This is a genomic window from Polaromonas sp., assembly GCF_036676035.1.
Lineage (GTDB): Bacteria > Pseudomonadota > Gammaproteobacteria > Burkholderiales > Burkholderiaceae_C > Polaromonas.
Genome location: NZ_JAKFDR010000060.1, coordinates 56,271 through 110,474, shown reverse-complemented (window position 1 = coordinate 110,474; position 54,204 = coordinate 56,271). Strand labels below are relative to the sequence as shown.

Sequence of the window (54,204 nt, the reverse complement as noted above, 5' to 3'; positions counted from 1 at the left end):
ATGGCAGCCCTGGTGAATCGCAGGCAACGGTTGATGGAACGATTACGGCGCATAGGAAACATGAAAACAGCGCGAGTGCACGATTGCGCGGGAAAATATATCAGCGTTCATCTTCACTTCCTTACCCCTGTTTTTGGCGCAGCTAAGCGATTAAAAATCCTAAGTGCACCCCAGGTCAAGCCCGCAGGTCGGGAATTCCCCAAAGCCTGGAGCTCGCGCTGGTGTTGGCTGTTGGTTTTATCGTGGCGTATTGGCTTGCGGCGCAGGCTTGCCAGTTGCCGATGCCGTTGTCGCCATCGCGGCTTTGGCATTTGATGCAGGGCTGAGGCTTATCAATTCCTCAATCACTGATTGATATTTCCGTAAACCATGGCGGGCGCCACACCGTTCAGGCTGAGCCTGTCGAAGCCTGAACCCGATCGTCCTGAGGTATCGAAGGATCAGGCTGAGCTTGGCCTGTCCTGAGCTTGTCGAAGGGTCGAAGCCTTGGTGCCGAGCGCGCAAACCCTTCGACAAGCTCAGGGCGAACGGAGCTAACTGAACAGCATTGAATCCAACCCCAATTCCTCCGGCTTCACGAAGGCAGGCGGCTTTCGTCGCCGGCATCCGGCTCGGCGCAGTGCTTCAGGATCTCCGCGCGTGCGGCGTCGCGCAGCCGGATAGCCGCGGACCAGTCGTCACCATCGGGTTGAATCGGGGCGCTGACCAGCACGCTGATCGGCACGCGGCGGGGGAACCACTGGCCGGCACGCAGCACGGAGCGCGTGCCGCGGATCGTTACCGGCACCACAGGCACGCCGGCCTGCGCAGCCGCTGAGAACGCGCCCGCATGGAAGGACAACAAGCCTGGCACACGCCTGAACGTTCCTTCCGGAAAGAACAACATAGCGGTACCGGCGCAAACGCTGCGCGTCACCCGCGCGACGTCCAGCGCCCCGCGCTGCGCATCATCGCGGTCTACAAACATGGCGCCTAGCCCCTGCAGGTACACCCGCGGGATGAACTGTTCTTCAAGCGCGAGTTTGGCGACAAAGTGGAAATGGCGCGGCAGTGCGGCGACCAGCGTGATGCCATCCAGATAGCTCGCGTGGTTTGCCACCACCACACAGGTGGCCTCACGCGGCAGGTTCCCCAGTCCTTCGACCGCAAACGGGAGCCCGGACAGACGCAAGAAGAGCCGGGCCGCACGGTGACTCAGCGCCCAGCTCCAGGACGGCTCGGGCAGCACTGAGCTCAGCGCCCAGGTGATGGGCGCGAGCATCCAGAACAGCAGCCAGGCATAGCCCGCGTAGGCCACCTCCGCAGCGACGCGCCCGGCACGCCGCAGTTGCGGCAGTATCGCTGCCCAAGCAAACCGCACGATCTGCTGCCACGGCGCCGGCTGCGTGGCCGAAGCGCCGCCGTTTTCGTACAGCTCGCGGCTGGCCGCGCGGCGAATCTTGCCGCTGGAGGTCTTCAAGACCGTGTGCGGCGGCACCAGGACCACCTCGTCCGGCGGCGCACCGAGCACGGCGACCGCGGCGCTGTTGATCTGGCGGCGCAACTGCGCCTGCGCCTCGGGCAGCAGGCCGCGGGTTTCCGCCATGACGACGACCCGTTCGGTGCGGGTCCTGGGGTCCGGGCTGCCGAACACGGCGACGCAGCCCTTGCGGATGGCGGGGATCGCACCGACGGCCTCCTCCAGGTCATACGGGTACAGCTGACGGCCGCCGCGAATGATCACGTCCTTCGATCGCCCGGTGATATAGACCTCGCCTTGCGCCATGTAGGCGTAGTCGCCCGAGTCCAGCCACTCGCCATCGAACAGCCGGCGCGTCTCTTTCGGGTTGCGGAAGTAGCCGCTGGTGGCCGACGGACCCTTGAACAGCAGACGCCCTTCCTGGCGTTCCGCCACTTCACATCCCGTCGAGTCGACCAGGCGGACCTCATGGCCCGGCAACGGCCGGCCGCATGCCACCACCAGCCGCACGTCAGACGCATCGCTCGCCGCGGGCATCGCGCGGCCCGAGTGCGAGAACGCCGGCCTGTCGATGCGGTCGACCAGCAGCCCCCGCCCCGGCGGCGGGAAGGTCAGGCCCAGTGATGCCTCCGCCAGTCCGTACACCGGCGCCAGCGCTTGCGGCCGCAGCCCGTAGCGGGCGAAGCGTTGCGCAAACTCCTGCATGGTGGTCGCGCTGACCGGTTCGGCGCCGTTGAACGCAAAGCGCCAGCTGGACAGGTCGATCCCATCGAGCGCGGCCTCGTCGAGCTTGCGCAGGCACAGCTCGTAGCCGAAGTTGGGCCCGCCGGACAGCGTGCCGCGGTGCCGGTGCACGGCCCACAGCCAGCGCTCCGGTCGCGCGAGAAACGTCAGCGGCGACATCACCACCAGCGGGTACGCGTAGTACAGGCTGCCCAGCCACGCCCCGATCAGCCCCATGTCGTGGTACAGCGGCAGCCACGAGACGAAGACATCGTCGGAGCTGACCTGCAGGACCTGCCCCATGGCCCGCAGGTTGGCCAGCAGGTTGGCGTGCGTCAGGACCACCCCCTTGGGACTGCTGGTGCTGCCCGAGGTGTACTGCAGCAGGGCGATATAGTCTGCATGGGCGGCGATACGGTCCGGGGAGACGGTGGACGAGGACAGTTCTTCCACCGTGCAGACCATGCGCAGCGACGGCACCTGGGACTTGAGCAGCGTCGCCAGCGCCTTGGCTTGCGGCACAGTGATCAGCACCGTGGCCAGCGCATTGGTGAGGATGCCGACATGGCGGCGCAGGTGCTCCTCGATCTGCGCTGCCCGCGTTGGCGGGTAGATCGGCACCGGGATGCCGCCGGCCAGCAAAATGCCGGCGAAGCTTAAGAAATACTCAGGGCTGGTTGGCAGCATCAGCGCCACCGCCTGGCCCGGCTGAAAGCCGCGATCCAGCAGTCCCGCGGCGACGCCAGCGGCGCCCTGCTGCAGGTCGGCGTAGCTCAGGCGCGCCAGCGCGTCGCCGTCGTCGCCGTTGTCGATCACGATGTGCTCGCGCTGCGGATGAGCCCGCACGTGCCAGTCGAGCACCTCCTGCAGGGTCGCTGCCGCGTGCGGCGCTTGCAAGACGCGTTCGGGCGTCTCAAGCCGCCGTGCCTGCAGCGCTTGCGCCTGAGGTGGGCCCCGTGCGGCAAGCAGCGCGCGCAGCAGGTCCCGAGGCGCTTCGGCCGTGCTCAGAAGCTGCTCCGGCGGGCGCACGCCGAACGCGCGCTCCAGGCGCATCAGCAGCTCCACGCGCGCCAGGCTGTCCAGGCCAAGGTCTTCCTCCAGCGCGCTGTCCAGCGTCACCGGCTCCATGTCCTTGCGGCCGGGGTGGAGTTCGGTCAAGACCTCCCGCACGATCCGCAGCACGGACTCGTCCGACACTGCGCGGGAAGGCGAGTCTAGGTTCATGGGCTGATTACCCTTGCTGTGTGGGGCCCTCTCGTTGAGGCGCCATCAGGGTTCTTTCCATCCGCGAGACCGTTCTTTGCCGATCTCGACGGCCCCGGCAAGAAAGAACCGGATGACGGCTTCGAAGCAGGCATATCCCCGATCGGGCGCGCGAGTGAATGAGCGCAGGCCCGGCACCAGGGTCTTGGCCGGGTGAATAACATTGTAGGCCTGCGGGCCCCGCAATAGGGCTTTCGTGGATCTCATCAGGTACCCCTGAAGACGTTGTGGGTTTAGCAGGAATTTGACTCAATACTGTTCAGTTATTCGCCATGAGCCGGAATGGCAAAACGTTGATTTGTCATTGCGGGCTCGACCCGCAATCCATGTGTCAAATCTTCACTTGACTGCCAGGCAGAGGCTGCCGCGCTCAAATAGCTCGGGCGAAAGACTCTTGGTTTTTCAGCGCGCCGGTGGCCGCCACCAGCAGCCCTGCTTGGGCTGCGCCATCAGCACCCCCTGCGAGCCAACGGCAAGGCGGCGTTGATGGAGAGGCTTCATCGGGCGGGTTTTCGCAGAGTTCACGGGAGCCTGATCCCAACTCTTGGCCCCAATTCCCCCAATCCCGACACTGTTGTGATGTTGCACCCTTGAAATCTGCCTGCCTGCCAATATTCTGGTGGGTTCAGGGGGAGTCACCGCACAGGGTGACTTGCGCGTTGGCTTTCCGGGCGCCGGGGCTTGGCGTGCCGACTGGCAACAGAACCCTGTATCTGTTTGCCCCTTCATGATTTTTTCAGGAAAGGAGCGGCTCATCATGATTGGAACACTGGAACTCTACGGCGACCTGTTCGCCGAACTCGACCGCTTGCAACAGAGTGTTGAGCAGGCCTTCAGACCGGGCGGCGCCAGCAGCATCCGCGCACTGCCGCGCCGCACTTTCCCGGTCATCAATGTCGGCAGCACGCCCGACGCCATTGAAGTACTGGCACTGGTCCCGGGCGTTGATCCCGACGAACTTCAGATCACCATCGACAAGGGTTTGCTGGTCATTGCCGGCGAGCGCAAGGACGACGCCCCTTCAGGCAACGAGAACATCGCCGTCTATGCCCAGGAGCGCTTTAAAGGCGCCTTCCGCCGCGTGGTTTCGCTGCCTGACGATGCCGACCCCGCCAGGATAGCCGCGAGCTGCCGCGACGGCCTGCTGCGGGTGACCGTGGCACGACGCGAGGCGTCCAAACCACGCCAGATTGCTGTCAGCTGAACCCTGCTTTTCCCCAAAGGAGAATGCCATGAACGAGCGCAACCAAATGAGTCAGAGCACTCAAAACAGCCAGACCGGCCAGAGCGGGAGCGACAGCAGCATGCCCTATGACCCGTCCGCCCAGGGGCGCCAGGTCTCGCTGTCCGAGCCGGCTTCGCGCACCGAGCCCGTCACCACGATACTGCCGCCCGTGGACATTTTTGAAGACGATGCCGGCTTTACCGTGATCGCCGATATGCCCGGTGTGTCCAAAGACCGGCTGGGCGTGCGGGTTACCGGTGACAGCCTGGTGATTGAAGGCACGGCGCTAGCGCCTGTCACCGGCAGCGTGGAACTGCTCTACGGCGAAATCCAGAACCCGCAGTACCGCCGCAGCTTTACCCTGAGCCGCGAGCTGGACCCGGGCAAGATCGAGGCGAAGCTCAACAACGGCGTGCTGAGGCTGCGCATTCCCAAAGCCGAAGAAGCCAAGCCGCGCCGCATCACCGTGCAAGTGGGCTGAGCCGCCACGGCGTCGTTTCCGGCCGGGCCCGGCCGCGTGCTGCCCGTCAGCGCAGTACGATGGCTGTGCCGCCGAAAAAGCAATCCTTCAAGGAGACAAGCCATGCACTACGTTCTGGCCCGCATCACGGTGAAACCCGAAGCCGCCGACAGCGCGCGGCAACTGCTCATCACGCTGGTGGCGCAGTCGCGCAAGGAAGAGGGTTGCGTGTCGTATGAGCTGTACCAGCAAGCCGCCACGCCGCACGTGTTTCAAACCGTGGAGCAATGGAAAGACGAAGCCGCCGCCAACGCGCACATGCGAACGCCCCACGTAGGCGCAGCCATTGCCGCCGCTGCTCCGCTATTTGCTGCGGCGCCGGAGATACTTGCTTACACTAAGGTGGCCTGACGCCGGGTTTTGAACGGAGTCAAGAAAAAACACTTAAAGCCCGGGCCAAATTAGCGTAATCAGCTATCAAAAACAGAGCAACCGACAACCTTCCACCACAGGAACTACTGTTCAATGAACCCAACATCCACAACCCCCAGCCCTTCAACGCCAAGGCGCTGACTGCCGAACAAGCCGCAGTCTGCGCGCCCATCGAGCAATACTTTCTAGGCCACGCCAGGGATGACGCCGCGCACATGCGCAAGGCTTTTCTGCCGACGGCGCATATCGAGTCCATGCGTGAAGGCGTGTTCACTTCCTGGCCGCTCGACGTGTATTGCGAGCGCTTCAAGGGTTCGCCCGCCGCTGACGAAGCCACCCGCCGCCGCACGATAGACTGGATCGATATTGGTGGCAGCTCGGCCTGCGCCAAGATCCCCCTGGTGCACGGCGCCACCACGTTTACCGACTACTTTGTGATGCTGAAAACCGCTGACGGCTGGAAGATTGCCAACAAGGCCTTTCACGGTCAGGCCACTTAGTCACTTCCGTCGGTTCAGCCGGCCGATGCGAGGTCCCACCTCCCAAATCAGACTGCGCCGGCGTTAGCGAAGGCGGGGGGTGTCCACACCATCTCAGTCCAGCCGGGGTCTCGCGCAAACTCGCCTGCGGCTCAAACCTTTTACATCGCGCACTTGAGGGACCTAGCGAAAAAAATTGAAGATTGATATGCGGTCACTCTAACTCAACTGGCTCAGCTATTTGCGGGCGCGCTGAAGTCATAGCGCAGACTTTCCGAAGAATGGCCTACACAGTCCTGATGCCAAGTGACCATCGAACAGAGCTTGCGGGGTTTTCCTGTTGGTTCTGTCAACTTGAAAATTTGTGTAGGCTCTCGAATATGAGCGAACACCCAGAAACCCAAAGCCCCGAGCTACTGCGCCGCCTGCTGCGCGCCAAGGACCGCATGGACGCCGCCTCGCACGAAGACTGGCCGGTGCAGCGGCTAGCGGGTGTGAGCCACGTTTCCAAGGCGCACTTTGCGCGCGCGTTCAAAGAGGCTTTTGGTGTTCCGCCGCACCGCTACCTGCTGACGCGGCGCATTGAGCGGGCCGTGGCGCTGCTGCGCGACAGCGACCTTGCCATCACCGACATCGCCTTCCAGACCGGGTGGCGCAGCCTGGGCACGTTTGGGCGCATATTCCGCGACATCACAGGCGAGACGCCCAGCACCGTCCGTTTGCGCGCCCGCGTGGCGGCAGGCGAGCTGCGCAGCGTGCCCGCCTGCATCGTCAGCGCGGCGCACCGGCCCGATCTCAAGACCGCAGTTTTGGAGAAGCGCCGCCGTTTGGCCAGCGATATAAAAGAGGCTCTTTGAAACTAAAGGGAGAATTCAATGGGCCAAACTGCTGTGCAAACGGTCGGTGTGTATGTGCGAGACCAGGACGAGGCGCTCGCGTTTTATGTAGGCAAGCTGGGGTTCAAGGTGCACACCGATGTGCGCAATGGCGACTATCGGTGGCTGACGGTGCAGTACCCGGGCCAGTCCACGTTCCAGCTTGGGCTGTTCCGGCCCGGGCCGCCAGTGCATGACGCTGCCACCGCGCAGACGCTGCATGCCATGGTCGCCAAAGGGGCGATGCCGTCCCTGGTGCTGGAGGTAGACGACTGCCGCGCCGCGTATGACCGCATGCTGGCCAAGGGGGTGGAGTTTACGCAGGAGCCGGTGGACCGTTTCGGCACGGTGGACGCGGGCTTTCGCGACCCGGCGGGCAACGGGTGGAAGATGGTCCAGGCGCGCCGCTAAGGCAGATGGGAGTACACAACACCATGAGCACTTCTTCATCACCATCATCCAGCAAAGGCTGGGTTCGCCCTACGCACCGCTGGTTGTCCATGGCCTTCACCTTGACCGTGGTCGCCAATTTCGTGGCCATGACGCAAGGGCAACCCCCGGCTTGGATTACCTATTCGCCACTACCGCCGCTCTTTTTGCTGCTGCTGACGGGCTTGTACCTGTTCATGCTGCCGTATATCGCCAAGTGGCGTGCGCGCTAGGCGGGCCCTCGATGCTGGCGCAATCCGTCTCCCGCTGTTCTCCGTCAAGACCAAACAGCTTCAACCCGTGTCAAAACGTCACGGGTTGGTAACCTTCAAAAGGGCTTGGGCGGGGCGCATCGTCGCGGGGCTGCAAAAACTCTTCGGTCGGGGGCATGGCACGCAAGCACGAGCCCTGATCCGTCTGGCCCTCCGCTCCTCAGCGCATACAGAAGGGGGTGGGCTCAGAAAACCAAGGCCGAACTCCGACAAGGACGCGCCTTGCGCGTCCTTGTCTCCCCGAATTTGTATTGTTCTTCCTTTCCTTATCCCGTCCTGGCTGGGCCGAGCAGCGCAGATGGAGGCGGGATCAGGGCCGCAGTTGTTTGAGCGAAGCGAGTTCTGCGGACCCCCGCCGGAGTCGAGCAGCGCAGGTTGCCCGTAGCGAAGCGTAGGGACCCAGACTGCGGGTCGCCTTTCTTTTGGGTACTTTTCTTTGGCGAAGCAAAGAACAAGTGCCTCGCCCGCCGGGGCGAGACCCGGCCTGGTGGTGAAGGGCAACCCGACCAAACCAGAAACGACCTCAGCAAGCCTAACTCGGAGCCCTGATGGTGCTACAAATTCAGTAGCTACTAACGCCCATATCTAAAGGGTCAACTGCCATTTTGATGCTTGAAGTCAAGGTTTTCTCTCAAACTCGGCCCACCACCATGGGCCATGTCGATTCACGCCATTAGGGCATAGGTCGCAGCAATCAGCGAAAAAAGCCCGGTCATAATTTTCTCAGGCAGACAGGGGGAAGATGACAAACCCCCCTGTGCCAGCACTACCGGCCATCCCGGCCGGCGCTTCAGTCCAACAAGGTTTATTTGCCGCAGGAGGTGCTCTTGGTTTCTATCAGCTTGGCCTCGCGGCAGACAAACGCTATTCGTTAGGCGCTCGCCACATTAAGGAGCACAGATGGCATTCGACATGTTCGCTGGTGGCGTGCAGGAGAGCATCGGCCATCACGAGGAGTTTCTTTTCTCGCTAGCCGAAACCGACGAATCCCGCTATCCAGAACTGCTCAAGGTTTGGCAGTTCTTCTACGATGATCCTCGTCTGTCAGCCCATCAAGCGGGGGCGCTTGTTCATGAACTCATCGAACTACTTGCGTCAAACGGTGGCCTAGCAAGTAAACCTCTCGCGAGCGTTGTTGTGAGGCTCCTGCCGTTTTTCAGCATGGCGTACCGTAGTCAACAGGAAGTCACGTGCCGCAGTGACTAAAGCGTCTGTAGTCGTATATGGCATCCAAATAGACATAGGAGCAGGAACACGGGTAGTTGCAGGCTCGTGGCCCTACTTTTCTTATGCCAAATCAGGCCGCAGCCCATGATTTACGGGCGGTAGCAGCTATTGAAAAAGTAGCGCTTTGAGTTGGGTAATTGGAAACTGAGACCGATTCCTAGTCTCCGATTCCTGAGCAGACCCGCTCTCAGCGCAGCTGAGACTGCACCCAGCGCACGATGTCGGCCGCCCCCATCGCGCCGGGCTGACGCGCCACTTCGCGGCCATTCACAAACAGTGCCAGCGTCGGAATGCTGCGAATGTTGAACCTTGCGCCCAGGCTGGGCACGGCCTCAGTGTCCACCTTGGCCAGGCGCACCTTGGGCTCCAGCTGTGCGGCGGCCTGCTCATAGCCAGGCGCCATCGCCCGGCAAGGCCCGCACCACGGCGCCCAAAAATCCACCAGCACCGGGATCTGGTTGCGGCTGATGTGCCGCTCAAACGCCGCTTCATCCAGCGCGGCAGAGTGTCCGGTGAACAGCGCCTTCTTGCAGCTGCCGCAGGTGGGCGCACTGCCCAGCTGGTCGGCGCGCACGCGGTTGGTGGTGTGGCAGTGCGGGCAAACGATGTGCAGGGATTCGGTCATTTTTTCCACATGGGGATAGGGCAGGCCATTGCAAGACATTCCAGGCGCCGGCGTGGTTAAAACTCAATTGGACTCGTTCGTCGTTTAAGCTATGCCCCCTCAGGCAAGGCGACCGGTGTTCGTCCTGTCCGTCTTTATCTTTCACCAATCCACAAAAAGAAAACCGAACCTGGCGATGGAAATTTTTTCTCTGGTGCTCCTGCTGGCCGTGGGCATCTACCTGCTCAAGAAAAGTGAGCAGCGCAAACGCATTGCCCTGCTGGGCAGCTACCTGGGCCACTATCAGATTGAAAAACTGATGGAAACCCTGGCCGATGGCTATCTGCGCGCACTGGGCGAGGACGACCCGGAGCGCCGCGAACAAATCTGGCGCTACCTGGACACGGCCGAAACGCAGCTGTGCCAGCAGTTCAACCAGTTCTGCGCCGAGTTTTCCAGGCTTGATGCGGCAGACACGCGCGTGAGCACGCTGGCGCTGGGCGTTCCCTACGCCGCCAAGCTGTTTCCTAATGCTACGTTCGATTTGCGCAAGGCCCTGGCCATCCATGCGCACGGGCTCACGCAAGCAGCCAACAACCCGCTACACCGCACGCCCAAAGACAAGGCCTTCACGCTGTCTGCCGAGCTGTTTTTGATGCAGCACACCTGCCACTGGTTTTGCAACTCGAAAGCGGTGGCGTCTGCACGGCTGATGGCGCGCCATCAAACGACGCATGCGCAGGTGCTGGCGTCTGTGGCACCGGAGACGCGTTCGGCGTATCAGGTGTTGACGGGGAGTTGAGCGGGTCGGTCGGGGTTGTTTCAGGCCTCGCCGCCAAACTTCTTGGCCAGGTTGGCGATGTACTTGTCCACGAGTTTTTCAAACTCGCCTTCCACCACGGGCGCCACTATCATCTTCATCAGGCCCGGCAGCGGCACGTCCACGGTGCCTTCGATCTTGAGCACGATGCCGGTGGACTTCTTGCTGTCGGTGATCTTCCAGCTGCCGCCTATCTGCGCGTTGCCCACGCCCTTGACCGGCGTCCACTTCACCGTGCCCTTGGCCTGGTCGCTGACGTACTTGCTGGCATAGACGGTCTGGATGTTCACCTGCGCGGTGCCCACCTTTTCCATCTCCCACTTGTAGACACCGTCGCCCATGTCGGTGAGCTTGTCCACCTTGGGGAAGTGGCTGACCGACGTGGGCACGTCTGACAGCACGGCAAACACATCGGCCGCCTTGGCCTTGACTTCGAATTCGTAGCCCAGATCGATGTTGACGCTGATCGCCATGGGGTCTCCTCGCTTTTTATTGAAAGAAAAGGGTGGCTCATTCTGCCACCCGCGCCGCTCTCAGGCGGCCTGGCGGGCCTGGGCTTGGGCGAAAGCCGTGGCGCGCTCGGTGGCGGCCAGCGCCGCGCCCACCACGGTGTTCACCACGACTTCAGCGCCGTCGGCCGACAGGGCCAGGCCCTTGGCGTAGTAGCCGCTGAACACCTGCTGCGCGTGGGCCGCGTTCTTGCGGACTTCGGCCGTCAGCTGGGGGCCGGATTCCTTCAGCGCCTGCTTCCAGCGCTGCTCCATCGCACCGGCCAGGCGCTCGCCGCCGCTGCGGTAGGCGTTGATGGCCTGTTGCGCGGTGTTGCCAAAGGTGGTGATCAGGTCGGTGGCGGCGGTGGAGAAGGCTTGGGTGTTCATGGTCGGGTCCTCGGAGGTTGATGGGTGGTCAAATTCTCCGGTTTTGCCCTAGGGCACGGGCTCTAATGGCGGCCCAATTCGTAGGGGTGTGCGCCTAACTCTGCACGGTGGAAAGTTCGAAAAACGCTAAGAGCTTGTAGGGAGAATTGGCTTCCTGCCCTTGATGGATGGGCGTAACGTGCTATTAAAAACAGAGCAACTGGAATCTGGCCATGATTTCATCCGGGCAACGCATCGGCCACTGCTTGCGTGGCGGCGATCAGGTCTGCCACCAGCCGCTCGTCCACATCAAGTAGGCCTTCGTATTCGCCAAGGCCGACTCGCGCACATCCCACAGAAAGGCGCGTGGGTCACGCTGCATAGACGGCTTCGCGGTTGCGGTTGATGCTGGCCAATACGTAGGGGTTGCGTACCGCACCGGGCTCCACCAAATCCACACCACGGCCCAGCAACTTCTCTAGTTCGGCCTTGGCTCCGAAGAATGCCTCCAAGCCCGGCTGCGCATCGGGCGCGAACTCCACCAAGAAATCAGCGTCGCTGCTGGCGGGGTTGAAGTCGTCCGCCCGTGCAGCCGAGCCAAACACTTCCAGCCGGCGGATGCGGTAGCGCTGGCAGATGGCGGAAATGCCTGAACGGTGTTGGGCGATGGCGGGATGCATGGATTGAAGTTTAACGGGGTAAGGCGGTTCTGTGTCAAATTGGCCTTTAGTGCCCGTGGAGTATGCGCAAGCAGCTACTAAAAGCATAGCGACCTATTTGTCGAGCCTGGCGCGGATGTAGCTGCTCAATGCCGACGCCATTGCCTTTACCTCTTCGCGGGAGTGGCGCTCGGGTTCGTTTTGAGTGCGTTTGCGATTAAGGGCACGAAACCAGCCGGAGCTTGCTTGAACTGGCGGCCGAGAAGGCGTGGGGCATCGACTTCAATGTGGTGCGTACTATGTTTTTGATAGCTACTGATGCAAGTGCTTATTGGGCTGGAGGCCGATTTTGTTTAAATCTCGTCAGTCAAGGCTGTTTTACGTGCTTCTGTTCGATCAGCTTGAAATTTAATTGGAATCTGACCCCGATTTCGCCACCCATGCTGTCATTCTGAGCAAGGCGAAGAATCTTGCCGGCATACCGAGATCCTTCGCCGCGCTCAGGATGACAAAGTATGTCGCACTACTTTCGGACTCCTGAGTAATTCCCTGATTTCAATTCCATTATTCGCCGTAGTCGGTGATTGCTGGATTTTGCATCCGCTGTTTGATAGCGCGATCTATCAATGCCTGAACCGTTGGGCTTACGTTAATGAGACGAACGGTCTGCATAAATCGCATAGGTCCAAGTTCAACAAATAATTTTCCGAAAACCTCATCGGCAAAGCTACTTGAAACGACTGTAATGTTTTCGAAGTCCACGAATAGGATTTGGCCGGGGCAGTTCTCGATTAGATTGGCCAGCTTCGTTCTCACCGGTCGCCCTGCTGGTCGCGAACGGAACGATAGGGCCTGTTCTCGGACTCTGAAAGGAATAGCTTTCAGGTCATCTTGCTCATATTTCAGCTCAATGTAGTCGACAGGCTTATGTACTACACCATCTATAGCAAGTGCCTTTTCAAGTAACGAGGGTACCGAGAAGTCAATCAATGCGTCTACTGTTGTTCCTGTATACGGAATCGGTTCATTTTTTGCCTGAACAGTGCCATTTGCGCAGATGAGTGCTGCATGTCCAGCATTCAAGGTGAAACGCCCGCCCCCGGCTCTACAAATCTCAAGCGTCCCGTAAAGTCCATTTCCTTGAAAATCCTTAGCGTTCCGAGTAACGCCAGACCTTACGGCTTGGAGCAACGCATCCACATCACTTGCAATCTCAGGTTTGGCTGAACGTAGCGTTTGGGCGACTCCCAATCCAGCATCAGCTACAGTGAACTCGACTTTTTGCTTTGCCACATCAAAAACTGATAGTTGCAGCAGCCCACCGATACTCGATTGACTGTGATTGGTGACGTTATCCGTGATCTCATTAAGTGCCCATTCAACGGCAGCGAATGCAGTCCTGTTGAAGTTCGGAATTACCGCAAGAAGCTTTTCCAGGAGCTCATTTAGCAACATGTCTTGCTGTTCATGGCTCGTGTAAATCGCGGCAGGAAACTGTTTCCCCAAACCATTTCGTCGCGGTGTTTCGTGATCACGCGGACATAAAAAATTCGACCAGCCTGTATTGTCGAACAGACGAGCCAAACGCTCAGAGGCTGGCATTACTAGCCGAAAATCAATCCTGTTGGATCGGAGTTGAAGGGCGTGCGCACACAATGGAAGCATCGCGGCAGAAAATGCCGAGGTACAGCGAGAGAAGTCGAGCTCAACCTCAGAATAGCCACGCTTGTTTACGGCATCATGAATAGCTGCAAGGACGCGACGTACATCCTGCGCTGCGAATGTTCCGGATATGGTGATCCGATCTTTCTCCCGTCCCAATTGAAAGGGCGCGAATTCCGGCATTGTTATCCCCTGACTGACGTTTGGCTCACGAGGGGTCGCTGATCTACTTCCCCCAAGAATCCTTCAATCCCGTCACCCGATTAAACACCGGCCTCCCCGTCGCATGATCGACCCGATCCGCCACAAAGTACCCATGACGCTCAAACTGAAACTTGTCGTCGCCTTTCCCTTGGGCCAGTGACGGCTCCACATACGCGGTCACGGTCTTCAGGCTGTTGGGGTTCAGCTCTTCCAGAAAATCCTTGCCACTTGTGTCGGGGTGGGGCGCGCTGAACAGGCGGTCATACAAACGCACTTCAGCCTGCACCGCATCGTTCACGCCGACCCAGGTGATCACGCCTTTCACCTTGACAGCATCCGAGCCGGGTGTGCCGCTCTTGGTGTCGGGGATCAGCGTAGCTAACACTTCGGTGACCTGGCCGCTGGCGTCTTTGGTGCAGCCGGTGCATTCAATGACGTGGCCGTATTTCAGGCGCACCTTGTTGCCGGGGAACAGGCGGAAGAAGCCTTTGGGCGGCGTCTCTTCAAAGTCGGTGCGTTCAATCCACACTTCCTTGCCGATCTTGAAGTTGCGCTTGCCCAGCTCGGGGTGGTGCGGGTGCACGGGGGCGCTGCATTCGTCGAGCTTGTTCGCGCCCATGACGGCGTCCCAATTGGTCAGCACGAGTTTGACCGGGTCCAGCACGGCCATGGCGCGCGGGGCGATTGGGTCCAGCGTGTCGCGCAGTGCGCCTTCCAGTGTGCTGTAGTCAATCCAGCTGTCGCTCTTGGTCACGCCTATGCGTTCGGCAAACAGCTGCAGCGCTTCGGGGGTGTAGCCGCGCCGGCGCAGGCCGACGATGGTAGGCATGCGCGGGTCGTCCCAGCCGCTCACGCGCTTTTCGTTGACCAGTTGCGCGAGCTTGCGTTTGCTGGTGAGCACGTAGGTGAGGTTGAGCCGTGCAAACTCGTACTGGCGCGGGTGCGGTGTGGCGATCAGGCCGCCTTCGCACAGCCTGTCGAGCAGCCAGTCGTAAAACGGGCGCTGGTCTTCAAACTCCAGCGTGCAAATGCTGTGGGTGATCTGCTCCAGTGCGTCCTCGATCGGGTGCGCAAAGGTGTACATGGGGTAGATGCACCATTTGTCGCCGGTGTTGTGGTGGTGGGCGCGGCGAATGCGGTAGATGGCCGGGTCGCGCATGTTGATGTTGGGGCTGGCCATGTCGATCTTGGCGCGCAGCACGGCGGCGCCGTCGGGCAGTTTGCCACCCTGCATTTCGCGAAAGCGCGCCAGGTTTTCGTCGGGCGTGCGGCTGCGAAAGGGGCTGTCGGTGCCGGGGTGGCCAAAGTCGCCGCGGTTGGCGCGCATTTCGTCGGCGGTCTGTTCGTCGACATAGGCATGGCCGGTTTCGATCAGGTACTCGGCGGCGCGGTACATGAAGTCAAAGTAGTCGCTGGCCTGGTAAAGGTTTGTTTCACCATGGTTGTCCCAGCCAAAGCCCAGCCACTTCACGGCGTCAATGATGCCGCTGACGTATTCGGTGTCTTCTTTTTCGGGGTTGGTGTCGTCAAAGCGCAGGTGGCACACGCCGCCGTAGTCGCGCGCCAGGCCGAAGTTCAGGCAAATGCTTTTGGCGTGGCCCACATGCAGGTAGCCGTTGGGCTCGGGCGGAAAGCGCAGGCGCACCCTCGCCGGGTCGGCGGGGCCGGCCGCATGGTGTGCCGCATCACCTGGGCTGCCGCCCCAGTGGCGGCTGGCGTAAGTGCCTTCGGCCAGATCTTTTTCAATGATCTGGCGCAAAAAGTTGCTGGGCTTGGTGGTTTCTTTTTCAGCAGAGATGGGGGGCTTGGAGCTCATGCCACTGATTCTAGACGGCTGAATCGCCCCGTTACGTTTGGCAACTTTCTTAACTGTGCAGGCGGTAGGCGGTTACAGCGGTGACGCGTTTAATAAGTACATGGGCATTCTTGCCCTGTTAAGGAGAAAGTTATGAAAACAATCCACTCTGTTTATGGCAAGGCCGCAGTGGCCGCCCTGGCGGTGCTGGGTTTTACCGGTGCCGCCCAGGCGCGTGACAACGTGTACTGGTCCATCGGTGTGGAGTCGCCCGGCATTGCCGTGGGCGTGACCAATGCGCGGCCCGTGTATGTGCAGCCTGCACCGGTTTATGTCTATCCTCAGCCGGTGTATGTACAACCCGCACCCGTTTACGTGCAGCCGCGCCCGGTGTATGTGGTGCCGGCACCGGTGTACTACGGCCGCCCATATGGCTGGCATAAAAAGCATCGTAACCATGACCGTGATGACGATGATGATGACGACCGTCGCGGCAGCTACCGCAAAGGGGGCTATTACGTGCAGGCAGGGCCGCAGCCCTATGTGCATGGCCCCTACGGCTTTAAGCCCTCCGGCTACTATTACGACCGCTGAGCCAGTGGTTTGACAGCCACCCTAAAAAAAGCCCGCAGGCCGGAGCCTGCGGGCTTTTTGCTTGCTGTCCGCTATGGGGTAGTCACTGCCCGAAGCGCGGACCGTCCTGCAAAAAGACTTCTTCTTGCGCCGTGCTGATGCGGCCCAGGGCGGCGTTGCGGTAGGGGAAGCGGCCAAAGCGGGCAATGATGTCACGGTGCTGGTGGGCGTAGTCCAGGTGGCCGGCGAGCTGGGCCTTGAGCGCCTGGGGCGCCTCGGCGTGCAGCCGGGTAAAGCAGTGCACGCACTCGTCCTGCAGGGCGAGGTCTTCCGCGTGCATGAGGGGCATGTACAAAAACACACGGGCCACCCAGGGCAACTGCCGGTCCCAGTGCTGCGCCAGCGCCTGGCGCACCAGCTGCTGCGCGCGGGCGTCGCCGGCAAACGCCCGGCCGCTGCCGCGAAACACGTTGCGGGTGAACTGGTCGAGCAAAATCACCAGCGCCAGCCGGTTCAAGGGCGCATCGGGTGTGTTTTCCCAGTCTTGCAGGCCGCCACCGATGGCCTGCGTTACCAGCGCGCCAAACTGCGTCTTGATCTGCGAGTCGAGCTGTGGGCCGCCGCCAAACCAGCGCTGGCTCAGGTTCTGGCTGGGCCAACCCGGTGTCGGCGCCGGGCCGCCCCCAGCCGGCACAGTCCCCTCGGGGGGCAGCGAGGACACGGCAGTGCCGAGCGTGGGGGTCGAGAGCTTCGGCGCCGGGCCGCCCCTGGCAGACGCAGCCCCCTCGTGGGGCAGCGCAGCACGCGCAAGCGACCAGCGTGGGGGCCAATTACTGAGGCCGTCGGCCAGCCAGAAGTCCAGCACCGCGTGGGCGCTGGGCAGGAGGGGGGCGTCAATGGAGGATGGCATCAGGTCAGGCTTGACTTTACCAGCGGTCGGAGCGGATCAGCATGTCCCAGTTGCCGGCGCGTGCCGAATAGACGCCCACCACGCCGTAGCGCTGCTCGCCGGTGGCGTCCCACTTCATGGAGCCGGTGACCGGGGCGTAGCCGTCCAGCGTGCGCAGGGTCTCGGTGATTTTCTTCGGATCCGCGGAGTTGGCGCGCTTGATGGCGCCGGCCAGCACGTGCATGGCGTCGTAGGTGTAGTGGCCGCCGTAGGCCGGCTCGATCTTGTAGGCGGCGCGGTATTTTTCAAGGAAGCGCTGGCCGGTCACGAACTCTTTGGCATCCAGGATGGGCGAGGTGGCGTACAGGCCCTTGACCATGCCGATGCCCTTGAGCATGGTGGTGGTCTTGATGGTGTCGCCGCCCAGAATGCTGAGCTGGGTGTGGTCGACTTTCTTCAGGGCTTCGAGCAGCGCCAGCACCTGGAAATCGTTCAGCGTGGTCACCACCACTTCCACGCTGCCGGCCTTGAGCTTGCCGGCCAGGTCGTCAAAGGCGGTGGTTTTGTCGTCAAACGACTGGCGCACCACGACTTCCTTTTTGGCGGCCTTCAACTGGGCCACGGCGCCATCGGCCAGGCCCTTGCCGTAAGCAGTGCCGTCGTCGACCACTGCGAACTTGGCGGCATTGAGCTGGTTGGCGGCAAATGCGCCTATGGCTTTGGCCTGCAGCGTGTCGTTGGCGACCAGGCGGAAGGTGGTGGGCAACTCGAGCTGGGTGAATTTCGGGTTGGTTGAAATGGCCAGCTGGGCAATGTTCTTTTCGCCGTAGACGGGGGCGGCTTCAATGCTGACGCCGGAGTTGAGGTGGCCGATGACGGCGACCACACCGGCGTCGACCAGCTGCTGGGCGGCTGCCTTGCCGGCGGCGGCGTCGGAGCGGTCGTCGACCACAACGATTTCGATGGCGACGGGCTTGCCCTTGATCTTGAAACCTTCCTTGTTGAGCTCGTCAACGGCGAGCTTGACGCCGTTGTGCAGGTCCTGGCCCAGGGCTGCAATGCCGCCGGACAGGGGTTGGGCGACGCCAATCTTGATGCTGTCGGGGACGCGGTCGCAGCCGGCAAGAAGCAGGGTGGCGCTGATGCTGATAGCACCGAGGGCCATCACGCTTATGGCGCTACGGCGACGGAAAGGGGTGTGCATGAATGCGCTCCGGATAGGTTGAGGTAACAAACTGTATTGACCCACCTGGCGCTGCGAAATCAGGTTTAACCCACGGCCTGTTGTAACTTTCAATTGATTAGTTTTGCTAATACAAAAGCAGGAAGCTGTGGCAACGTGGGCGGCTTGGGGCGCGGCAGGCCTTGGGCAGGCCGTTGCCAGCTACATCGCCCGAAACAGGTGGCTGTACAGGCGGCTGACGGGCAGCTTCTCGGGCCGGCCGCGCAGGCTTAAGGCCAGTTTGCCGGCGTCGTCGCGCGTCACGCTGTCGATCGCGCCGGCGCGCACCACGGTGCCGCGGTGCACCTGCCAGAAGGTCTGCGTGTCGAGCTGGGGCAGCAGTTCCTTGAGGGGTGTGCGGATCAGGTATTCGGCGCCGGCGGTGAGCACGCGGATGTATTTGTCGGCGGCTTCAAAGTAAATCACTTCGGCCACCGGCACCATGCGGATGCTGCTGCCCACGCTGGCTTGAATGACCTGCAGCGGGGGCTGGCTGAGCAGGGGCTGGCCGGGGCTGAGCAATTGGCGCAACTGGCTCAGTTGGCTGAGGGTGCGGTCAAAATCCGCTTCCAAACTGATAGCTGCCTGTGCCCGATGGGCTAGGGTTAGCTGCACTTTTGACACGGTTTTTTGCAGGCGGGCGGCCTGCACGGGCTTGAGCAGGTAGTCGACCGCCTGCGCCTCAAACGCCTCGACGGCGTACTGGTCGTAGGCGGTGACAAACACCAGCGCCGGGAAGGGCCGGGCGCTCGTTGGCGACACCGGCCACGCGTCTGCCAGTTCGGCGGCGGCTTCCAGGCCGCTTTGGCCCGGCATGCGGATGTCAAAAAACAGCACGTCGGGCAAGAGCTGCAGGGCCTGCACCACGGCCGAGGCGCCGTCGCCCACGGTGGCCAGCACGCGCAGCCCGGGCCAGGCGCGGGCCAGCTCGGCTTGCAGGGCCTGCGCCAGCAGGGGCTCGTCTTCGGCAATCAGGGCGGTGGCGGGGTTGGAGCTCATGGGTCTCATGGGTGTAAGGCAATGGTGACTCTGGCCAGCGTTCCGCCTGCGGGAGAAGCTATTAAATCGATAGCGGATTGGGGGCCGCAACTGGTGGCCAGCCGTTCGCGCACCTGCGCCAGCCCGAAACCGGCGCCCGTCCGGGCTGCCACGCTGGCGGCTGCCGGCAGACCGGCCCCGGTATCCAGCACTTCCAGCACCAGCGCGCCGCCATTTTGCCGGGCGCTGACCGTGATGTCGCCGCCGGCGACCTGGGGCTCCAGCCCGTGCTTGATGCTGTTTTCAACCAGCGGCTGCAGCAGCAGCGTGGGCACGGGCAGCGCGGCCAGCGCGGGTGGCAGGTCCAGCGTGTAGGAGAGGCGCGGGCCCATGCGCACGGTCATCAGTTCCAGGTAGTCCTGCAGGCGGTCAAACTCGGCCTGCAGCGGGTGCGTGGCGGCGCGCGAGGCGCCCAGTGTGGCGCGCAGGTAGGCAATCATGTGGTCCAGCATGGCCTGCGCGCGGGCCGGGTCGGCGCCTATCAGCGCCCGCAGGTTGGCCAGGGTGTTAAAGAGCATGTGCGGCTCGAGCTGCGTTTGCAACAGCTTGAGCTGGCTCTCGGCGGCTTGGCGCTGCAGGGCCTCGGCGTGGGCGCGGGCTTCGGCGAGCTGCTCGCGGCTCAGGAAGTAGTAGGTAGCCACCGCGCCGGCGACCAGACTCATGGCCAGGAACCCGATGGTTTTGCGCGGCTCGGACGTCAAAAATGCCGTGTTCTCCTTGCCCAGCAGGGTATTGGCCAGCAGCATGCCCACCGTGTAGCCCAGCACCACGCCCAGCGGCACCAGCAGCACCAGGCGGCGCCATTCGGTGTCCCAGTTCTTCACAAGCCCGAGCCGGGGAAGGTCAATCAGCGCCCAGATGCTCAGGCCTATGCATTGGGAGTACAGGAAGTTCTCGCCAAAACTGCGCTCGCCAAACAGGGTGATGCCCAGCGCGATGAAAGTGTTCAGGGCGGCAGCCTGCACGGCGCGCAGCAGAACGGGCGCAAGAGTGGGGGCTGGCATGGCTAGAGTATGCCGCCCGTGCAAAACGCAGGGATGCGGCTCACCACGGATCGCGCTGCGTGGCCAGCTTTTGCCGCTCCTGCTGGAGCAGACGCTCGTGCAGGCCGCTGCCGGGCAGGGCCATGAAGACCACGAGGCCGTGAATCATCAGGCCCAGGCCCCAGCCAAACGCCGGGAAAACCGCCCAATGGTGGCCGGTGAAAAGGGAGGCGGCGGCAAACACCGTGTTGAGGGCGATGAAGACCAGTGCGTGGATGTACCAGCTCATGCGGGCGGCGGCACGTTTTCGGGCGAGGTTTTCAAGCTCTTCCTGGCTCAGGGTGGTGTTCATGGTGGGTCCTTGGGGTTGTCAGGTCCGGGGTGTATCAGGTGTCAGAGCAGACCCAGCTGGGTCCAGAGCAGGCGCCCCAGGTAGCGGCCGGGCAGCAGGGTGAAGACGCCGGCCACGATGCAGGCGCCGATGTAGACCTTTTGCATGGTCTTGCGGTGCCGGGCGATGTCGCCCCGCAGCATGTAGGCGATGGCGCCGAACAGGCCGAACAGGGTAAAGGGCACCAGCAGGTGGATGGGCGTGTAACCCGCAATATTGGGGATCGTGAAGTCGCGGATGAAGATGGCCGAGATGGCGGTGATGACCATCAGCGTGACCCAGGCGTAGCCAAACGCCCGGTGCAGGCGCGGGCGCTGAGTGCTCCCCATGCGCGCCCACAGGGCCACGGGGCCTATGGCCGTGGCGGTGATGGCGGCTGTCATGTGAACGGCGATGAGCGGTGTGAGTTCCATGGCGTGTTCTCCGTTGGCTGAATCTGTGGGATGGATTTTGCGGGGCAAGAGGGGTGGCTGCCAACTGTTTGCGACGAAATGCCGGGCGAGCCGCGCGAAATGCAGCCCGGCGGCGTGAAAAGAGGCCCCCGGGGCCGCACACCTTCCAAAGCGATAATCGGCCATCGTTTTTGGGAGTTCAAGTGGACATTGCATTGCTGATCAAAGCCGCCATCATGGGCATCGTCGAGGGTTTGACCGAGTTTTTGCCCATCTCATCGACCGGCCACCTGATCCTGGCCGGTGCGTTGCTGGGCTTTGACGATGACAAGGCCAAGGTGTTCGACATCGCCATCCAGACCGGCGCCATCTTTGCCGTCATTTTGGTCTACTGGCAAAAAATCCGCGACACGCTGATCGCGCTGCCCACTGAAAAGCAGGCGCAGACGTTTGCGCTCAATGTCTTCATCGCCTTTGTGCCCGCCGTGGCGCTGGGCCTGCTGTTTGGCAAGGCCATCAAGGCCAACCTGTTTACCCCGGTGGTGGTGGCCAGCACCTTCATCCTGGGGGGCTTCATCATTTTGTGGGCTGAAAAACGCCAGCAAAACAACCCGGCCGTGGCGCGCATTCAGGATGTCGAAACCATGAGCGCGATGGACGCGCTCAAGGTGGGGCTGGTGCAGTGCATGGCCATGATCCCGGGGACCAGCCGCAGCGGCGCCACCATCATCGGCGGCATGTTGCTGGGCCTGTCGCGCAAGGCCGCGACGGACTTTTCGTTTTACCTGGCGATGCCCACGCTGATCGGCGCGGGCGCCTACAGCCTGTACAAAGACCGCGCCTTGCTGTCGGTGGCTGATGTCCCGATGTTTGCCGTGGGGCTGGTGTTTTCGTTCATCAGCGCCTGGCTGTGTGTGCGCTGGCTGCTGCGCTACATCTCCAGCCACAGCTTTGTGCCCTTTGCCTGGTACCGCATCGCTTTCGGCGTGGTGGTGCTGGTCACCGCCCAGGCGGGCTGGGTGATTTGGGCGGCCTGATTTTTCAGGTGGCTTGCTGGAGCCGCCCAACCAGCTGGGTGTACTCTGCCATGGCCGCTTCGCGGGCCTGCCCCTGCCGTTGGGCCCAGGCATCGTATTTGGCGCGGCCCACCATGTCCATCACGCTGGGGCGCGCGCCCGTCACGTCGCCCACGGTGGCCTGTTTGTAGAGCGCATACAGATCCAGCAGGGCTTCATTGTCAGGGGCTTGTGCAAGGGTTTTGACGGCCACGCTGGCCGCTTCAAATGCACGCTCTGCCTCGTTCGGGGCAGCGGGCGCCACGGGGCTGCCAAAGTGGGCATCTTCCAGCGCCACATCATCCGGGAACCAGCGTGCGTCCAGCAGCTTGCCGGCGCGCACGGCGAAGGCCAGCACGCCTTGCGACAGCAGGCTGCCGGCCACCAGGGTGGCGGGCCACACGGCCATGCCGGCGTTGAACACCGGTTGGCCAAAGGCGGTGAACTTCACCTGGCCCGGACCTTGTGTGGTCCATTGCTGCAAGGCCTGCAGCCCCTTGCGACCGCGAAACATGCCACTGGCGCGGTTGTGGCCGGGCTGGAACCAGGCCATCTCGGCCGTGCCCTTGCCAAACAGGGCGGCAAAGTCGCCGGCTTCCAGGGCGCTGCGCAACTCGGCGACAAAAGCCAGCAGGGCGTCCGGGCTCATCTGCGCGTCTTCGACCGCCATGCCCAGCGACGCGGCGCTGCTGGCGCCGAAAAACTCCAGCACATTGCGCGCCACCTGCTCGCGGTCGTTGTCCACGCAAATCATGTGGTAACTGTTCTCCAGAATCACCATGCGTGCTTTGGCGCCGCCAATCTGCTCGACCAGGTAGTTGGCCGAGTTGATGCTGGTGAGCTCGTCTTCTCGGGCATGAATCACCAGGGTTTCGCAGGTCATGGCGTCCAGCCCCTTCATCACCCAGCCGCGCAGCCGGTCGACCTGCCGGATGCAGGCCAGCGGCACCCAGCGGTAATGGAAGTTTTCGCCGCGCGCAAACTTGGCCTTGACGATGGCCCGCAACTGCTCGTTCTTGATGCCAAACGGGTCTTCTTCCTCGACCTTCATGCGGGCGGGCAGGCCCGGCACACAGTAAAGAAGCCGGCGCAGCGAGCGGTACCAGGGGGTGGACCAGCCATCGATGTAGATGGGTGGTGCCAGTGCAATCAGTTTGCCGCGGGTGTGGCGCTGGCGCTTGGCCAGCTCGGTGGCCAGCAGGGCGCCCATGCACATGCCCATGAGATGAAAGGTCTCATGCTGGGCCGCCACCTCGTGGTATTTGGCCGTGACCGCATCCATCCATTGCTCGGCCTCCACCGCGCTGAGGTCTTCGGGCGTGGTGCCGTGCCCGGGCAGCGTCAGCGAATGCGTGACAAAGCCGGCATTTTTCAGCCGCTTGTGCATGGAGCCCAGGTCGTACTGCGTGCCGCCCAGGCCGTGAATGAGAAATACCGCCGGCGCAGCAGACGAGGCCGGCGAGGAGGGCGGCGCTGTTTCAACCACCATGGGGGGCCTCGACTTCAAGCAGTGCGGCAACCTCTTCGACCTGGCCGTCGGCGCCGCGCACGCCCGACAGACGGGCGATCACGCTGGCTACTTTGCCATCGCTCCAGCGCAGGGCGTGCTTCCAGAGGACATGATTGCGGTGACCTTGCGTGAGATCGCGCCAGTCGGCCTGCAGGGCCGGATGGTCCTGCTGCTCGGCATGTGCAATCCAGTCCTGCACAGTGAGCAGCGCGGCCGTGCTGGTGCGCAGCAGTTCGTCGGCGCCTTCACCCCACTGCGCCAGGCCATTGCGGGCGTCAAAGCTGGCCATGACGGTGCGGTTGGATTCCAGAACCTGACGGTAGCGCAAGCGCCAGGCCTGCGCCTGGGCCAGTGCCTGTTCGTTCCGCGCCCCCAGAGTGTTGACCACGCCGACCAGCAAAGCCATCACGGCCACATAGCCCTGCACCTCAATCACGGCTTCGCCCGCGAAGCCCTCAATCTCTGAAAACGGACCGGCGCCGGCGTTGTTCCACACGATCAGTGCCAGGGCGGCGGCCAGCGTGGCGAGGGTGGCGCCGCGCTCTTTCCACAAGATGGCGGTGACCACCAGGAAGGGCAGGGGCAGGTAGGTCAGCGTGGGGCCCAGCGAGGCGCCAAAGCGGTCCGACACATCGCTTGAAAAAATCAGCGCCGCCGCCACCAGGAACATCACGAAGGTGGCCGCGCCCGCCAGAAACTGCGCCATGGGCATGCCGCCAGAGCGCCTGATGCGAAAGCCTGCCAGCGAAATGATCAGCGGCGCCATCAACAAAATGCCCACGAAGGTGGTGCAGGCCCACACCCGCCATTCGGCGGCAAGCAGCGCCTGGGGCCGGGTCCAGCTCCAGAGCACGGCCGCCACGCTGGCGCCGATGGCGGCGCTCAGCAGGGCGCCCAACAGCAGGCCGGCGTAGGCCTTGCCCGGGTCAGCTTCTGCGTCGGGCGCGACGGTGCGAAGCCGCAGTGCAAGCCAGGCGCCCAGCCCGGCTGCCAGGGCTTCGTTGGCGCCAAATGCCAGGGCTTGCGCCACCGTCTGCCCGTCGCGCAAGCCCAGGACCACTGTGGCACAGACGGCGCCCAGCAGGACGGCGGGGCGTTTGGCGGCCTTGACCACCAGCAGCGCACCGAAGGTGATGCCGGTGGCCAGCCAGACGGCCGAGCTGTTGGTGGCCGCGTGGCTGATGCCTTGGGAGAGCACAGCCGCCAGGACCCAGGCCAGGAAGGTCAGCAAGGCGGTGAGCAGGAAAGGGATGGGCATGAAGAGTCCTCCTTGGAAGCTGTACCGGCATTGTGGGCCAAGTGTGCTCAAGATGCGCCCGCCCGGCAAAAACCAGCTTCGGCCGTTTTTTGCATCATGAATGATAATGATTCTCATTGTCATGGCATAATTCCGCCTTTCGCCAGCCCCGACTCCCTGAAGTTGTAGCCAGCCAGTCTGTTTCAGCTTTCTCGGAGTCCCTATGTCCCAGCCTTTGCGCGCGCGGCTTGCACCGATCGCCGCCGCCGTTCTTTTCCTGCTGCATGGCGCCGCCATGGCCCAGGCCACCCAAAGCCTCAAGGAAGTCATCGTCAACGCCGGCAAGGATGACGGCTATTCCCCCGCCACCAGCAGCACGGCCACCAAGGGCAGCGCGCCGCTGCGCGACATCCCGCAGTCGGTCAATGTGGTGCCGGGCCAGTTGCTGCGCGACCAGGCCGCACAGTCGCTGGAAGATGCGCTGCGCAACGTGCCCGGCGTGGCGATGAGCAGCGGCGACGGGCAGCGTGATCAGGTGGTCATTCGCGGCTTCACGGCAATAGCCGACCAGTTCATTGACGGCGTGCGCGACGATGCGCTGTACTTTCGCGACCTCTCCAACACCGAACGCATCGAGGTGCTCAAGGGCCCGGCCGCGGTGCTGTATGGGCGCGGCTCTTCGGGCGGCCTGATCAACCGCGTCACCAAGAAGCCGAAGTTCGGCGAGACGTTTGGCGAGGCCACGCTCAGCCTGGGCAGCTACAGCCTCAAGCGGCTCAGCGCCGACGTGAACCGCGAGCTGGGCGAGAGCGCCGCCCTGCGCATCACCGCCGCCACAGAAGACTCCGGCAGCTACCGCGACCAGCAGTTCGTCAAGCGCTACAGCTTCGCGCCGTCCCTCGCCCTCAAGCTCGGCGGCCAGACCAGCCTGCTGCTGCAGTACGAAAACGCGCGCGACAAGCGGGTGACCGACTTTGGCATTCCCTCGCTCAATGGCAAGCCGGTTAACGTGCCTGCATCGCGCTACTACGGCTCGCGCAACGCCGCGCAGGACGACACCAGCACAGCCCAGGTCAGCGCCGGCACGGCCACGCTCAACCATGCGTTTTCCGATGCGCTGTCGCTGCGCAACACCACGCGCTACTACACCTACCAGCTCGACCGCTACAACACCCTGCCCAATGGCACCGTCAACCCGGTGGCGCAAACCGTGGGCCTGGGGCGCAGCGCCGTCCTGCGCCAGGAGGACGGCTGGTTCAACCAGACTGACTTCACCTACAAGAACTCGCTGGGCGGCCTCCAGCAGGAGTGGCTGCTGGGCATGGAGCTGGGGCGGCAAAACAAGTATGTGCGGACGATCTCGGCGGGCAACATCGCCACGGTCAATATCTTCAATCCGGTCCTGCCCGCCGTGGCGCCCTTCACGGCCGCCCAGCTGGGCGCCACCAGCGCGATCCCGTCCAACAGCGTGCTGACGACCTCGGCCGTCTATGCGCAAAACCAGATCACGCTGGCCAAAAACTGGAAGGCGCTGGCGGGCCTGCGCTACGACGTCTACAAGCAGGCAACCACGTTTGAGCGCACGCTGGCCGGGCTGTCCCGCACCGATAGCAAACTCAGCCCGCGCGCCGGCCTGGTGTGGCAGCCCAGCGACTCCAGTTCCTACTACGTTTCCTACAGCAAGTCCTTCCAGCCTTCCGGGGAGACCTTTGCCCTGGCGTCCAACAACGCCGGCAACGAGCCCGAGATCACGCAAAACCGGGAAGTCGGCGCCAAGCTGGATTTCTTCGACGGCGCGCTGGCGGTCACGGGCTCGGTGTTCAGCCTGGAACGCAGCAACATCAAGAACGCCAACCCGCTCAATCCGGTCCAGCTGATCAACGTGGGCAAGCAGCGCACCAATGGTTTTGAGTTGACCGCCAATGGCAAGCTGCCAGCCAGCCTGGGCGCCGTGCTGGGCTCGCTGGAGCTGAGCGCCGGCTACGCCTACCTGGACGGCAAGATGATCGAGTCAGTGGCCAGCATGGCCTCGCCGCAGACCCCGGTGGTGCAGATTGCCTCGCTCGGCAAGACGGCCGCGCTCACTCCCCGGCATTCCGGCTTTGTCTGGGCGCTCAAGAACCTGGGCGACGGCTTCAGCGTGGGCGGCGGCTTGAATTACGTGGGCAAGCGCTTCACTTCGCTGACCAATGCCGTCACCCTGCCGTCCTACCTCACGGCAGACCTGGCGGCTTACTACAAAACCAAAACCTATGAAATCGCCGTCAACCTGAAAAACGTGACGAATAAACAGCACATCGTCTCCAGCCACGGCAGCCACGACAACCTGATCCTGCCCGGCCCGCCGCGCCAGTTGCTGGTTTCGTTAACCACCAAATTTTGACTCTGGAGTACTTGACCATGCAAAGAAGAACCTTTGTCCTTTCATCCCTGGGTGCTGCCTTGCTGAGCGCCTGTGGCGGCAAAGACGCCGGGCCCAAAAACCGCTACCGGCAAACCCTGCTGCTGGCCAACAAGGCCAGCTACAAGGCCCGGTTCACCGAGCCTGAATTCGTCAATGGCTGGGGTATCGCCATCCGCCCCGCAGGCGCCGGGGGGCATTTCTGGGTGGCCGGCGGCGGGGTCTCCTGGGAGTACCTGGGCGATGTCACGCGATCGGCCAATGCGGGCTTGCACAGCCTGATTCAGGACGACTTGAAGAAAGTCAAAGTCGAAGGCGCGGACAGCCAAAGCGGCGAGACCAGCCTGGGCAAGGTGACCGGCGTGGCTTTCAACGGCGCGCCCCTGACCAGCCCCCTGTTTCGCGTCAGCACGCAAACCGCGGGCAACACCCGGTTTGACGGGTCGGCCCGCTTCATCTTCGTCACCGATTCAGGCCGCATCACCGGCTGGACCGACCGTGCCAGCGACGGCAGCATCGTGCGCAAGGACGGTCCCGCGGCCACCCTGTTCGACGGCTCGGCGCGTGGCATGGCCTTCTTTGGCTGTGCCGTCAAAACCGACACCTGGGACCAGCTGTGGGTGGCCGACTTCGGCGCCCAGCCCAAGATCCGCAGCTTCAACGCCCAGTGGCAGGAAGTCGCCACCACCGGCTTTGCCAATCCCTTTGCCACAGGCGACGGCGGCAGCCCGCGGCCGGGTGAGCCGGTGCCTTTCAACATCCAGGTCGTCAACGACGGCAGCAAAGACCGGGTGTTCGTGATGTACGCCATCAGCCAGCCGGATCCGAAAGCACCGGGCCAGTTCCACGCCGCCGAGGAAGATGCGCTGGATGCGGCCGCCGAAGCCGCCAGCGGCAACACACCCAATCGGGGCAAGCTGGTGGAGTACGACCTGTCGGGTGCGCTGGTCCGCGTCTATGACGATGGCAAGCGTCTCAATGCGCCCTGGGGCGTGGCCATCGCGCCGGCCAACTTCGGCAAGCTCTCCGGGGCCGTGCTGGTGGGCAACTTCGGCGGCGCCGGCCGCATCTGCGCCTTCAACGGCGCCACGGGCCACTATCTGGACGATTTGCGCGGCCCCGACGACAAGGCCGTGGGCATTGCGGGCCTGTGGGGGCTGCAATTTGGCAACGGCGAAAGCCTGGGCGACGCCAATGCCCTGTACTTCGCCGCCGGGCCCGAGGATGAAACCGATGGCCTGTTTGGCTCTTTGCGCCATGTGGGGTAGGGGCCTTCGCCGGTTACGGCCGGCAAGATGAGCTGAGCATGGGTGGATCGACTGGCCTTGCGGACGGCATTGCCGCCCCCGGGTGGCAGCGAGCGGCCTGCGTGGCGCTGCGCGTGCTGGGGGCCGTGGGCGGGGGCTACGCGTTCTGCGCGGCCTGCGTCGCATGGCTTGCGGTCGCGCTGCCCCGGTTTGCCGGTGCGGCCCGCAGCGAGGCGGTGCTCGCCGCCGCCATGTCGGGCTTCGTGCTTTACCTGGCCGTGCTGGTCTGGGCCTTCAGCGTGCCCAGCCTGCGGCGGCTTTGGTGCGCGCTGGCAGGCGGCACGGCCCTGGTCTGCGGCCTGCTGCACTGGACCATGCAGCTGGTTTGAAAACGAAGAACTGAGATGCAAGCGACCTTCCGAAAATCCATGGCCTGGCTCCATACCTGGGCCGGCGTGGTCATCGGCAGCCTGCTGTTCGCCATCTTCTGGATGGGCAGCCTGTCGGTGTTCGACCGCGAGATCGACCGCTGGATGATGCCGGCCACCCGCCTGCAGGCGCCTGCCGCCCCGGTATCGCTCGACGCTACGGTGCTCCCGGCGGCAGGCCAGCTGGCGGCCGGCTCGGCCCAGTGGCTGATCACGCTGCCCACCGATCGCACGCCCACGCTGCAATTGCGTTTTCGCGACGCCTCCGGCGAACTCGTCAGCCGTCACATCAACCCGGCGACGGGCGCGGCCACCGACGACCCCGCCACGCTGGGCGGCACCGGCTTCATCTTCCCGTTTCATTTCCGCCTGCACCTCAAATGGAAGGACCTGGGCTACTGGCTGGTGGGCGTGGCGGGCATGGCCATGTTGGTGTTGCTGGTGTCGGGCGTGGTCATTCACAAGAAGATCTTTGCGGATTTCTTTACCTTTCGCCCCAGGAAACACATGCAGCGTGCCAGCCTGGACCTGCACAACCTGAGCGCCGTGCTGCTGCTGCCGTTTTATGTTGCGGTGGCGCTGTCGGGCCTGGTCATTCTTTTTTCGATCTATTGGCCCAGCGCCCAGTACGCGGCCTACCCCGGCGCCAAGGAGCCGCGCCAGGCACTCAACGCCGAGGCCTTCGGCCAGTACAAACGCGCCCCGGCCGGCCAGCCCGGCACGCTGGCATCGCTCGACGCCATGGTGGCGCGGGCCGAAAACCTGTGGTCGGCCCAGGGCCAGCGTCCCGGCCCCGATCTGCCGGCCAAGGCTTACCTGGTGCGCGTGTTTCACCCCGGCGATGCGAATGCCTATGTGGAAGTCCGCCGCTCTTTTGCCCGTGAGGTCACGATGAACGTGGACACCGTGTTTTTCGACGGCCCCACGGGCCGGCTGTTGAAACAGCACAGCGCCAAGCCGGTGCTGGGCGTGCAGCGCTTCCTTGCCGGCCTGCACTTCATCCAGTTCGAGCACTGGACGCTGCGCTGGCTGTACTTTCTGGCCGGCCTGTCGGGCTGTGTGATGATGGCCACCGGCTTTCTGTTCTGGCTGGAGGCGCGCCGCGCGCAGCATGCCAAAAAAGGCCTGACCGGCGTGCGCTGGGTCGAAGCGCTCACGATAGGCAGCGTCACCGGCCTCATGATCGCCACGCTTACCTTTCTAATTGCCAACCGGCTGCTGCCCGCAGGCGCCAGCGCCTGGGGCGCAGACCGTGCCGGACTGGAAGTGTGGGTGTTTTTCTTGGCATGGCTGGCCAGCCTGGCGCATGCTGTGTGGCGCCAGCGCGCCGCATGGCTCGACCAGGTTCGCGCACTTGCCGCGCTGGCTGCTTTGGCGGTCGCACTGAACTGGCTGACCACCGGCCATCACCTGCTGCACACCCTGCGCTTAGGCCTGTGGGGCGTCGCGGGGGTGGATGCCTGGCTGCTGGCCGGCGCGGGCCTGGCCTGGGGCACGGCCCGCCACCTCGCCCGCAAACCCTGGGCGCAGCGTGCAGCCGCCGTCGCATCGGCACCGGTGGCACACCATGCCTGACGCGCTGGCGCTGGGTCTGGTGTTTTGGCTGGCCGTTTTCGGCTTCGCCTTGCTGGCGCTCTCGCAGGAGCGGCACTGGAGCCAGGTTACACCATCAAATAGGCCTTCAGTCCCTGTAGTTATTGTGCAGCGTGCTATCGGTTTTGTAGCAATTGTCGGTGCCTTGCCGCTGTGCATGGCCATCGAGGGCGCGAGTTTCGGCTGCTTGCTCTGGGCCGTTTTGCTGTCGGCCGCAGCTGCGGCGGTGGCCCTTGTCTTGACTTGGGCGCCTGGCTTGCTGGCGCCATTGGCTAGATCAGTTTCTCCCCGGGGCCGCTGAGTTTCTTGAGGGCTTCATGCCGGGTGGCCGGCATTTTGAGCGGCGTGTTGGTGTGGCTGTCGTCCCAGACCGGGTCTTCGATGCTGTCGAACACCTCGCGCAGCTTCTGGCCCCAGCTGGCCTGCATCATCTTGTAGTAGGGGTTGTCGCTGTCGATGCAGGCCATCTTGTCGCTTTGGTAGCTGTCGGCCTCGTAGACCACCAGGTCGAGCGGCAGGCCGACCGAGAGGTTGGATTTCATGGTCGAATCCATCGAGACCAGCGCACATTTGGCGGCTTCTTCGAGCGGTGTGTGGGGCGTGATCACGCGGTCCAGCACGGGTTTGCCGTACTTGGACTCGCCAATCTGGAAGTAGGGCGTTTCGTTGGTCGCCTCGATGAAGTTGCCCGCCGAGTACATCTGGAACAGGCGCATGCCCTCGCCACGGATCTGTCCGCCAAACACCAGCGACACATTGAAATCCACATCGGACTGCTTGAACGATTCGGCGTCGCGCTCGTGCACGCGGCGTATGGCCGAGCCCAGCACGCGCGCGGCGTCAAACATGCTCCTGGCGTTCCAGATCGTGATGGGCTCGCTGCCTTCGTGGTCCTGGATTTGTTCCACCTGCAAAATCTCGCGCACGGATTGCGAGATCGACAGGTTGCCGGCCGTGAGCAGCACCATGAAGCGGTCACCGGAGCGTTCGTAGACGATCATCTTGCGGAAGGTGCTGATGTAGTCGAGTCCGGCATTGGTGCGGGAGTCGGACAGAAACACCAGTCCAGCGTTCAGTTTGATGGCAACACAGTAGGTCATGGCGGGCTCGGGCAAGGGCATCCAGTATTCAGGCCAGGGAAGAGAGTTTTTTGAGCTGGTACAGCGCGTCCAGCGCTTCGCGCGGGCTCAGGGCATCGGGGTCCAGGCTGGCCAGGGCGGCCTCCGCTGCGCTCAACGAAGGGGTCACTGCCTCGGGCGGTGGCGCAAACAGGTCCACCTGGGCGCGGGTTTCGCTCTGGTGCGTCTCCAGCGCATGAAGCGCATGGCGCGCGTGATTGACCACCGCCGCCGGCACACCCGCCAGCTTGGCCACGGCAATACCGTAGCTCTTGCTGGCCGGGCCGGCTTCGATGTGGTGCAAAAACACGATGTCGGCGCCCGATTCCACCGCGCTCACATGCACGTTGACGGCGCCGTGGTGCTGCGCCGGGAACTCGGTGAGCTCAAAGTAATGCGTGGCAAACAGCGTGAAGGCCTGCGTCTTGTTGTGCAGGTGCGCGGCAATGCCGCCGGCCAGCGCCAGGCCGTCGAAGGTGGATGTGCCGCGCCCGATCTCGTCCATCAGCACCAGGGAGTGCGGGGTGGCGGCATGCAGGATTTGCGCGGCCTCGGTCATCTCGAGCATGAAGGTGGACTGCGCATTGGCCACGTCGTCGGCCGCGCCGATGCGGGTGTGGATGGCGTCGATGGGCCCCAGGCGGCAGTTGCTGGCGGGCACGTAGGAGCCCACGCTGGCCAGCAGCACAATCAGCGCGACCTGGCGCATGTAGGTGGACTTGCCGCCCATGTTGGGGCCGGTGATGACCTGCATGCGGGTTTTGCTGCCCATGCGGCAGTCGTTGGCAATGAAGGAGCCGGCACCTAGCTCGGCCAGGCGGGCCTGCACCACCGGGTGGCGGCCCTGCTCGATCTCGATGCAGGGCTCCCGCACGAAGCTGGGCGCGCACCAGTTGAGCGTGAGCGAGCGCTCGGCCAGCGCGCACAGCGCGTCCAGCGAGGCCAGCGCGCGCGCCAGGCGCGTCAGGGCGGGCACGAAGTCCTGCAACTGGTCGAGCAGCTGTTCGTACAGCCACTTCTCGCGGGCCAGCGCGCGTTCCTGCGCCGACAGCGCCTTGTCTTCAAAGGCCTTGAGTTCGGGCGTGATGTAGCGCTCGGCGTTCTTCAGGGTCTGGCGGCGGCGGTAGTCGTCGGGCACCTTATCGAGCTGGCCCTGCGTCACTTCGATGTAAAAGCCGTGCACCTTGTTGAACTGCACGCGCAGGTTGGCAATGCCGGTGCGGGCTTTTTCGCGGCCTTCGAGGTCCAGCAGGAAGGCGTCGCAATTGGTCTGGATGGCGCGCAGCTCGTCCAGGTCGGCGTCGCAGCCGTGGTTGATGACGCCGCCGTCGCGGATCAGTGCGGCGGGCTCGTCGAGCACATAGTGGCCCAGCAGCGCGGCGCAGGCCGGTGGGGCCTGCAGGTCTTCCAGGATGCGAGTCAAAAGTGGTGGCAGCCCTTGTTGATTGGGCGTCAGCAGCTCTGTTTTTTGTAGCGTATCGCGCAGCGCCACCAGCTCGCGCGGGCGCACCTGGCGCAGCGCAATGCGGGCCGTGATGCGCTCCACGTCGCTGCAGCCCTTGAGCTTGGCGCGCAGGTGTTGCTGCAGGCCGTCGCGCAGGGTCGCAATGGCTTCGAGCCGCGCCTGTGCCTGGCTGCGGTCGCGGCGCGGGCCCTGCAGCCAGCTTTTGAGCGCGCGGCTGCCCATGCCGGTGGTGCAGGTGTCCAGCAGCGAGAACAGCGTGGGCGAGTCTTCGCCGCGCAGGGTTTGGGTGAGTTCCAGATTGCGGCGGGTGCTCGGTGGCAGGTCAATCAGCTCGCCGGAGCGCACCACCTGCAGGTGGTGCACATGCGAGAGTGCGCGGCCCTGCGTGTGCTCGGCGTAACCCAGCAGGGCCGAGGCGGCGGCATGGGCTTCGGGCAGCTTGTCCGCATTCCACGAAGCCAGCGAGGCCACTTTGAGCTGCTCCAGCAGACGGCGCGCGCCCAGGGCCGGGTCAAACTGCCAGGCCGGGCGGGCGCTGAGTGTGCAGCGCGAGGTCTTGAGGCGCTGCTCAAAGGCCGGCGTGACGTCGACGTTGTACAGCAGCTCGCTCGGACCGATCCGGGCCACCCAGGTTTCGACTTCATCGCTGGTGCAATGGGCCAGATGAATCTCGCCCTGCGTCACGCTGAGCCAGGCCAGGCCGCAGGTGTTGCGCGCGCCCTGGTGAATCGCCAGCAACATCGATTCGGCCTTGTCGCTCAGCAGTTCGGTGTCGGTCAGCGTGCCTGGTGTCACGACCCTGACCACTTTTCTCTCGACCGGGCCTTTGCTGGTGGCCACATCGCCCACCTGCTCGCAAATGGCGACCGACTCACCGAGCTTGATGAGCTTGGCCAGGTAGCCTTCCAGGGCATGAAAGGGCACACCGGCCATCACCACGGGCTCACCGGCCGACTGGCCGCGCCGCGTCAGCGTGATGTCGAGCAACTGGGCGGCTTTCTCGGCATCGGCGTAAAACACCTCGTAAAAGTCGCCCATGCGGTAGAACAGCAGCGTGTCGGGGTAGTCCGCTTTCAGGCCCAGATACTGCTGCATCATGGGGGTGTGCGGGGCCGTGACGGGGCTGGCGGCGGAAGGGGCGGAGGTGGTCAGGAACAAGAGCGAACCGGGCTTTGCGTGGAATGCTCCGCATTATCCTATGGATGCGCCGGCGCGGTCGGCCCCCAGGGTGAACGCGAATGTCGTCCTTTCGCCCGGCACCGACTCGGCGCGGATGCGCCCGCCATGGCGCTCGATCAGCCGCTTGACGATGGACAGCCCCACGCCGGTGCCGGCAAAATCTTCAGCGCTGTGCAGGCGCTGGAATGGCGCGAACAGCTTGTCCAACTGGGCCGCGTCGAACCCCACGCCGTTGTCGCGCACAAAAATTTCGGTGCCGTCAGGTCCCTCCTGCGTGCCGATCTCCACGCGGGGCGAACTTTGCCTGGCGGAAAACTTCAGCGCGTTGCCGATCAGATTGTTGAAGACCTGGCCCATCAGCGTCGGGTCGGCCTGCACCACGGGCAGCGGGCCGGTGCTGACGTGGCTGTTTGGACAGGCCGGCGCCAGCTCGTGCAGCAGCTCGCCGACCAGATCGTTCAGATCGACCGGCCGGAAGTTCATCTCCACGCGCTCGGCGCGCGAGCACGCCAGGATGTCCTGGATCATGCGGTCCATCGTCGCCGCCCCGGCGATGATGCGGGCCAATTTGCGACGTCCACCCTCGGACAGCGCGGACGCTTCCGAGCGTTCCAGCAGCGTGGCAAAGCCGCTGACGGTCTGCAGCGGGCCACGCAGGTCGTGCGACACGCTGGCGCTGAAGGCTTCCAGGTCGCTGACGGTGCGCTCCAGCGACGCCGTGCGTTCCTTGACCAGTTCTTCCAGATGGTGGCGGTAACGGTCGAGTTCAGCGGCGGCTCGGGTGCGTTCGGTGATGTCGCGTGAAATGCCGAACACGCCGGTCACCTCGCCCGCGATGTTGCGCAAGGGTCCCTTGGTCGTGAGGAAGGTGGACAGTCCGCGCGCGGTGGTGAACGCCACCTCGTAAGTGGTGGCGCGGCCCTGCGCTATCACCTGAGCGTCGCTGGCGGCCAGGCGGGCGGCTTCGGCGGGTGAAAACAGCGCGAGGTCGGTGTTGCCAACGATCTCTTCCCGGGTCTTGCCCAAGGCCCGGCAAGCCGCCTCGTTGCACAACAGGTAGCGGCCTGTCCTGTCCTTGGCGAAAATCCCGTCGGTCGAGCCCTGTGCGATGGCATCGAGCAACTGCAGCGCGCGCAATTTCTCTTCCCGGTGGGCGCCTTCGATGCGCGCAAACTGCAGGGCCTCACGCTCGCGGAACCAGTAGGCGCCCACTCCGATGGCCAGCAGGGCCAGCACGCCCGCGGCGGCGATCCAGAGCGCGTTGCGCCACGCGTCGGCATAGGCCTCGGCGCGGTCTATCCTGGCCATCAGAAACCAGTCCGTCCCCGCGATCGGGCGCACCACGCCCAGCACCGGCTGACCGCGGAAGTCCAGCGCGTCGACGGCCTGGCCGGGCGGTACGTCGCCGCGAAGAACCCTGGCCGCCAGCAGGTCGGGTGTGGACAGCGGCAATCGGGTCCTCGAATGGGGTTCGACCAGAAAGTCGCCTTCGCGCCGTACCAGCACGGAGGCAGCGCTGCGGCTGGGCAGCGGCCATTCGCGCAGCGTCGGAAACAGAAAGTCGCGGGGATCGAGTGTCACCACCAGCACCGCGCGCGCCGGCTGGCCGGTGAGCGTGAGCGGCGCCACCACGTCGATCCGCGGCGCCGGCGGCTTGCCCTCGTAGCCGTAGAGGTTGGTGAACTGCGGCTCGTTGCTGGCTATGGCCCGCCGGGCCGCATCGCGCAGGGGGGAGGGTGTTTCATTTTCCGCCTGGGTCGTGCCGGCGACGACCTGGCCCTGGTCGTCCAGCACCCGCACGCTGTGGCCTCCGCTGGCCTTGTGAAAGCTGGACAAGCGGTCCAGCAGCCGTTCATGGGCCACGGTTTCGCGCCCATCGCGCCAGCGCAGAAAGAGTTCGCCCATCGGGCTGCGGCCGGCGAACCCGACCCGGCCGAGATGGTCGCGCAGCCAGGTGGCGACCTGGCCGGCACGCAGGGCAGCCATGGCTTCGATGCGGGCGGCTTCGCGTTCACGGTATTGGTCGTGGCTTTCAACCATGGTCCAGGCCGTCAGCGCAACGACAACCGTCATCACGAGCGACAAAGGCCAAAACAAGGTCCGAATTTCAGCAACTGCGGCGCGGGTCGGCGCAGGGATCTGGGCTGGGCTGTCGTTGGCCATATTCAGGTCCTCCGAACCCGCCCGGGCAGATCGGCTGCCTACCGGGTGGGCCACCTTACTGGCATTGAACCGAGGCGGCGGCGCCTCGGCTTCGCAGTCATTCTAGTCCGTGGATTTGCTCTCGGGCAAGCGCAGCTGCGGCAGATCTTGAGCACCACATAGGTGCCCGTCATTGCACTCAGCTGCCGGTGGCCGGTGTCTTGCGCACACGGGTGAGGGTACGCGCAGGGGGCGCAGCGGCGCTGCTGTCTGCTGCCGCAGCCGGCTTGGCCGCGTCAGCCGCCTCATCCGGGATGGGGCGGCCACTGGAGCGGTTGACAGCGTCGGCGACCTGCATCTTCTGGGCGACGCCGGCAAACTTGCTGTATTTGCCCAGGGTGGCGACCAGTTGGCCGTAAATGCGTGGGTTGGCGGCCACGCATTCGCCATGGTCCATGAAGTCGGCTTCGCCGGTGTAGTTGCCGATCAGGCCTCCGGCTTCGGTGACCAGCAGCGAGCCGGCGGCCACGTCCCAAGGGTTGAGGTTGGTTTCAAAGAAGCCGTCGGTGAAGCCGGCTGCCACATAGGCCAGGTCCAGCGCGGCTGCACCGGGGCGGCGCACACCGGCGCACTGGCTCATGACTTCGCCGAGCATGTTCAGATAGGTTTTGAGCTTGTCGCCGGGGCGGTAGGGAAAGCCGGTGGAGACCAGGCATTCCTGCAGGCGGGTGCGCTTGGCCACGCGGATGCGGCGGTCGTTGAGGTAGGCGCCGCGGCCTTTGGTGGCGCAGAAAATGTCGTTGCGGGTGGGGTCGTACACCACGGCCTGCTCGACCTTGCCCCTGACGGCCAGCGCAATGCTGACGCAGTAGACCGGAAAGCCGTGAATGAAGTTGGTGGTGCCGTCCAGCGGATCGATGATCCAGACGAATTCGGAGTCTTTGGCGCCATGCTCGCTGCCCGATTCTTCGGCCATGATGCCGTGACCGGGGTAGGCCGTCAGCAGCGTTTCAATGATGGCGGTTTCGGCGGCCTGGTCGATTTCGGTGACGAAATCGTTGGTCTGCTTGACCGAGACACGGACCGATTCCACATCGAGCGCGGCGCGGTTGATGATGGCGCCGGCGGCGCGCGCAGCCTTGATGGCCACGTTGAGCATGGGGTGTAGATTGCTGGACATAGATTTTTAATTCAGGAACGCTGGGGCCGTGCGATGACGGTTACATTTCGGTATTTTCTCACGAAAGTAAATGCAAAGGAGTAACCCCCACGCTTTTCACTTCGTGTAATGCGCTGCCCCCCGAGGGGGCCGTCGCTTGCTCGGGGCGGCCCTTCGCGGCGCTTGGCCGTGGCATTAGTGCCCTGTGCTTGCGTCGGGCGTCAACGCAAAAGTCGGGCGCCATCCACCTTCGCCGCAGCTTTGTCAAACGTCCATAGCGGACTTTCACCTGCAGCGTGCGCCAGCGCGATATGCACGCAGTCTGAAAAATCCGCACTGTTCGCCTGAAACAGCGCAAAAGCCACTTCAAGGGCTGACTCGGATTCAAAAGACAGCTCTGCAGCCGAGAGCAATGCCGACAGCGTTTCGGCAACGGTGTTTTTGGCAAAACCAAAGTTGGACCGCAACACCCATTCCAGTTCCAGCATGACGGTGATGGGCACATAGATTGTGTCGCCCGCTCGCACGGCGGCTCGTATGAGTTTTTTGGCCGCCGCCAGTTGGGTGGTGTCGTCTTCTACGAGGTAGCGAACGAGGATGTTGGTATCGAGTGCCGCCATACGCTCAAGACCAGATGGTTATCGCCAGGCGTTCATGTCGGCCACGTGCACGCTTTTGCCGCGCGGCGCCTTGAGCTTGCCCGCCATGTCCAGGATGGATTGGGACTTGGCGCGCACGATGACGGTGCCATTGGGCATCAAGTTCCACACCAGCTTGCTGCCAGGTTGCGCGTGCAGCGCATCGCGTATGGGCTGCGGCATGGTGGTTTGACCTTTGGCGGTGAGTGTGGATTCAGACATCTATATTCCTTACTATTTGAATATTGTAATGCGTTTGAATTTACGCGGGCGTTCGGTCATTTCCGAGCTGTTCGCAGCGACAATCTGGTTCCATGAAAACGCGTTTTGTCCTGATCAACACCAGCCATGCCGGCAATGTGGGCGCCACTGCACGCGCCATGAAAGTCATGGGGTTTGGCGACCTGGTGCTGGTGGCGCCGCGCTGGGCCAATGTGCTCAACCGCGAAGAAACCATACAGCGCGCCAGCGGGGCGCTGGATGTGCTCAAGAACGCCCGCATTGTCGCCACGCTGGACGAAGCGCTGGACGGCATGACGCATCTGTGCGCCACGGCCATGACGCCGCGCGACTTTGGCCCGCCCACCAAGGCACCGCGGGCGCATTTTGCCGAGTTGCTGGGCCAAACCGATTTGCTATCAAAAGAGGAGCTGCTTGCGCCTGCAGCTACTGGGTTAAAGCCCGATTCGGTTGCTTTTTTGTTCGGTTCAGAGCGTTTTGGCATGCAAAACGACGACGTGTACCGCTGCCATGTGGCCTTGAGCATCCCGACCGATCCCAAATTTGGCTCACTCAATCTGGCTGCGGCGGTGCAACTGATTGCCTACGACTGGCGCGAGGCCTTGGGCGGTTTTAGCGTGCAGCCCGCCACCGCCGAAGCCAAACTGGCCGATGCCGCCGAAGTGGCGGGCATGCTCAAGCATTGGGAGGCCGCGCTGACCGACATCGGTTTTCTGGACCCGGCTTCGCCCAAAAAGCTCATGCCGCGCCTGAACCAGCTGTTCAACCGGGCGCAGCTGAGCCCTGAAGAGATTCATATCCTGCGCGGCGTGGCCAAGGCCATGTCTCAAAAAGCCGCAGTGCCGCAGCGCAGGGCCGCCCCAAGCAAGGTCAGCCCCCTCGGGGGGCAGGGAAGTACAGGAACTGACGAGCGTGGGGGTTCTATTTCTACGGGCAAAACAGCCAAGCCAGCAGACACGCCGGACGGCAAGTAGACTTAGCAGCATGTTTTCCAGACTCCGTTCCGACATCCAGTGCATTCTCGACCGCGATCCTGCCGCGCGCAGCACGTGGGAGGTGCTGACCTGTTACCCGGGATTGCACGCGATCATCCTGCACCGGCCGGCGCACTGGTGCTGGAAGCAGGGCCTCAAATGGCTGGGGCGCTTCATCTCGCATATCTCGCGCTGGCTGACGGGCATCGAAATCCATCCCGGCGCCGTCATCGGCGAACGTGTGTTCTTCGACCATGCGATGGGCGTGGTGGTCGGTGAAACCGCCGAAATCGGCGACGGCTGCACGATTTACCAGGGCGTGACCCTGGGCGGCACCTCGCTTTACAAAGGCGCCAAACGGCATCCGACGCTGGGCCGCAACGTGGTGGTGAGCGCCGGCGCCAAGGTGCTGGGCGGTTTTTTGGTCGGCGACGGCGCCAAGATAGGCAGCAATGCCGTGGTGATCAAGCCGGTGCCCGCCGGTGCCACGGCGGTGGGTATTCCGGCCCGCATCATCCCGTCCAAGACCGGCGAAAGCGCCGATGTCACCACGGCCCAGAACAAGTTTTCGGCCTACGGCATCACGCTGGAGGACGATCCGGTGTCCCAGGCGATGAAGGGGCTGATCGACAACGCCTCGTCGCAGGAACACCAGATCGCGCTGCTCTGGCACGCCATCGAGAAGCTGGTGGAAAACGGCAAGACGACCAAAGACTGCGTGCCAGTCGACGCGGCGCTGCAGGAAACCTTTGAGGCCGACAAGCTGAACCAGCTGATGGGCAAGTAAGCGGGTGCCTTGATCTGCTATTTTTGCTATTAAATTAATAGCTAATTGCCCAATACTATCAAGGGCCAGGCGCCTATTTTATTGAGATCCTCGGGTTGATGGCGCTGTTGGCAGCAGCTGGCGGCCCGCCAGGTTGAGCATCAGCGCGGTGATGCCAAACGTCCACGGCGCCACCCGGTTCGAGTGCTGCACCCGGTTGACCAGGCTGCCCAGCGAGGGTGTGGACACCGTCACCACGTCGCCCACCACATGGGTGAAGCCCAGGCCGGGGCCGTGGCGGTCCTGCGAGGGCGCGAACATGGTGCCCAGGAACAGCATCAAGCCATCGGGGTACTGGTGGTTGGGGCCTATCGCCTGCGCCACGATGTCCAGGGGGTCCCGGCTGATTTGGGCCATCGAACTGCTGCCGCGCAGTGAAAAGCCGTCGGGCCCGTCCACCGTCAGGGTGAGGTCGCAGCGGCGCACGTCGGCGATGCCAAAGTGCGCATCAAACAGGCGGATGAAGGGGCCGATGGCGCAGGAGCCGTTGTTGTCCTTGGCCTTGCCCAGCAGCAGGGCGCTGCGACCCTCGAAGTCGCGCAGGTTGACGTCGTTGCCCAGGGCGGCGCCCACGGTCTGCCCCCGCGCGTTGACGGCCAGCACCACCTCGGGTTCTGGGTTGTTCCAGACCGACTGGGGGTGTATGCCCACATCCGCCCCGGTGCCGACCGCCGACAGGACCGGGGCCTTGGTAAAGATTTCAGCGTCTGGCCCTATGCCCACCTCCAGGTACTGCGACCACGCGCCCCGCGCGATCAGCACCTGCTTGACCCGCTCGGCCTCGGGCGATCCGGGGACGATACCGGTCAGGTTGTCGCCCAGAATGCCGCTGAGCTCGCGCCGGATGGTGTCTGCCTTGGCCGCATCGCCGCGGGCCTGCTCTTCAATCACGCGTTCCAGCAGGCTGGACACAAAGGTCACGCCGCTGGCCTTGACGGCCTGCAGGTCGCAGGGGGCCAGCAGCCAGGGTCGGCGGGTGTCGCGTTTGCCTTCATCGCCATTGGCCAGCACGTCTTCAAGCGATGCCACGCGCGGCAGCCGGCCGGCCTCAAGTGCGGCCTGCAGGGCCTGAACCGGGTGGTCCAGGTTCAGCAGTTGGCTGCTGGTGGCGGCAAGCGGTGACACATCATGCAGCGCGCCTTGGGACACGAGAACCAGCGTGGGGCCTATGCCGGGCTGCCACAGGCGTCCGATCAGGGTGGCCTGCGCCGCGTCTTGCGGCAGGGACTGGGCCAGTGTGGCTTGCTGGGAATGCGTGAGGGTCATGGTGTCTTCCTGAGGGTGTGGTTAAGGTTTACAGACGGTAGGTGCGCCGGGTAGTGGCGCCGAACAGGGCGCGGCGCTCGGCTGCGCTGAGGGGCTCGCTCAGGCGGTGGGCTTCCTGCCACCACGCCTCGTAGGTGCTGGCCAGCTCCAGCACCGGCCAGTCGCTGCCCCACATCACGCGGTCTGCGCCAAACGAGGCCAGCACATGCTCGCTCCAGCGGCGCGCCGCGTGCGGGGCAGGGTGGGGGCCCGCTTCGGTCAGCAGCCCGGAGAGCTTGCACACGGCCCGGGTCTCCAAGGCGACGCGTGCGAGCTGATCGGCCCAGGGCTGCCACTGCTTCGAGGCGATGTCGGGCTTGGCGGCGTGATCGATCACCAAGGTCAAGTCCGGGTAGCGGGCTGCCAAGGTCAGGATGCGCGGCAGGTGTTGGGGTTTGATGAGGGCGTCGAAAACCAGGCCGTGGGCCACCATGGCCTGCAGTGCCGGCGCCAGGGCGTCCTGCAATATCCAGTCGGGGTCGGCAATGTCCTGCAGCATGGGGCGCAGGCCCTTGAGTTTGGGCTGGCGCGCCAGGGCCGCGATGCGATCCGGCGCGTCGGGGGCCAGCAGGTCTACCCAGCCGACCACGCCGAGCACACTGGCCTGCGTTTGGGCTTGCGCCAGCAAAAAACGGGTTTCGGCCTCGGTCGGGGCCGCCTGCACCAGAACACCGCCTGTGACGCCCAGCGGCTGCGACAGCGCCTGCCAGTCGGCCACGTGCACATCACGGTACAGGGGCGCCAGCGCGGGCGTGAGCCAGCCGTAGTCGCCGCGCGCGATTTGCCAGCTGTGAAAGTGGGCGTCTATCGTCATGGGGTGGGCGCTGCTTGCGGCAGCAGCTGCGCATCGCGCAAGGCCTGCCAGAATGCGGGCTCAATCGGGTGCCGCATCATGGCGATGCCGTCTTCCCACTCGCTGACTTGGCGTGCGCCCAGCATGATGATGTCCACCGCCGGGTGCGCCGCGGCAAACTGCAGGGCGGCGGCGCGCAGCGGCACGCCATGGGCGCTGCAAATGGTTTCGATGCGCCGGGTGCGGGCCAGCCAGTCGCCCGATGCCGGCGCGTAATTGAAGCTGGCCTGGCCGCCCTGCACGCCGGTCGCCAGAATGCCCGAGTTGAACACGCCGCCCAGCGCAATGCGCACCCCGCGCTGCAGGCACAAGGGCAGCAGCTCAGGCAGCGCACTGTGGTCCAGCAGGCTGTAGCGCCCGGCCAGCAGCAGCGCGTCCAGGTCGGCATGGCGCAGCACCTCCAGCACGACCTGCTCGTCATTGACGCCCAGCCCCACGGCACGGATCAGGCCTTCGCGCTTGAGTTGCTGCAGGGTGGGCAGGGTTTCCTCCATCACCTGGCGCAGCACGGCCGGGGCCTGCTCACCATGGGTGGCGCGGTCCAGGTCATGCACATACACCACGTCCAGGCGCGCCAGCCCGAGCCGCTGCAGGCTGTCTTCGATGCTGCGCCGGGTGCCGGCCGCGCTGTAGTCCCAGTGCTGATCGAAAGGCAGCACATCGATATAGCCATGCTGGTTGCGTGCTGCATCGGGGTTGGGCGTCAGCAGCCGGCCGGCCTTGCTGGACAGTACATAAGCTTCTTTGGCATGGGGACGCAGGGCATCGCCCAAGCGCCGTTCCGAGCGGCCGTGGCCATAGTGTGGGGCGGTGTCAAAGGTGCGGCAACCACTGGCCCAGGCGGCTTCCAGCAGGGCTTGGGCCTGCTCGTCGCTGACGGCTGAAAACAGGTTACCCAAGGCTGCACCGCCCAAGCCCAGGCGCAAGCCGCCATCAAGGAGGGAAGGGAAAAATGAAGTCATGGCTAGGGTTTTTACTAGTAAACGGTTACTATGTTATTGCTAACATGTTAGTACGTCAATGCGGTAGAAACCCGAAAAGACCCCCTTGTAAGACCTCGCAAAAAAGATTTCATAAAACGGATATCTCATCCGATTGCCTCCATGCTGAAAAATCTGCCCTCCCTGCTGACTCCCGATGCGCTGCATGCCCTGGCGAGCATGGGGCATGGGGACGACGTGGCGATTGTCGACGCGAATTTCCCCTCGGCGCGTCTGGCGTCGCAAGGGGGTGCCCGTCTGGTTGAGCTGGCCGGTGCCGATGCCCCCGCAGCCCTGCAGGCCGTGTTGCAGCTGCTGCCGGTCGATACCTTTACCGAGCAAGCGGTGAGGGTCATGGACGTGGTGGGTGATCCGGCCGCTGTGCCGGCGCCCGTGGCGCAATTTGGGGCGCTGCTGGCCGCTGCCGGCGAGGTGGCACCCGTCGGCCTGGAACGTCATGCTTTCTATGCGCAGGCGGGCGCCGCCTTTGTGATTTTGCGCACCGGCGAGCAGCGCAAATACGGCAACATCCTGCTGCGCAAGGGCGTGGTTTCAAAGGGCGAATGATGAGCAGCCCGGCACGCATCCCCGCCACCAGCCTCAGGGCCCAAGCCTATGAGAGCTTTCAGCAGCAGATTGTCCAGGCCAACATCCACCCGGGCCAGTTCATTTCGCAGCGCGAGCTGATGCAGCTGCTGGGCATGCCGCTGGGCGCCGTGCGCGAGCTGATCCCGCGCCTGGAGGCGGAAGGCTTGCTGCACACGGTGCCGCAGCGCGGCCTCCAAATTGCCCATGTGGACCTGAAACTGATCAACAACGCGTTCCAGCTGCGGCTGCTGCTGGAGCGTGAAGCGGCCGTCCGCTTTGCGGCCAGTGTCTCGGATGCCGACCTGAAGGCGATCGAAGAGGCGCACCTGCAGATCGTGCGGCGGGCGCGCAGCGGCACCATCGACGACAGCCTGCTGACCGACGCCACCATGGTCGACTGGGGCTTGCATGACCTGATGATCGATGCCTGCAACAACGAGCTGATCTCGGACGTGTACCGGATCAACAGCTTGCGCGTGCGCCTGATCAAGCTGGAAGGCTCCACGCTGAGCGCGGATGTACTGTTGCCGGCCATGGAAGAGCACCTGTGGTTCATCGATGCCCTCAAGCAGCGCGACCCGGTGGCCGTGGCGCAGCGCATTACCCATCACATTGAAAGTGCGCACCGGCGCGTACTAGGACTGCCGCGGCCCGAAATGCCGTGGTCTTTGGAGAACCTGAAGTGACTTCCCTTACCCCCTCGGGCGCGTTTCGCGGCATCTGGCCCGCGATGCTGACCCCTTTGAATGAAAACCTGGGCATCAACCACCAGCTGTTTGCGGCGCATGCCACGGCCCTGATCCGGGCCGGCTGTGGCGGCGTGACGGCCTTCGGCACCACCGGTGAAGGCCCGTCGTTTTCCATGGCAGAACGCCGGGAGGCGCTGGAGGCACTGATCAAAAATGGCGTCCCGGCCTCGCAGATCATGGTGTCGACCAGCTGCGCGGCGCTGCCCGAGACGCTGGAGCTGACGCGGCACGCCGTACAGCTTGGTGTGCACGGCTGCCTGATGCTGCCGCCGTTTTTCCTCAAAGGCGTGTCTGACCAGGGCGTCATCGACTGCTACCGTTACGTCATCGATGGGGTGGCCGATGCCCGGCTCAAGCTGTACCTGTACCACATCCCGCAGGTCAGCGGCGTGAGCCTGTCGCACCCTGTGATTGCCACGCTCAAGAAGATGTACCCCGAGACCATCCTGGGCATCAAGGACAGCGCCTGCAACACGGCGCATTCCGTGGGCCTGGCCGAGGCCTTCATGAAAGACCTGACGGTGTATGTCGGGTTTGAGCCCGATCTGCCCGAGCTGGGCCGGCGCGGCAGCACAGGCGCCATCAGCGGCCTGGCCAACTTCATGCCGCGCCTGGTGAACCGTCTGGTCACGCAGCCCGACGCGCCGGACACACCGGCAGAAAGGGAACGCACCATGGCATTGATACGCTTGCTGGATGATTATTCCCTGATGCCGGCGCTTAAGGGCATCATGGCGGTACTCAGTGGGGACAAGGGTTGGCTCAGAGTCCGTCCTCCGCTGGTGGCGCTGACGCCCGATCAGTTCAGTGCGCTTGAAAAACTGGTTCGGACCTTCGGCATCGATCCCGCCAGGGACTGATTTTTTCCCTCTCGTTCATTACAAAGGAGACAACATGAAAGCCATGAAAACTTCCCTAACTTCCCAGGTCCGCCGCAGCCTGCTGGCCACCGCTTCCGCCGTGCTGCTGATGGGCGCGCTGCTGCAGCACACACCAGTACAGGCACAGGCCTCCAACAAGGTGCTGCTGCGCGTGTCCACCCCGGCCGTGCCCGACGACTGGCATGCCAAGATGTGGACCGTATTCAAGGACACCCTGGAGAAAAGCGCGCCCGGCGAATTCGACGTGCAGATCAACCTGAACGCTTCGCTGTTCAAGCAGGGCACCGAGCCCGCGGCCATGGCACGCGGCAATCTGGAGCTGTCCTCCATCTCCGCCTTTGACATTGCCAAGCTGATTCCCGAGTTCTCGGTTTTCACCGCGGGCTATATCGTGCGCGACCCGGACCACCAGCAAAAAGTGTTCAACGGCCCCATCGGCACCGAGATGTTCAAGACCGTGTCTGAAAAAATGGACATCACGCCGCTGTCCACCATTTACCTTGGCACCCGGCAGGTCAATCTGCGCGAGGCTCGCAACGTCAAGACGCCGGCCGACCTCAAGGGCGTGAAACTGCGCATGCCGGGCTCCAAGGAGTGGTTGTTCCTGGGCGAGGCGCTGGGCGCCACCGCCACCCCGCTGGCTTTTGGCGAGGTGTACCTGGGCCTGAAGACCGGCACCATCGACGGCCAGGACAATCCCCTGCCTTCCGTGCGCGCCGCCAAGTTCTATGAAGTGACCAAGCAGATCGTGCTGACCAGCCATCTGGTGGACGGCATCTTCATTTCGATTTCCAACAAGGCCTACAACGCCATGAATGCAGCGCAAAAGCAGAAGGTCAAGGCGGCTGCGCAGGCGGCTTCAAGCTACAACAACGAGAACCGCCTCAAGGAAGAAGCGCAACTGGTTGATTTCTTCAAGCAGCAGGGCTTGCAGGTCAGCACGCCCGACGTGGACGCCTTCCGCAAGTCGGTGCAGACCACCTACCTGAACTCCGAGTACGCCAAGGCCTGGCCCAAAGGCCTGCTTGAGCGCATCAACGCCACCAAGTAAGCAGGGCAAGCATAGCAACCATGAAGAGCTGGCCGAAAAAAGCTGCCGACGCGATCGGCGGCGGACTGTTCCTGACCTTGTTTCTAGTGTTTGTGATTCAGGTCACGGCACGCTTCGGGTTCAACAAGCCGATGGCATGGACCGACGAAGCTGCCGTGATCCTGTATGTCTGGGCCATTCTGTGGGCGGCGGCTTTTGTGGTGCCCGAGCGCGAGCACGTGGTGTTCGATCTGGTCTGGCACAGCGTCAGCTGGCGCGTCCGGCAGGTGATGCAGATCGTGGGCAACCTGCTGATAGGCGGCCTGGCGCTGTGCGGCATTCCGGCCAGCTGGGACTACGTGCATTTCATGGCGCGTGAAGGAACACCCGTGCTGGGTGTTTCCTTCATGTGGGTCTTTTTCCCCTTTGTGCTGTTGCTGGCGGCACTGGTAGTTCGCTCGGCGTGGGCCATCTGGAACGCGATTCGGGGCGTGGGTCTTGAAGCGGAGCTGCGCATATGACATCGGCACTCGTGGTTCTCGTTCTCGTTCTGGTAGCCGGCATGTTGCTGCGCATGCCCATCGGTTTTTCGATGCTGGCCTCGGGCATCGCCTACCTGATGGTCAAGCGACAGGACATCGGCCTGGTGGCCGAACAAGTGGGCAACGGCTTGTACAACAGCTATGTGCTGCTGGCGGTGCCACTCTTTGTGTTCGCGGCCAACATCATGAATGCCGGCACGGTGAGCGAGCGCATTTTTGACTTCTGCCGCATTCTGGTCGGGCGCGTGCGCGGCGGTCTGGCCCAGGTGGACATTCTGGTCAGCGTGGTGTTTTCGGGCATGAGCGGCAGCGCCATAGCCGATGCGGCCGGCCCCGGTCTGGTCACCATCCGCCAGATGCTCAGAAAGCCGGAATACACCCGCGGCTTTGCCGGTGCCGTGGTGGTGGCCAGCGCCACGCTGGGCCCCATCATTCCGCCGTCGATTCCGATGGTGATTTACGCACTGGTGTCGGGGGCCTCGGTCGGCGCCTTGTTCATTGGTGGCGTGGTGCCGGGCTTCCTGATGGCGATACTGATGATGGTGGTGGTGCACTTCATTGCCGCCAAGCGCAACATGCCGCGCGAGGCCAAGATCCCGTTGGGCGAATGGCCTTCGATTGTGTTTCGCGGCGCCCTGCCGCTGTCCATGCCCATTGTGCTGCTGGGTGGCATTTACTCCGGCGCCTTCACGCCGACGGAAGCCGCCGCCGTGGCCGCCTTTCACGCGCTGGTTCTGGCCGGTGTGGTGTACCGGGCACTGACCTGGCGCACCTTCTGGGGCGTGGTGATGGAGTCGACCCGGGGCAGCGCCGTGATCACCATGATCCTGGCCGGCTCCTTCATGCTCAACTATGCGTTCACGGCTGAAGGCGTGCCGCAGGCCATGGCGCAGTGGGTCGACAGCATGCACCTCTCGCAGATCAAGTTTCTGCTGCTGGTCAACGTGATGTTTCTGGTGCTGGGCTGCTTTCTCGATGTGTCGGTGCTGCTGCTGGTGTTTGTGCCCATGCTGCTGCCCGCGGCCAAGCTGCTGGGCGTGGACCTGGTGCACTTTGGCGTGCTGGTGGTGCTCAACATGATGATCGGCCTGGTTCATCCGCCCTTTGGCATGCTGCTGTTCGTGACCAAGGCGCTGACCGGCATTCCGATTGGTGAAATGATGAAGGAAGGCTGGCCTTTCATCGTCATGCTGCTGCTGCTGCTGCTGGCCATGACCTGCTTCCCGCAGATCGTGCTGTGGCTGCCCCAGACCATGGGCTACGGAGCCAAATAATGGCTGGCAGCGGTGCTTTGGCGGCCGAGGTGGTCTGTGTGGCCAGCTGGAACGCTGACCTGGTGGCCAGGGTGCCACGACCGATTGCCCGCGGGGAGACCCTGCTGGCAACGGCTTTTTGCATCAGCCCGGGCGGCAAGGGCAGTAATGCGGCCGTCGCCGCTGCCCGCCAGGGCGCCCGCGTGGCCTTGATTGCCCGCGTGGGGCAGGATGATTTTGGCCGCATGGGCCTGCAACTCTGGCATGACGAAGGCATCGCCACGGATCACGTGGAGCAGGTGCCGGGCGAGTCCAGCGGTGTGGCGCAGATTCTGGTGTATGCCGATGGCGACAACAGCATTGCGGTTTTCCCGGGCGCCGGCGCGGGTCTGGCGGCACGCCATGCCGATGCGGCGCGTGCCTTGCTGTCGGGCTGCCGGGTCGTGATGGCGCCCTGCGAAGTGCCGCTGGCGGTGATTGAGCGGGCCTTTGGCATTGCGCGCGGAGCGGGCGCCAAAACCGTTTTGAACCCGGCGCCCGCGCATCCCTTGCCGGACGCGCTGCTGGCGCTGACCGATGTGCTCACACCCAATGAAAGCGAGCTGCGCATTCTGGCCGGGCTGGGTCAGCAAGCGTCAGTCAGCAGCGCGGCGCAGGCGCTCATCGCGCGGGGTGCCAAAGCGGTGCTGGTCACGCTGGGAGCGGCTGGCTGCGTGCTGCACCAGGCCGGGCAGGCGCCCATCAGCCTGCCGGGGCGCCCCATGGCGGTGGCCGACACGATTGGCGCCGGAGACACCTTCACGGGCGCGCTGGCGGCGGCCCTGGCGCGTGGCGAAGCCCTGCCTGCCGCCATGCGCTTTGCCAATGTGGCCGCCGCGCTGTCGGTCACCGGACACGGGGCCATCAGCGGCATGCCGGATCTGGCGCAGGTGCGGGCGCTGCTGGACGAAGATAGCTCCGCGCACGGCGACCCCCAGTGAAGACCGCAGCAGTCAGTTAATTGCTATTGATTCGATAGCTGCTTGCGACCTATTTAAAAGGGCTAGCGGCCTGTTTTATTAAAAAACTCAGGAAGCCTGCGGGCGAATCGCCGATTTTGGCCGGAAGGCCTTGCAGATGTCGGCCCGGGTTTCGAGGTAAGGCCCGCCAATCAGGTCAATGCAGTAGGGTACGGCGGCAAAGATGCCCGGGACCACAGCTTCACCCGCGTCATTGCGCAAGCCTTCCAGCGTTTCCTGGATCGCCTTGGGCTGGCCGGGCAGGTTGAGGATCAGGCTTTGCGCCCGGATCACCGCAACCTGGCGCGACAGGATGGCCGTGGGCACGAACTTCAGGCTGATCTGGCGCATTTGCTCGCCAAAGCCGGGCATTTCCTTGTGGGCCACTGCCAGCGTGGCTTCGGGCGTCACGTCGCGCAGCGCCGGGCCGGTGCCGCCGGTGGTCAGCACCAGCGCGCAGCCGGCATCGACCAGCTCGATCAGCGTGGCGCTGATGCGCGCCTGCTCATCGGGAATCAGGCGCTCGACAAACTCGATCGGATTGTGCAGCGCGCGCGTGAGCCAGTCTTTCAGCGCCGGCAGGCCTTTGTCTTCGTACACACCGCTAAAAGCCCGGTCGCTGACCGAGACGATGCCAATGCGGACTGGGTCGAAGTTACTCATGGGCCTATTCATGGGTCAGTTGCTCTTTGACGAGCTGGAAAATCTCGCGGTAGGCCTTGCCGTGGCGCGGGGCTTCGCCTGGCTTTTCGGGCTTGGCGTCCTTGCGCGCCTGGCGGATCAGGGCGCGCAGTTGCTGCGCGTCGGTGTCGGGGTGGGCCGTGAGCCAGTGACCCAGCGCGTCGTCGTCGGCAATCAGCTTGTCGCGCCACTGCTCAGCCTGGTGCAGCGCCAGCGTGAGCTGGGCCGAGCCATTGAGTTGCTCGTCGATGGCCTCGCGGATGGGCGCCGGGTCCAGCGGGCGCATCAGCTTGCCGATGAACTGCATCTGGCGGCGCCGGCCTTCAAAGTTGGTGATCTTTTTGGCTTCTGCCAAGGCGTCCAGCAGTTTTTCAGGCAGATCCAGCCGGGCCATCAGGTCGGCGCGCAGGGTGAGCAGGGCTTCGCCCAGCGCCTGCATTTCGTCGGCCTGCGCCTTGAGCTGGGTTTTACTCGGTGGGCCGGGTTCTTGCGCGGCGATTTCTTCGGGTTTCACGAAGCGGCCGTTGGACCAATAGCCTTTAATAGTCTTCTTGTTCATAGCAGTCAGTATCATAGCTACCCATATGACCCAAAACACTGCCAAGCGCATGCCCAAGCCCAACACCAGCCCGAAACACCAGCCTGCCACCGGTTTTAGCTACCCCCGCGATTTTTTCGAGGAGCTGGTCGACACGGCGCTGGCCCATGCCAAAAAGCTGGGAGCCACCGATGCGGCGGCCGAAGCGTCCGAAGGCTGCGGCCTGAGTGTCAGCGTGCGCAAGGGCGAGCTCGAAAACGTGGAGCGCAACCGCGACAAATCCCTGGGGATCACCGTCTACATCGGGCAAAAGCGCGGTAATGCCGCCACCAGCGATTTTTCCAAAGCCGCGATCGAGCAAACCGTGCAGGCCGCTTACGACATTGCCCGTTTCACGGCGGAAGACAAAACCTCGGGCCTGCCGGCCGACCGCGACATTGCCCGCGTGTACCCCGAGCTGGACCTGTTTCACCCCTGGACCATCGACTCCGAGCAGGCGGCGCAACTGGCGCTGGAATGCGAAGCGGCTGCCCTGGGGACCAGCCGCCTGATCACCAACAGCGAAGGCGCCGGCGTGTCGGCCCAGCAAAGCCATTTTTTCAGCGCCCACACCCGCGGCTTTCGCGGCGGCTACGCCAGCTCGCGCCACAGCATTTCGGTGGCGCCGATTGCCGGCAAGGGCAGCCACATGCAGCGCGACGCCTGGTACAGCTCCATGCGCGACGCCACCGAGCTGGCCAGCCCGCAGGCGGTGGGCCGCTACGCTGCCGAGCGTGCGCTGTCGCGCCTGAAAAGCCGCAAGATCGCCACCACCGAATGCCCGGTGCTGTTTGAGTCGCCGCTCGCCGCAGGCCTGCTCGGTGGCTTCGTGCAGGCCGTCAGCGGCGGCGCGCTGTACCGCAAAAGCACGTTTTTGCTGGGCAGTCTGGGCAAGCCGGCTTTCCCCAACCACATCGACATCACCGAAGACCCGCACCTGCTCAAGGGCAAGGGCAGTGCGCCGTTTGACGAAGAGGGCGTGAAAACCCGGGCGCGCAAGGTGGTCGATGCGGGCATTGTGCAGGGTTATTTTTTAAGCACTTACTCAGCGCGCAAGCTGGGCATGCGCACCACGGGCAATGCCGGGGGGTCGCACAACCTGGTGATGAGCAGCCGCCAGACGCAGGCCGGCGACGACCTCGACGCCATGCTGCGCAAGCTGGGCACTGGCCTGTTTGTGACCGAGCTGATGGGGCAGGGCGTGAACTACGTGACGGGCGACTATTCGCGCGGTGCATCCGGTTTTTGGGTGGAAAACGGCCAGATCGCCTTTCCGGTCGAAGAAATCACCATTGCTGGCAACCTCAGGGACATGCTGATGGGCATTGAGGCCGTGGGCGCGGATGCCTACAACTATGGCTCCAAAACCGTGGGCTCGGTCCTGGTGAACCGGATGAAGGTGGCTGGGAGCTGATGAAGGTGTTGCTGCAGGGCTTGAATTACTTACAAGCCCGTAATTAAAGCGACAAACAGGAACTTACCCAGCAGTCCGTAACGAAGGCGACGCCACCCATGCTGTCATTCTGAGCAAGGCGAAGAATCTTGCCAGCATACCGAGATCCTTCGCTGCGCTCAGGATGACAAAGTATGTCGCACTACTTTCGGGCTGCCAATTAAACAAGCCAGGGATTGATCAATTGCAGTCCCGCAATTTCCTCAAAGTCTGCGGTATTTCGTGTCACGAGGTTTTTTTGATGTACCAGGCCAACGGCGGCGATCTGCGCATCTTCTACTGAAATCGGAGCACCTTTGCGGGTGCGTGAAGCAACCAGCTCTGCATACAGGGATGCGCACCGTTCATCGAAGGCTAGGCAGCGCCCCGGAAAGTCTTCATCAAACATGGCCTTGGCCTGAACGGCCAGCGCAGTGCGTCGCTTGCCCGTCGGTAAAAGTGCAATGCCCAGTTCGATTTCAGCCCGGGTGATGGCGCAGATATACAAATGTTGCGCCGCCTGGCCATCCATCCATGCCAGTAGTGATGGCGAGGGGGCAGGGCGCATCAACTCCGACAGCACATTGGTGTCGAGCAAGTACATGAGCAGGCTTAGAACTTTGGCGCGGGACGCGGCTGTTGCCTGGCGGGCAAATCCACTCCGCCAATCGACTTGAACCGGCCATGAATACGGCTGCCAAGCTTGATGTCGGTAGCGATACCCTGGGTTGCCTGGGTCAGGATGCGCCGCACTTCCTCTTCCATGGCCCAGCCATGCCGGGCAGCCTGAATGCGCAGCATGGTTTTGACGGACTCGTCGAGGTTGCGAACGGTGAGCATGGCCATGATGATGCCTGAGAGATAAGAGATGACTGCATTGTATGCTATGCATGCAATGCAGTCAATTGGTCTGATCGCTGCTGTTGCTGCTTATCCCGCCAGGGCCGTTTTCACAGCGGCTGAGACCTGGCCCATATCCGCTTTGCCGGCCAGTTGGGCCTTCACCGCGCCCATGACCTTGCCCATGTCACCTGGCCCCTTGGCGCCCAGCTCGGCGACGATGGCTTTCACGGCCGCCGTCACCTCGTCAGCGCTCAGGCGGGCGGGCAGGTAGGCCTGCAGCACCTTGAGCTCGGCCGTTTCCTTGTCGGCCAGGTCGGTGCGCGCGGCCTTCTGGAACGCTTCAATGGAGTCTTTGCGCTGCTTGATCAGCTTGTCGACGATGGCGACCACCGCTACATCATCCAGCACCACGCGCTCGTCCACTTCTTTTTGCTTGATGGCGGCCAGCAGCAGGCGGATGGTGCCCAGGCGCTCGCTGTCCTTGGCGCGCATGGCGGTCTTCATGTCTTCGGTGATCTGGTCTTTGAGTGACATGGCGGTCTCCTTGGTGAACGCAAAATTCGGAAAGAGGGAGGGAAGAAGGGGGTGTAAAAGTTAAAAAGCCCGCTGGAGCGTCCTCAAGCGGGCTTTTTGAAGGTGCCGTGAGGCTGTACGGATTAGTACAGTTTCTTGGGCAATTGCATGGCGCGGATGCGCTTGTAGTTGCGCTTGACAGCGGCAGCTTTTTTGCGCTTGCGCTCGGCCGTGGGCTTTTCATAAAACTCGCGGGCGCGCAGGTCGGTCAGGAGACCGAGTTTTTCAATGGTGCGCTTGAAACGGCGCAGAGCGACGTCAAAGGGCTCGTTGTCTTTTACACGGATGGTGGTCATTGATGAATTGATCCAAAAGGTGCACCTTAATTGATCTGATCAGGATCAGGCCAGGCGCGGGTTTGCTAGCAAAGCCTTGGATTATAGCGGGATTTCAGGGGAAGTCTGCGAAAACTCGATGGGCGGCGCTGTCAATTTGCTGCCAACGTGGCTTCGCTTTGCTTGGCAACCAGCGCCTGCGCGCAGGCGTAGGCTGAGGCCCAGGCCCACTGGAAGTTGTAACCGCCCAGCCAGCCGGTCACGTCGACCACTTCGCCAATGAAATACAGCCCCGGCTGCTTCGATTCCATGGTTTGCGAGGACAAATCGCGGGTGTCCACGCCGCCCAGCGTGACTTCGGCTTTTTTGTAGCCTTCGGTGCCGGTGGGGGTCAGTTCCCAGCTGGCCAGGCGCTGGGCCAGCGAGTGCAGGGCCTTGTCGGTGGCGTCGCTGATGGGGCGCTGCCAGCCCGTGTCCTGGCTCACCCAGGCTTCGGCCA

Annotated in this window: 58 protein-coding genes (2 of these 58 running past the window's edge); 26 read left to right on the top strand and 32 right to left on the bottom strand. The window is 63.5% G+C overall.

Translation table 11 applies throughout. The features are described from left to right. Both V6M61_RS10320 and V6M61_RS10315 read right to left on the bottom strand, forming a co-directional pair. Window positions 1-62: the start of a peptidoglycan DD-metalloendopeptidase family protein gene (locus tag V6M61_RS10320; protein WP_332776481.1), read on the bottom strand. 1,066 nt of this gene lie to the left of the window's left edge; 62 of the gene's 1,128 nt are visible here — the first part of the coding sequence; the start codon lies at window positions 60-62; its stop codon lies off the left edge, out of view. Between the two features lie 512 nt (window positions 63-574). Continuing rightward, a complete protein-coding gene (locus tag V6M61_RS10315) occupies window positions 575-3,406 on the bottom strand; it encodes an AMP-binding protein (protein WP_332776480.1) in 2,832 nt (943 codons plus the stop codon). Window positions 3,407-4,202: 796 nt separating this feature from the next. On the opposite strand from V6M61_RS10315, the gene V6M61_RS10310 reads away from it, so the two are divergent. The 8 genes from V6M61_RS10310 (at window position 4,203) to V6M61_RS10275 (ending at window position 8,823) form a co-directional block, all read left to right on the top strand. Beyond that, entirely contained in the window at window positions 4,203-4,649 is a 447-nt protein-coding gene (locus V6M61_RS10310) for an Hsp20/alpha crystallin family protein (protein ID WP_332776479.1), read from the top strand. 28 nt (window positions 4,650-4,677) lie between these two features. Then, on the top strand, window positions 4,678-5,151 hold the full coding sequence (locus V6M61_RS10305) for an Hsp20/alpha crystallin family protein (protein ID WP_332776478.1): 474 nt from the start codon (window positions 4,678-4,680) through the stop codon (window positions 5,149-5,151). Between the two features lie 102 nt (window positions 5,152-5,253). Next, a complete protein-coding gene (locus V6M61_RS10300) occupies window positions 5,254-5,541 on the top strand; it encodes a putative quinol monooxygenase (protein ID WP_332776477.1) in 288 nt (95 codons plus the stop codon). A gap of 158 nt (window positions 5,542-5,699) precedes the next feature. Further along, complete coding sequence (locus tag V6M61_RS10295; RefSeq protein ID WP_332776490.1) at window positions 5,700-6,062, top strand: nuclear transport factor 2 family protein; 363 nt, start codon at window positions 5,700-5,702, stop codon at window positions 6,060-6,062. Window positions 6,063-6,421: 359 nt separating this feature from the next. Then, window positions 6,422-6,898 (top strand): helix-turn-helix transcriptional regulator, encoded by a 477-nt coding sequence (locus V6M61_RS10290; RefSeq protein WP_332776476.1) that lies wholly within the window; start codon window positions 6,422-6,424, stop codon window positions 6,896-6,898. Window positions 6,899-6,916: 18 nt separating this feature from the next. Then, window positions 6,917-7,327 (top strand): VOC family protein, encoded by a 411-nt coding sequence (locus tag V6M61_RS10285; RefSeq protein ID WP_332776475.1) that lies wholly within the window; start codon window positions 6,917-6,919, stop codon window positions 7,325-7,327. A 23-nt stretch (window positions 7,328-7,350) separates the two neighbouring features. After that, complete coding sequence (locus V6M61_RS10280; RefSeq protein ID WP_332776474.1) at window positions 7,351-7,578, top strand: hypothetical protein; 228 nt, start codon at window positions 7,351-7,353, stop codon at window positions 7,576-7,578. Between the two features lie 939 nt (window positions 7,579-8,517). After that, window positions 8,518-8,823 (top strand): hypothetical protein, encoded by a 306-nt coding sequence (locus V6M61_RS10275; protein WP_332776473.1) that lies wholly within the window; start codon window positions 8,518-8,520, stop codon window positions 8,821-8,823. Between the two features lie 208 nt (window positions 8,824-9,031). On the opposite strand, the gene trxC is transcribed toward V6M61_RS10275, so the two are convergent. After that, on the bottom strand, window positions 9,032-9,469 hold the full coding sequence (gene trxC, locus V6M61_RS10270) for a thioredoxin TrxC (protein ID WP_332776472.1): 438 nt from the start codon (window positions 9,467-9,469) through the stop codon (window positions 9,032-9,034). Between the two features lie 175 nt (window positions 9,470-9,644). On the opposite strand from trxC, the gene V6M61_RS10265 reads away from it, so the two are divergent. Beyond that, window positions 9,645-10,250, top strand: a complete 606-nt coding sequence (locus V6M61_RS10265) for a hypothetical protein (RefSeq protein WP_332776471.1) — start codon at window positions 9,645-9,647, stop codon at window positions 10,248-10,250. Window positions 10,251-10,270: 20 nt separating this feature from the next. Here V6M61_RS10265 and V6M61_RS10260 read toward each other — a convergent pair whose 3' ends face one another. The 5 genes from V6M61_RS10260 to V6M61_RS10240 all read right to left on the bottom strand — a co-directional run bounded on the left by V6M61_RS10260 (window position 10,271) and on the right by V6M61_RS10240 (window position 15,466). Then, on the bottom strand, window positions 10,271-10,741 hold the full coding sequence (locus V6M61_RS10260; RefSeq protein ID WP_332776470.1) for an SRPBCC family protein: 471 nt from the start codon (window positions 10,739-10,741) through the stop codon (window positions 10,271-10,273). 60 nt (window positions 10,742-10,801) lie between these two features. Further along, window positions 10,802-11,146 (bottom strand): hypothetical protein, encoded by a 345-nt coding sequence (locus tag V6M61_RS10255; protein WP_332776469.1) that lies wholly within the window; start codon window positions 11,144-11,146, stop codon window positions 10,802-10,804. Between the two features lie 350 nt (window positions 11,147-11,496). Further along, a complete protein-coding gene (locus V6M61_RS10250) occupies window positions 11,497-11,805 on the bottom strand; it encodes a nucleotidyltransferase family protein (protein WP_332776468.1) in 309 nt (102 codons plus the stop codon). 543 nt (window positions 11,806-12,348) lie between these two features. Beyond that, the gene (locus tag V6M61_RS10245; protein ID WP_332776467.1) at window positions 12,349-13,629 is read right to left on the bottom strand and encodes an STAS-like domain-containing protein; all 1,281 of its coding nucleotides are present in this window, start codon (window positions 13,627-13,629) and stop codon (window positions 12,349-12,351) included. A 43-nt stretch (window positions 13,630-13,672) separates the two neighbouring features. Next, on the bottom strand, window positions 13,673-15,466 hold the full coding sequence (locus tag V6M61_RS10240) for a glutamine--tRNA ligase/YqeY domain fusion protein (protein ID WP_332776466.1): 1,794 nt from the start codon (window positions 15,464-15,466) through the stop codon (window positions 13,673-13,675). A 132-nt stretch (window positions 15,467-15,598) separates the two neighbouring features. Between V6M61_RS10240 and V6M61_RS10235 the strand changes: the two genes are divergently transcribed. Then, complete coding sequence (locus V6M61_RS10235; RefSeq protein ID WP_332776465.1) at window positions 15,599-16,039, top strand: hypothetical protein; 441 nt, start codon at window positions 15,599-15,601, stop codon at window positions 16,037-16,039. 82 nt (window positions 16,040-16,121) lie between these two features. Here the strand turns inward: V6M61_RS10235 and V6M61_RS10230 are convergent, their stop codons facing one another. From V6M61_RS10230 to V6M61_RS10205, 6 genes are all read right to left on the bottom strand, one after another. After that, window positions 16,122-16,928 (bottom strand): DUF924 family protein, encoded by an 807-nt coding sequence (locus V6M61_RS10230; RefSeq protein WP_332776464.1) that lies wholly within the window; start codon window positions 16,926-16,928, stop codon window positions 16,122-16,124. Window positions 16,929-16,944: 16 nt separating this feature from the next. Continuing rightward, window positions 16,945-18,111, bottom strand: coding sequence for a branched-chain amino acid ABC transporter substrate-binding protein (locus V6M61_RS10225; RefSeq protein WP_332776463.1), 1,167 nt, complete (start codon window positions 18,109-18,111; stop codon window positions 16,945-16,947). A gap of 180 nt (window positions 18,112-18,291) precedes the next feature. After that, window positions 18,292-19,128 carry a LytR/AlgR family response regulator transcription factor gene (locus tag V6M61_RS10220; protein ID WP_332776462.1) on the bottom strand — a complete coding sequence of 279 codons (837 nt, stop codon included), beginning with the start codon at window positions 19,126-19,128 and terminating at the stop codon, window positions 18,292-18,294. A 5-nt stretch (window positions 19,129-19,133) separates the two neighbouring features. Next, window positions 19,134-20,171, bottom strand: coding sequence for a sensor histidine kinase (locus V6M61_RS10215; RefSeq protein WP_332776461.1), 1,038 nt, complete (start codon window positions 20,169-20,171; stop codon window positions 19,134-19,136). A 40-nt stretch (window positions 20,172-20,211) separates the two neighbouring features. Further along, window positions 20,212-20,502 (bottom strand): 2TM domain-containing protein, encoded by a 291-nt coding sequence (locus V6M61_RS10210; RefSeq protein WP_332776460.1) that lies wholly within the window; start codon window positions 20,500-20,502, stop codon window positions 20,212-20,214. A 41-nt stretch (window positions 20,503-20,543) separates the two neighbouring features. Then, window positions 20,544-20,954, bottom strand: a complete 411-nt coding sequence (locus V6M61_RS10205; RefSeq protein WP_332776459.1) for a DUF2306 domain-containing protein — start codon at window positions 20,952-20,954, stop codon at window positions 20,544-20,546. A 182-nt stretch (window positions 20,955-21,136) separates the two neighbouring features. Here V6M61_RS10205 and V6M61_RS10200 point away from each other — a divergent pair, with 182 nt between their 5' ends. After that, window positions 21,137-21,970 (top strand): undecaprenyl-diphosphate phosphatase, encoded by an 834-nt coding sequence (locus V6M61_RS10200; protein ID WP_332776458.1) that lies wholly within the window; start codon window positions 21,137-21,139, stop codon window positions 21,968-21,970. Between the two features lie 4 nt (window positions 21,971-21,974). Here the strand turns inward: V6M61_RS10200 and V6M61_RS10195 are convergent, their stop codons facing one another. Both V6M61_RS10195 and V6M61_RS10190 read right to left on the bottom strand, forming a co-directional pair. Then, complete coding sequence (locus V6M61_RS10195; RefSeq protein ID WP_332776457.1) at window positions 21,975-23,477, bottom strand: acyl-CoA-binding protein; 1,503 nt, start codon at window positions 23,475-23,477, stop codon at window positions 21,975-21,977. Continuing rightward, window positions 23,467-24,756, bottom strand: a complete 1,290-nt coding sequence (locus V6M61_RS10190; protein WP_332776456.1) for an MASE1 domain-containing protein — start codon at window positions 24,754-24,756, stop codon at window positions 23,467-23,469. The genes V6M61_RS10195 and V6M61_RS10190 overlap by 11 nt, the downstream gene beginning before the upstream one ends. Before the next feature lie 202 nt (window positions 24,757-24,958). On the opposite strand from V6M61_RS10190, the gene V6M61_RS10185 reads away from it, so the two are divergent. Genes V6M61_RS10185 through V6M61_RS10165 form a run of 5 tightly spaced genes read left to right on the top strand, consistent with a single transcriptional unit; the run spans window position 24,959 to window position 30,705 of the window. Then, entirely contained in the window at window positions 24,959-27,118 is a 2,160-nt protein-coding gene (locus tag V6M61_RS10185; protein WP_332776455.1) for a TonB-dependent receptor, read from the top strand. A gap of 17 nt (window positions 27,119-27,135) precedes the next feature. Beyond that, a complete protein-coding gene (locus V6M61_RS10180) occupies window positions 27,136-28,404 on the top strand; it encodes a TIGR03118 family protein (RefSeq protein WP_332776454.1) in 1,269 nt (422 codons plus the stop codon). 38 nt (window positions 28,405-28,442) lie between these two features. Then, window positions 28,443-28,772, top strand: coding sequence for a hypothetical protein (locus V6M61_RS10175; RefSeq protein ID WP_332776453.1), 330 nt, complete (start codon window positions 28,443-28,445; stop codon window positions 28,770-28,772). Window positions 28,773-28,787: 15 nt separating this feature from the next. Next, complete coding sequence (locus V6M61_RS10170; protein WP_332776452.1) at window positions 28,788-30,386, top strand: PepSY-associated TM helix domain-containing protein; 1,599 nt, start codon at window positions 28,788-28,790, stop codon at window positions 30,384-30,386. After that, the gene (locus V6M61_RS10165; RefSeq protein ID WP_332776451.1) at window positions 30,379-30,705 is read left to right on the top strand and encodes a DUF3325 domain-containing protein; all 327 of its coding nucleotides are present in this window, start codon (window positions 30,379-30,381) and stop codon (window positions 30,703-30,705) included. Before V6M61_RS10170 ends, V6M61_RS10165 begins: the two co-directional genes overlap by 8 nt. On the opposite strand, the gene V6M61_RS10160 is transcribed toward V6M61_RS10165, so the two are convergent. From V6M61_RS10160 to V6M61_RS10135, 6 genes are all read right to left on the bottom strand, one after another. Further along, window positions 30,677-31,504, bottom strand: coding sequence for a proteasome-type protease (locus V6M61_RS10160; protein WP_332776450.1), 828 nt, complete (start codon window positions 31,502-31,504; stop codon window positions 30,677-30,679). The genes V6M61_RS10165 and V6M61_RS10160 overlap by 29 nt on opposite strands. A gap of 28 nt (window positions 31,505-31,532) precedes the next feature. After that, window positions 31,533-34,085 carry a DNA mismatch repair protein MutS gene (gene mutS / locus V6M61_RS10155; protein WP_332776489.1) on the bottom strand — a complete coding sequence of 851 codons (2,553 nt, stop codon included), beginning with the start codon at window positions 34,083-34,085 and terminating at the stop codon, window positions 31,533-31,535. A 93-nt stretch (window positions 34,086-34,178) separates the two neighbouring features. Next, on the bottom strand, window positions 34,179-36,329 hold the full coding sequence (locus V6M61_RS10150; RefSeq protein WP_332776449.1) for a sensor histidine kinase: 2,151 nt from the start codon (window positions 36,327-36,329) through the stop codon (window positions 34,179-34,181). 178 nt (window positions 36,330-36,507) lie between these two features. Beyond that, on the bottom strand, window positions 36,508-37,488 hold the full coding sequence (locus V6M61_RS10145) for an inositol monophosphatase family protein (protein WP_332776448.1): 981 nt from the start codon (window positions 37,486-37,488) through the stop codon (window positions 36,508-36,510). Window positions 37,489-37,688: 200 nt separating this feature from the next. Then, entirely contained in the window at window positions 37,689-38,087 is a 399-nt protein-coding gene (locus tag V6M61_RS10140) for a PIN domain-containing protein (RefSeq protein ID WP_332776447.1), read from the bottom strand. 18 nt (window positions 38,088-38,105) lie between these two features. Next, on the bottom strand, window positions 38,106-38,327 hold the full coding sequence (locus tag V6M61_RS10135) for an AbrB/MazE/SpoVT family DNA-binding domain-containing protein (protein ID WP_332776446.1): 222 nt from the start codon (window positions 38,325-38,327) through the stop codon (window positions 38,106-38,108). A gap of 92 nt (window positions 38,328-38,419) precedes the next feature. Here V6M61_RS10135 and V6M61_RS10130 point away from each other — a divergent pair, with 92 nt between their 5' ends. Further along, entirely contained in the window at window positions 38,420-39,319 is a 900-nt protein-coding gene (locus V6M61_RS10130; protein WP_442957761.1) for an RNA methyltransferase, read from the top strand. A gap of 10 nt (window positions 39,320-39,329) precedes the next feature. After that, on the top strand, window positions 39,330-40,106 hold the full coding sequence (gene cysE, locus V6M61_RS10125) for a serine O-acetyltransferase (RefSeq protein WP_332776445.1): 777 nt from the start codon (window positions 39,330-39,332) through the stop codon (window positions 40,104-40,106). A gap of 78 nt (window positions 40,107-40,184) precedes the next feature. On the opposite strand, the gene V6M61_RS10120 is transcribed toward cysE, so the two are convergent. Genes V6M61_RS10120 through V6M61_RS10110 form a run of 3 tightly spaced genes read right to left on the bottom strand, consistent with a single transcriptional unit; the run spans window position 40,185 to window position 43,265 of the window. Beyond that, a complete protein-coding gene (locus V6M61_RS10120) occupies window positions 40,185-41,411 on the bottom strand; it encodes a fumarylacetoacetate hydrolase family protein (RefSeq protein WP_332776444.1) in 1,227 nt (408 codons plus the stop codon). Window positions 41,412-41,439: 28 nt separating this feature from the next. Continuing rightward, window positions 41,440-42,264, bottom strand: coding sequence for an amidohydrolase family protein (locus V6M61_RS10115; RefSeq protein ID WP_332776443.1), 825 nt, complete (start codon window positions 42,262-42,264; stop codon window positions 41,440-41,442). Further along, window positions 42,261-43,265: an aldo/keto reductase gene (locus V6M61_RS10110; protein ID WP_332776442.1), complete on the bottom strand. Its 1,005-nt coding sequence runs from the start codon at window positions 43,263-43,265 to the stop codon at window positions 42,261-42,263. Before V6M61_RS10110 ends, V6M61_RS10115 begins: the two co-directional genes overlap by 4 nt. 141 nt (window positions 43,266-43,406) lie before the next feature. Here V6M61_RS10110 and V6M61_RS10105 point away from each other — a divergent pair, with 141 nt between their 5' ends. From V6M61_RS10105 to V6M61_RS10075, 7 genes are read left to right on the top strand one after another with little or no spacing between them, the layout of a single operon-like run. After that, window positions 43,407-43,850, top strand: a complete 444-nt coding sequence (locus tag V6M61_RS10105) for an RbsD/FucU family protein (RefSeq protein WP_332776441.1) — start codon at window positions 43,407-43,409, stop codon at window positions 43,848-43,850. After that, window positions 43,850-44,557, top strand: a complete 708-nt coding sequence (locus V6M61_RS10100) for a GntR family transcriptional regulator (RefSeq protein ID WP_332776440.1) — start codon at window positions 43,850-43,852, stop codon at window positions 44,555-44,557. The genes V6M61_RS10105 and V6M61_RS10100 overlap by 1 nt, the downstream gene beginning before the upstream one ends. Beyond that, the gene (locus V6M61_RS10095; protein WP_332776439.1) at window positions 44,554-45,480 is read left to right on the top strand and encodes a dihydrodipicolinate synthase family protein; all 927 of its coding nucleotides are present in this window, start codon (window positions 44,554-44,556) and stop codon (window positions 45,478-45,480) included. Before V6M61_RS10100 ends, V6M61_RS10095 begins: the two co-directional genes overlap by 4 nt. 34 nt (window positions 45,481-45,514) lie before the next feature. Further along, window positions 45,515-46,552, top strand: a complete 1,038-nt coding sequence (locus tag V6M61_RS10090) for a sialic acid TRAP transporter substrate-binding protein SiaP (protein WP_332776438.1) — start codon at window positions 45,515-45,517, stop codon at window positions 46,550-46,552. A 20-nt stretch (window positions 46,553-46,572) separates the two neighbouring features. After that, entirely contained in the window at window positions 46,573-47,052 is a 480-nt protein-coding gene (locus V6M61_RS10085; protein WP_332776437.1) for a TRAP transporter small permease, read from the top strand. Then, complete coding sequence (locus V6M61_RS10080) at window positions 47,049-48,347, top strand: TRAP transporter large permease (protein WP_332776436.1); 1,299 nt, start codon at window positions 47,049-47,051, stop codon at window positions 48,345-48,347. The genes V6M61_RS10085 and V6M61_RS10080 overlap by 4 nt, the downstream gene beginning before the upstream one ends. Beyond that, on the top strand, window positions 48,347-49,306 hold the full coding sequence (locus tag V6M61_RS10075) for a ribokinase (protein WP_332776435.1): 960 nt from the start codon (window positions 48,347-48,349) through the stop codon (window positions 49,304-49,306). The genes V6M61_RS10080 and V6M61_RS10075 overlap by 1 nt, the downstream gene beginning before the upstream one ends. 87 nt (window positions 49,307-49,393) lie before the next feature. On the opposite strand, the gene mog is transcribed toward V6M61_RS10075, so the two are convergent. Next, window positions 49,394-49,987 carry a molybdopterin adenylyltransferase gene (gene mog, locus V6M61_RS10070; RefSeq protein ID WP_332776434.1) on the bottom strand — a complete coding sequence of 198 codons (594 nt, stop codon included), beginning with the start codon at window positions 49,985-49,987 and terminating at the stop codon, window positions 49,394-49,396. Window positions 49,988-49,991: 4 nt separating this feature from the next. Further along, a complete protein-coding gene (yjgA, locus tag V6M61_RS10065; RefSeq protein WP_332776433.1) occupies window positions 49,992-50,564 on the bottom strand; it encodes a ribosome biogenesis factor YjgA in 573 nt (190 codons plus the stop codon). Window positions 50,565-50,613: 49 nt separating this feature from the next. On the opposite strand from yjgA, the gene pmbA reads away from it, so the two are divergent. Continuing rightward, window positions 50,614-51,996 carry a metalloprotease PmbA gene (gene pmbA / locus V6M61_RS10060; protein ID WP_332776488.1) on the top strand — a complete coding sequence of 461 codons (1,383 nt, stop codon included), beginning with the start codon at window positions 50,614-50,616 and terminating at the stop codon, window positions 51,994-51,996. 199 nt (window positions 51,997-52,195) lie between these two features. Here the strand turns inward: pmbA and V6M61_RS10055 are convergent, their stop codons facing one another. The 5 genes from V6M61_RS10055 to V6M61_RS10035 form a co-directional block, all read right to left on the bottom strand. Beyond that, complete coding sequence (locus V6M61_RS10055; protein ID WP_332776432.1) at window positions 52,196-52,618, bottom strand: type II toxin-antitoxin system VapC family toxin; 423 nt, start codon at window positions 52,616-52,618, stop codon at window positions 52,196-52,198. Window positions 52,619-52,626: 8 nt separating this feature from the next. After that, the gene (locus V6M61_RS10050) at window positions 52,627-52,860 is read right to left on the bottom strand and encodes a FitA-like ribbon-helix-helix domain-containing protein (protein WP_332776431.1); all 234 of its coding nucleotides are present in this window, start codon (window positions 52,858-52,860) and stop codon (window positions 52,627-52,629) included. Window positions 52,861-52,944: 84 nt separating this feature from the next. Beyond that, window positions 52,945-53,391, bottom strand: a complete 447-nt coding sequence (locus tag V6M61_RS10045) for a GatB/YqeY domain-containing protein (RefSeq protein WP_332776430.1) — start codon at window positions 53,389-53,391, stop codon at window positions 52,945-52,947. 122 nt (window positions 53,392-53,513) lie between these two features. After that, window positions 53,514-53,726 carry a 30S ribosomal protein S21 gene (gene rpsU / locus V6M61_RS10040; RefSeq protein WP_011484193.1) on the bottom strand — a complete coding sequence of 71 codons (213 nt, stop codon included), beginning with the start codon at window positions 53,724-53,726 and terminating at the stop codon, window positions 53,514-53,516. 131 nt (window positions 53,727-53,857) lie between these two features. Next, on the bottom strand, window positions 53,858-54,204 hold the end of the coding sequence (locus tag V6M61_RS10035; RefSeq protein ID WP_332776429.1) for an NAD(P)/FAD-dependent oxidoreductase. Its footprint extends 919 nt past the window's final position; the window shows 347 of its 1,266 coding nt (coding positions 920-1,266); the start codon falls outside the window, past its right edge — the gene reads right to left on this strand; it ends in the stop codon at window positions 53,858-53,860.

Excerpts from the sequence above, each read along its gene's own strand:
- V6M61_RS10245 (WP_332776467.1), bottom strand. The coding sequence starts at position 13,629 with ATGCCGGAATTCGCGCCCTTTCAATTGGGACGGGAGAAAGATCGGATC.
- V6M61_RS10045 (WP_332776430.1), bottom strand. The coding sequence starts at position 53,391 with ATGTCACTCAAAGACCAGATCACCGAAGACATGAAGACCGCCATGCGC.
- V6M61_RS10215 (WP_332776461.1), bottom strand. The coding sequence starts at position 20,171 with ATGCCAGCCCCCACTCTTGCGCCCGTTCTGCTGCGCGCCGTGCAGGCT.
- mutS (WP_332776489.1), bottom strand. The coding sequence starts at position 34,085 with ATGATGCAGCAGTATCTGGGCCTGAAAGCGGACTACCCCGACACGCTG.
- V6M61_RS10255 (WP_332776469.1), bottom strand. The coding sequence starts at position 11,146 with ATGAACACCCAAGCCTTCTCCACCGCCGCCACCGACCTGATCACCACC.
- V6M61_RS10285 (WP_332776475.1), top strand. The coding sequence starts at position 6,917 with ATGGGCCAAACTGCTGTGCAAACGGTCGGTGTGTATGTGCGAGACCAG.
- V6M61_RS10075 (WP_332776435.1), top strand. The coding sequence starts at position 48,347 with ATGGCTGGCAGCGGTGCTTTGGCGGCCGAGGTGGTCTGTGTGGCCAGC.
- V6M61_RS10180 (WP_332776454.1), top strand. The coding sequence starts at position 27,136 with ATGCAAAGAAGAACCTTTGTCCTTTCATCCCTGGGTGCTGCCTTGCTG.
- V6M61_RS10185 (WP_332776455.1), top strand. The coding sequence starts at position 24,959 with ATGTCCCAGCCTTTGCGCGCGCGGCTTGCACCGATCGCCGCCGCCGTT.
- V6M61_RS10315 (WP_332776480.1), bottom strand. The coding sequence starts at position 3,406 with ATGAACCTAGACTCGCCTTCCCGCGCAGTGTCGGACGAGTCCGTGCTG.
- V6M61_RS10205 (WP_332776459.1), bottom strand. The coding sequence starts at position 20,954 with ATGGAACTCACACCGCTCATCGCCGTTCACATGACAGCCGCCATCACC.
- V6M61_RS10140 (WP_332776447.1), bottom strand. The coding sequence starts at position 38,087 with ATGGCGGCACTCGATACCAACATCCTCGTTCGCTACCTCGTAGAAGAC.
- V6M61_RS10220 (WP_332776462.1), bottom strand. The coding sequence starts at position 19,128 with ATGAGCTCCAACCCCGCCACCGCCCTGATTGCCGAAGACGAGCCCCTG.
- V6M61_RS10240 (WP_332776466.1), bottom strand. The coding sequence starts at position 15,466 with ATGAGCTCCAAGCCCCCCATCTCTGCTGAAAAAGAAACCACCAAGCCC.
- trxC (WP_332776472.1), bottom strand. The coding sequence starts at position 9,469 with ATGACCGAATCCCTGCACATCGTTTGCCCGCACTGCCACACCACCAAC.
- V6M61_RS10260 (WP_332776470.1), bottom strand. The coding sequence starts at position 10,741 with ATGGCGATCAGCGTCAACATCGATCTGGGCTACGAATTCGAAGTCAAG.
- V6M61_RS10250 (WP_332776468.1), bottom strand. The coding sequence starts at position 11,805 with ATGCATCCCGCCATCGCCCAACACCGTTCAGGCATTTCCGCCATCTGC.
- V6M61_RS10210 (WP_332776460.1), bottom strand. The coding sequence starts at position 20,502 with ATGAACACCACCCTGAGCCAGGAAGAGCTTGAAAACCTCGCCCGAAAA.
- V6M61_RS10160 (WP_332776450.1), bottom strand. The coding sequence starts at position 31,504 with ATGACCTACTGTGTTGCCATCAAACTGAACGCTGGACTGGTGTTTCTG.
- pmbA (WP_332776488.1), top strand. The coding sequence starts at position 50,614 with ATGCCCAAGCCCAACACCAGCCCGAAACACCAGCCTGCCACCGGTTTT.
- V6M61_RS10165 (WP_332776451.1), top strand. The coding sequence starts at position 30,379 with ATGCCTGACGCGCTGGCGCTGGGTCTGGTGTTTTGGCTGGCCGTTTTC.
- V6M61_RS10170 (WP_332776452.1), top strand. The coding sequence starts at position 28,788 with ATGCAAGCGACCTTCCGAAAATCCATGGCCTGGCTCCATACCTGGGCC.
- V6M61_RS10280 (WP_332776474.1), top strand. The coding sequence starts at position 7,351 with ATGAGCACTTCTTCATCACCATCATCCAGCAAAGGCTGGGTTCGCCCT.
- V6M61_RS10150 (WP_332776449.1), bottom strand. The coding sequence starts at position 36,329 with ATGGCCAACGACAGCCCAGCCCAGATCCCTGCGCCGACCCGCGCCGCA.
- V6M61_RS10135 (WP_332776446.1), bottom strand. The coding sequence starts at position 38,327 with ATGTCTGAATCCACACTCACCGCCAAAGGTCAAACCACCATGCCGCAG.
- V6M61_RS10195 (WP_332776457.1), bottom strand. The coding sequence starts at position 23,477 with ATGGTGGTTGAAACAGCGCCGCCCTCCTCGCCGGCCTCGTCTGCTGCG.
- V6M61_RS10290 (WP_332776476.1), top strand. The coding sequence starts at position 6,422 with ATGAGCGAACACCCAGAAACCCAAAGCCCCGAGCTACTGCGCCGCCTG.
- mog (WP_332776434.1), bottom strand. The coding sequence starts at position 49,987 with ATGAGTAACTTCGACCCAGTCCGCATTGGCATCGTCTCGGTCAGCGAC.
- V6M61_RS10085 (WP_332776437.1), top strand. The coding sequence starts at position 46,573 with ATGAAGAGCTGGCCGAAAAAAGCTGCCGACGCGATCGGCGGCGGACTG.
- yjgA (WP_332776433.1), bottom strand. The coding sequence starts at position 50,564 with ATGAACAAGAAGACTATTAAAGGCTATTGGTCCAACGGCCGCTTCGTG.
- V6M61_RS10235 (WP_332776465.1), top strand. The coding sequence starts at position 15,599 with ATGAAAACAATCCACTCTGTTTATGGCAAGGCCGCAGTGGCCGCCCTG.
- V6M61_RS10115 (WP_332776443.1), bottom strand. The coding sequence starts at position 42,264 with ATGACGATAGACGCCCACTTTCACAGCTGGCAAATCGCGCGCGGCGAC.
- V6M61_RS10050 (WP_332776431.1), bottom strand. The coding sequence starts at position 52,860 with ATGGCCATGCTCACCGTTCGCAACCTCGACGAGTCCGTCAAAACCATG.
- V6M61_RS10080 (WP_332776436.1), top strand. The coding sequence starts at position 47,049 with ATGACATCGGCACTCGTGGTTCTCGTTCTCGTTCTGGTAGCCGGCATG.
- cysE (WP_332776445.1), top strand. The coding sequence starts at position 39,330 with ATGTTTTCCAGACTCCGTTCCGACATCCAGTGCATTCTCGACCGCGAT.
- V6M61_RS10310 (WP_332776479.1), top strand. The coding sequence starts at position 4,203 with ATGATTGGAACACTGGAACTCTACGGCGACCTGTTCGCCGAACTCGAC.
- V6M61_RS10145 (WP_332776448.1), bottom strand. The coding sequence starts at position 37,488 with ATGTCCAGCAATCTACACCCCATGCTCAACGTGGCCATCAAGGCTGCG.
- V6M61_RS10300 (WP_332776477.1), top strand. The coding sequence starts at position 5,254 with ATGCACTACGTTCTGGCCCGCATCACGGTGAAACCCGAAGCCGCCGAC.
- V6M61_RS10110 (WP_332776442.1), bottom strand. The coding sequence starts at position 43,265 with ATGACTTCATTTTTCCCTTCCCTCCTTGATGGCGGCTTGCGCCTGGGC.
- V6M61_RS10225 (WP_332776463.1), bottom strand. The coding sequence starts at position 18,111 with ATGCACACCCCTTTCCGTCGCCGTAGCGCCATAAGCGTGATGGCCCTC.
- V6M61_RS10130 (WP_442957761.1), top strand. The coding sequence starts at position 38,420 with ATGAAAACGCGTTTTGTCCTGATCAACACCAGCCATGCCGGCAATGTG.
- V6M61_RS10275 (WP_332776473.1), top strand. The coding sequence starts at position 8,518 with ATGGCATTCGACATGTTCGCTGGTGGCGTGCAGGAGAGCATCGGCCAT.
- rpsU (WP_011484193.1), bottom strand. The coding sequence starts at position 53,726 with ATGACCACCATCCGTGTAAAAGACAACGAGCCCTTTGACGTCGCTCTG.
- V6M61_RS10305 (WP_332776478.1), top strand. The coding sequence starts at position 4,678 with ATGAACGAGCGCAACCAAATGAGTCAGAGCACTCAAAACAGCCAGACC.
- V6M61_RS10090 (WP_332776438.1), top strand. The coding sequence starts at position 45,515 with ATGAAAGCCATGAAAACTTCCCTAACTTCCCAGGTCCGCCGCAGCCTG.
- V6M61_RS10055 (WP_332776432.1), bottom strand. The coding sequence starts at position 52,618 with ATGTACTTGCTCGACACCAATGTGCTGTCGGAGTTGATGCGCCCTGCC.
- V6M61_RS10175 (WP_332776453.1), top strand. The coding sequence starts at position 28,443 with ATGGGTGGATCGACTGGCCTTGCGGACGGCATTGCCGCCCCCGGGTGG.
- V6M61_RS10105 (WP_332776441.1), top strand. The coding sequence starts at position 43,407 with ATGCTGAAAAATCTGCCCTCCCTGCTGACTCCCGATGCGCTGCATGCC.
- V6M61_RS10100 (WP_332776440.1), top strand. The coding sequence starts at position 43,850 with ATGAGCAGCCCGGCACGCATCCCCGCCACCAGCCTCAGGGCCCAAGCC.
- V6M61_RS10230 (WP_332776464.1), bottom strand. The coding sequence starts at position 16,928 with ATGCCATCCTCCATTGACGCCCCCCTCCTGCCCAGCGCCCACGCGGTG.
- V6M61_RS10120 (WP_332776444.1), bottom strand. The coding sequence starts at position 41,411 with ATGACCCTCACGCATTCCCAGCAAGCCACACTGGCCCAGTCCCTGCCG.
- V6M61_RS10265 (WP_332776471.1), top strand. The coding sequence starts at position 9,645 with ATGGAAATTTTTTCTCTGGTGCTCCTGCTGGCCGTGGGCATCTACCTG.
- V6M61_RS10190 (WP_332776456.1), bottom strand. The coding sequence starts at position 24,756 with ATGCCCATCCCTTTCCTGCTCACCGCCTTGCTGACCTTCCTGGCCTGG.